This window comes from Rhodococcus sp. YH3-3 (genome assembly GCF_001653035.1).
Lineage (GTDB): Bacteria > Actinomycetota > Actinomycetes > Mycobacteriales > Mycobacteriaceae > Rhodococcus_F > Rhodococcus_F qingshengii.
Window position 1 is genome coordinate 251746 of record NZ_BCWH01000003.1, and the last position, 57671, is coordinate 309416.

Annotated in this window: 50 protein-coding genes and 2 tRNA genes (1 of these 52 running past the window's edge); 35 read left to right on the forward strand and 17 right to left on the reverse strand. The window is 63.6% G+C overall.

The window, feature by feature from the left end; translation table 11 throughout:
* From YH3_RS26310 to YH3_RS26335, 6 genes are all read left to right on the forward strand, one after another.
* A partial coding sequence (locus tag YH3_RS26310) for a 1-acyl-sn-glycerol-3-phosphate acyltransferase (RefSeq protein ID WP_064444385.1) occupies window positions 1-607 on the forward strand: 607 nt, incomplete at its 5' end.
* Window positions 608-659: 52 nt separating this feature from the next.
* Entirely contained in the window at window positions 660-1889 is a 1230-nt protein-coding gene (locus YH3_RS26315) for a cysteine desulfurase family protein (RefSeq protein WP_064444386.1), read from the forward strand.
* Window positions 1889-3001 (forward strand): tRNA 2-thiouridine(34) synthase MnmA, encoded by a 1113-nt coding sequence (mnmA, locus tag YH3_RS26320; RefSeq protein ID WP_042447455.1) that lies wholly within the window; start codon window positions 1889-1891, stop codon window positions 2999-3001. Before YH3_RS26315 ends, mnmA begins: the two co-directional genes overlap by 1 nt.
* Window positions 2998-4020 (forward strand): methionine synthase, encoded by a 1023-nt coding sequence (locus YH3_RS26325; RefSeq protein WP_047271261.1) that lies wholly within the window; start codon window positions 2998-3000, stop codon window positions 4018-4020. The genes mnmA and YH3_RS26325 overlap by 4 nt, the downstream gene beginning before the upstream one ends.
* A gap of 81 nt (window positions 4021-4101) precedes the next feature.
* Window positions 4102-6183, forward strand: coding sequence for an NAD-dependent DNA ligase LigA (ligA, locus tag YH3_RS26330; protein ID WP_371595642.1), 2082 nt, complete (start codon window positions 4102-4104; stop codon window positions 6181-6183).
* Between the two features lie 47 nt (window positions 6184-6230).
* A complete protein-coding gene (locus YH3_RS26335) occupies window positions 6231-6719 on the forward strand; it encodes a GNAT family N-acetyltransferase (RefSeq protein WP_003944764.1) in 489 nt (162 codons plus the stop codon).
* A gap of 13 nt (window positions 6720-6732) precedes the next feature.
* On the opposite strand, the gene YH3_RS26340 is transcribed toward YH3_RS26335, so the two are convergent.
* On the reverse strand, window positions 6733-7383 hold the full coding sequence (locus tag YH3_RS26340; RefSeq protein WP_003944719.1) for an amino acid-binding protein: 651 nt from the start codon (window positions 7381-7383) through the stop codon (window positions 6733-6735).
* A 280-nt stretch (window positions 7384-7663) separates the two neighbouring features.
* On the opposite strand from YH3_RS26340, the gene gatC reads away from it, so the two are divergent.
* Both gatC and YH3_RS26350 read left to right on the forward strand, forming a co-directional pair.
* Window positions 7664-7963, forward strand: a complete 300-nt coding sequence (gene gatC, locus YH3_RS26345) for an Asp-tRNA(Asn)/Glu-tRNA(Gln) amidotransferase subunit GatC (RefSeq protein ID WP_003944747.1) — start codon at window positions 7664-7666, stop codon at window positions 7961-7963.
* The gene (locus YH3_RS26350) at window positions 7960-9360 is read left to right on the forward strand and encodes an Asp-tRNA(Asn)/Glu-tRNA(Gln) amidotransferase GatCAB subunit A (protein WP_064444388.1); all 1401 of its coding nucleotides are present in this window, start codon (window positions 7960-7962) and stop codon (window positions 9358-9360) included. Before gatC ends, YH3_RS26350 begins: the two co-directional genes overlap by 4 nt.
* 57 nt (window positions 9361-9417) lie before the next feature.
* On the opposite strand, the gene YH3_RS26355 is transcribed toward YH3_RS26350, so the two are convergent.
* On the reverse strand, window positions 9418-10806 hold the full coding sequence (locus YH3_RS26355) for an alpha/beta-hydrolase family protein (protein WP_047271263.1): 1389 nt from the start codon (window positions 10804-10806) through the stop codon (window positions 9418-9420).
* A complete protein-coding gene (locus YH3_RS26360; RefSeq protein WP_030535405.1) occupies window positions 10803-11477 on the reverse strand; it encodes a hypothetical protein in 675 nt (224 codons plus the stop codon). The genes YH3_RS26355 and YH3_RS26360 overlap by 4 nt, the downstream gene beginning before the upstream one ends.
* Window positions 11478-11641: 164 nt before the next feature.
* Between YH3_RS26360 and YH3_RS26365 the strand changes: the two genes are divergently transcribed.
* The 4 genes from YH3_RS26365 to gatB all read left to right on the forward strand — a co-directional run bounded on the left by YH3_RS26365 (window position 11642) and on the right by gatB (window position 16272).
* Window positions 11642-12916, forward strand: a complete 1275-nt coding sequence (locus tag YH3_RS26365) for a sensor histidine kinase (protein WP_030535406.1) — start codon at window positions 11642-11644, stop codon at window positions 12914-12916.
* 9 nt (window positions 12917-12925) lie between these two features.
* Window positions 12926-13588 (forward strand): response regulator transcription factor, encoded by a 663-nt coding sequence (locus tag YH3_RS26370; RefSeq protein ID WP_007729374.1) that lies wholly within the window; start codon window positions 12926-12928, stop codon window positions 13586-13588.
* Between the two features lie 115 nt (window positions 13589-13703).
* Window positions 13704-14735 carry an ATP-dependent 6-phosphofructokinase gene (locus tag YH3_RS26375; RefSeq protein ID WP_047271265.1) on the forward strand — a complete coding sequence of 344 codons (1032 nt, stop codon included), beginning with the start codon at window positions 13704-13706 and terminating at the stop codon, window positions 14733-14735.
* 25 nt (window positions 14736-14760) lie between these two features.
* The gene (gene gatB, locus YH3_RS26380) at window positions 14761-16272 is read left to right on the forward strand and encodes an Asp-tRNA(Asn)/Glu-tRNA(Gln) amidotransferase subunit GatB (protein WP_007729370.1); all 1512 of its coding nucleotides are present in this window, start codon (window positions 14761-14763) and stop codon (window positions 16270-16272) included.
* A gap of 88 nt (window positions 16273-16360) precedes the next feature.
* Here the strand turns inward: gatB and YH3_RS26385 are convergent, their stop codons facing one another.
* Both YH3_RS26385 and YH3_RS26390 read right to left on the reverse strand, forming a co-directional pair.
* The gene (locus tag YH3_RS26385) at window positions 16361-17407 is read right to left on the reverse strand and encodes an NAD(P)-dependent alcohol dehydrogenase (RefSeq protein WP_042447438.1); all 1047 of its coding nucleotides are present in this window, start codon (window positions 17405-17407) and stop codon (window positions 16361-16363) included.
* Window positions 17408-17534: 127 nt separating this feature from the next.
* On the reverse strand, window positions 17535-18665 hold the full coding sequence (locus YH3_RS26390) for a sorbosone dehydrogenase family protein (protein ID WP_003944688.1): 1131 nt from the start codon (window positions 18663-18665) through the stop codon (window positions 17535-17537).
* A 90-nt stretch (window positions 18666-18755) separates the two neighbouring features.
* Here YH3_RS26390 and YH3_RS26395 point away from each other — a divergent pair, with 90 nt between their 5' ends.
* Window positions 18756-19583 (forward strand): DoxX family protein, encoded by an 828-nt coding sequence (locus tag YH3_RS26395; protein ID WP_003944742.1) that lies wholly within the window; start codon window positions 18756-18758, stop codon window positions 19581-19583.
* A 69-nt stretch (window positions 19584-19652) separates the two neighbouring features.
* Here YH3_RS26395 and YH3_RS26400 read toward each other — a convergent pair whose 3' ends face one another.
* The 3 genes from YH3_RS26400 to YH3_RS26410 form a co-directional block, all read right to left on the reverse strand.
* Window positions 19653-21188 carry an amino acid permease gene (locus YH3_RS26400; protein WP_003944693.1) on the reverse strand — a complete coding sequence of 512 codons (1536 nt, stop codon included), beginning with the start codon at window positions 21186-21188 and terminating at the stop codon, window positions 19653-19655.
* 768 nt (window positions 21189-21956) lie between these two features.
* Entirely contained in the window at window positions 21957-23798 is a 1842-nt protein-coding gene (gene ilvD / locus YH3_RS26405) for a dihydroxy-acid dehydratase (RefSeq protein ID WP_007729361.1), read from the reverse strand.
* 72 nt (window positions 23799-23870) lie between these two features.
* Window positions 23871-24392, reverse strand: a complete 522-nt coding sequence (locus YH3_RS26410; protein ID WP_039973093.1) for a PH domain-containing protein — start codon at window positions 24390-24392, stop codon at window positions 23871-23873.
* A gap of 266 nt (window positions 24393-24658) precedes the next feature.
* Here YH3_RS26410 and YH3_RS26415 point away from each other — a divergent pair, with 266 nt between their 5' ends.
* The 10 genes from YH3_RS26415 (at window position 24659) to YH3_RS26460 (ending at window position 35441) form a co-directional block, all read left to right on the forward strand.
* Window positions 24659-26599 carry an acetolactate synthase large subunit gene (locus YH3_RS26415; RefSeq protein ID WP_064444389.1) on the forward strand — a complete coding sequence of 647 codons (1941 nt, stop codon included), beginning with the start codon at window positions 24659-24661 and terminating at the stop codon, window positions 26597-26599.
* Window positions 26596-27099 (forward strand): acetolactate synthase small subunit, encoded by a 504-nt coding sequence (gene ilvN, locus YH3_RS26420; protein ID WP_003944718.1) that lies wholly within the window; start codon window positions 26596-26598, stop codon window positions 27097-27099. Before YH3_RS26415 ends, ilvN begins: the two co-directional genes overlap by 4 nt.
* A gap of 53 nt (window positions 27100-27152) precedes the next feature.
* Window positions 27153-28154, forward strand: coding sequence for a ketol-acid reductoisomerase (gene ilvC / locus YH3_RS26425; RefSeq protein ID WP_030535412.1), 1002 nt, complete (start codon window positions 27153-27155; stop codon window positions 28152-28154).
* A gap of 250 nt (window positions 28155-28404) precedes the next feature.
* Window positions 28405-29997: a phosphoglycerate dehydrogenase gene (gene serA, locus YH3_RS26430; RefSeq protein WP_003944758.1), complete on the forward strand. Its 1593-nt coding sequence runs from the start codon at window positions 28405-28407 to the stop codon at window positions 29995-29997.
* A gap of 74 nt (window positions 29998-30071) precedes the next feature.
* Entirely contained in the window at window positions 30072-31085 is a 1014-nt protein-coding gene (locus YH3_RS26435; RefSeq protein WP_003944691.1) for a 3-isopropylmalate dehydrogenase, read from the forward strand.
* A gap of 84 nt (window positions 31086-31169) precedes the next feature.
* Window positions 31170-31943 carry a fumarylacetoacetate hydrolase family protein gene (locus YH3_RS26440; protein WP_003944722.1) on the forward strand — a complete coding sequence of 258 codons (774 nt, stop codon included), beginning with the start codon at window positions 31170-31172 and terminating at the stop codon, window positions 31941-31943.
* A gap of 391 nt (window positions 31944-32334) precedes the next feature.
* Entirely contained in the window at window positions 32335-33495 is a 1161-nt protein-coding gene (locus tag YH3_RS26445) for an alkane 1-monooxygenase (protein WP_007729349.1), read from the forward strand.
* 73 nt (window positions 33496-33568) lie between these two features.
* Complete coding sequence (gltX, locus tag YH3_RS26450) at window positions 33569-35044, forward strand: glutamate--tRNA ligase (protein ID WP_003944712.1); 1476 nt, start codon at window positions 33569-33571, stop codon at window positions 35042-35044.
* 156 nt (window positions 35045-35200) lie between these two features.
* Window positions 35201-35272: transfer RNA gene (locus YH3_RS26455), tRNA-Gln, on the forward strand.
* 96 nt (window positions 35273-35368) lie between these two features.
* Window positions 35369-35441 (forward strand) — tRNA-Glu (locus YH3_RS26460).
* A gap of 139 nt (window positions 35442-35580) precedes the next feature.
* Here the strand turns inward: YH3_RS26460 and YH3_RS26465 are convergent.
* The 3 genes from YH3_RS26465 to YH3_RS26475 all read right to left on the reverse strand — a co-directional run bounded on the left by YH3_RS26465 (window position 35581) and on the right by YH3_RS26475 (window position 37122).
* Window positions 35581-35778, reverse strand: coding sequence for a DUF5302 domain-containing protein (locus YH3_RS26465; protein ID WP_007729345.1), 198 nt, complete (start codon window positions 35776-35778; stop codon window positions 35581-35583).
* Window positions 35779-35861: 83 nt separating this feature from the next.
* Window positions 35862-36365, reverse strand: coding sequence for a pyridoxamine 5'-phosphate oxidase family protein (locus tag YH3_RS26470; RefSeq protein ID WP_064444390.1), 504 nt, complete (start codon window positions 36363-36365; stop codon window positions 35862-35864).
* A 55-nt stretch (window positions 36366-36420) separates the two neighbouring features.
* Window positions 36421-37122, reverse strand: a complete 702-nt coding sequence (locus tag YH3_RS26475) for an IclR family transcriptional regulator (RefSeq protein WP_007729342.1) — start codon at window positions 37120-37122, stop codon at window positions 36421-36423.
* Window positions 37123-37280: 158 nt separating this feature from the next.
* On the opposite strand from YH3_RS26475, the gene leuC reads away from it, so the two are divergent.
* From leuC to YH3_RS26490, 3 genes are all read left to right on the forward strand, one after another.
* Entirely contained in the window at window positions 37281-38702 is a 1422-nt protein-coding gene (leuC, locus tag YH3_RS26480) for a 3-isopropylmalate dehydratase large subunit (RefSeq protein WP_003944727.1), read from the forward strand.
* A 28-nt stretch (window positions 38703-38730) separates the two neighbouring features.
* Complete coding sequence (gene leuD, locus YH3_RS26485; RefSeq protein ID WP_003944724.1) at window positions 38731-39339, forward strand: 3-isopropylmalate dehydratase small subunit; 609 nt, start codon at window positions 38731-38733, stop codon at window positions 39337-39339.
* 157 nt (window positions 39340-39496) lie between these two features.
* Window positions 39497-40126 carry an HU family DNA-binding protein gene (locus YH3_RS26490; RefSeq protein WP_007729339.1) on the forward strand — a complete coding sequence of 210 codons (630 nt, stop codon included), beginning with the start codon at window positions 39497-39499 and terminating at the stop codon, window positions 40124-40126.
* Between the two features lie 167 nt (window positions 40127-40293).
* Here the strand turns inward: YH3_RS26490 and YH3_RS26495 are convergent, their stop codons facing one another.
* The 3 genes from YH3_RS26495 to cofC are packed head-to-tail and all read right to left on the reverse strand — an operon-like array spanning window position 40294 to window position 44281.
* Window positions 40294-41220: a bifunctional NUDIX hydrolase/histidine phosphatase family protein gene (locus YH3_RS26495; protein ID WP_007729338.1), complete on the reverse strand. Its 927-nt coding sequence runs from the start codon at window positions 41218-41220 to the stop codon at window positions 40294-40296.
* Between the two features lie 17 nt (window positions 41221-41237).
* Entirely contained in the window at window positions 41238-43481 is a 2244-nt protein-coding gene (locus YH3_RS26500) for an RNA degradosome polyphosphate kinase (RefSeq protein WP_003942685.1), read from the reverse strand.
* 50 nt (window positions 43482-43531) lie between these two features.
* On the reverse strand, window positions 43532-44281 hold the full coding sequence (cofC, locus tag YH3_RS26505) for a 2-phospho-L-lactate guanylyltransferase (protein WP_007729336.1): 750 nt from the start codon (window positions 44279-44281) through the stop codon (window positions 43532-43534).
* Between the two features lie 126 nt (window positions 44282-44407).
* Between cofC and YH3_RS26510 the strand changes: the two genes are divergently transcribed.
* From YH3_RS26510 to YH3_RS26520, 3 genes are all read left to right on the forward strand, one after another.
* A complete protein-coding gene (locus YH3_RS26510) occupies window positions 44408-45406 on the forward strand; it encodes an NAD(P)H-dependent glycerol-3-phosphate dehydrogenase (protein WP_003942670.1) in 999 nt (332 codons plus the stop codon).
* Window positions 45403-46554 (forward strand): cystathionine gamma-lyase, encoded by a 1152-nt coding sequence (locus YH3_RS26515; protein ID WP_064444391.1) that lies wholly within the window; start codon window positions 45403-45405, stop codon window positions 46552-46554. Before YH3_RS26510 ends, YH3_RS26515 begins: the two co-directional genes overlap by 4 nt.
* Before the next feature lie 71 nt (window positions 46555-46625).
* Entirely contained in the window at window positions 46626-47732 is a 1107-nt protein-coding gene (locus YH3_RS26520) for a D-alanine--D-alanine ligase family protein (protein WP_039973089.1), read from the forward strand.
* Here the strand turns inward: YH3_RS26520 and YH3_RS26525 are convergent, their stop codons facing one another.
* On the reverse strand, window positions 47733-48425 hold the full coding sequence (locus YH3_RS26525) for a DUF3515 domain-containing protein (protein WP_003942765.1): 693 nt from the start codon (window positions 48423-48425) through the stop codon (window positions 47733-47735).
* 77 nt (window positions 48426-48502) lie between these two features.
* Here YH3_RS26525 and YH3_RS26530 point away from each other — a divergent pair, with 77 nt between their 5' ends.
* Genes YH3_RS26530 through YH3_RS26540 form a run of 3 tightly spaced genes read left to right on the forward strand, consistent with a single transcriptional unit; the run spans window position 48503 to window position 50736 of the window.
* Window positions 48503-49534, forward strand: a complete 1032-nt coding sequence (locus tag YH3_RS26530; RefSeq protein ID WP_082920675.1) for a thiamine-phosphate kinase — start codon at window positions 48503-48505, stop codon at window positions 49532-49534.
* A gap of 9 nt (window positions 49535-49543) precedes the next feature.
* Window positions 49544-50065 carry a gamma carbonic anhydrase family protein gene (locus tag YH3_RS26535; RefSeq protein WP_007729328.1) on the forward strand — a complete coding sequence of 174 codons (522 nt, stop codon included), beginning with the start codon at window positions 49544-49546 and terminating at the stop codon, window positions 50063-50065.
* On the forward strand, window positions 50065-50736 hold the full coding sequence (locus tag YH3_RS26540; protein ID WP_064444392.1) for a uracil-DNA glycosylase: 672 nt from the start codon (window positions 50065-50067) through the stop codon (window positions 50734-50736). The genes YH3_RS26535 and YH3_RS26540 overlap by 1 nt, the downstream gene beginning before the upstream one ends.
* 66 nt (window positions 50737-50802) lie before the next feature.
* Here the strand turns inward: YH3_RS26540 and YH3_RS26545 are convergent, their stop codons facing one another.
* Both YH3_RS26545 and rpmB read right to left on the reverse strand, forming a co-directional pair.
* Window positions 50803-51597, reverse strand: coding sequence for an enoyl-CoA hydratase-related protein (locus tag YH3_RS26545; protein ID WP_003942812.1), 795 nt, complete (start codon window positions 51595-51597; stop codon window positions 50803-50805).
* 131 nt (window positions 51598-51728) lie between these two features.
* The gene (gene rpmB / locus YH3_RS35135; protein WP_003942669.1) at window positions 51729-51920 is read right to left on the reverse strand and encodes a 50S ribosomal protein L28; all 192 of its coding nucleotides are present in this window, start codon (window positions 51918-51920) and stop codon (window positions 51729-51731) included.
* Between the two features lie 333 nt (window positions 51921-52253).
* On the opposite strand from rpmB, the gene YH3_RS26550 reads away from it, so the two are divergent.
* The 3 genes from YH3_RS26550 to YH3_RS26560 form a co-directional block, all read left to right on the forward strand.
* On the forward strand, window positions 52254-53963 hold the full coding sequence (locus tag YH3_RS26550) for a DAK2 domain-containing protein (RefSeq protein ID WP_064444393.1): 1710 nt from the start codon (window positions 52254-52256) through the stop codon (window positions 53961-53963).
* A 73-nt stretch (window positions 53964-54036) separates the two neighbouring features.
* Window positions 54037-56298 (forward strand): ATP-dependent DNA helicase RecG, encoded by a 2262-nt coding sequence (recG, locus tag YH3_RS26555; protein WP_003942757.1) that lies wholly within the window; start codon window positions 54037-54039, stop codon window positions 56296-56298.
* Between the two features lie 120 nt (window positions 56299-56418).
* Window positions 56419-57671: the beginning of a pyruvate carboxylase gene (locus YH3_RS26560; protein WP_003942675.1), read on the forward strand. It continues 2152 nt past the right edge of the window; the window shows 1253 of its 3405 coding nt (coding positions 1-1253); it begins with the start codon at window positions 56419-56421; its stop codon lies beyond the right edge, outside the window.

Sequence of the window (57671 nt, forward strand, 5' to 3'; positions counted from 1 at the left end):
TCACGTGTCCTGGACCGACGTCCTCGTCGCGAGCGCCGTTGCTCCGGCCAACTTCGTCGCCCGCGCCGACCTGCTCGACTGGGCAGTGCTCGGCGGTCTCGCGCGCCGGATGCGCGTCGTCCCCATCGACCGCGCTCGCCTGCGTGAACTCCCCGGAACCGTCGACGTCGTTCGCGAACGCCTGCAGCGAGGTGTCCGGGTGATGGTGTTCCCCGAGGGAACGACCTGGTGCGGGCGGGCGTACGGCGGTTTTCGTCCGGCGATGTTCCAAGCAGCCGTCGACGCCGAATGCCCGGTTCAGCCGATGGCGATCCGCTACGAGAACGCCGACGGTTCCCTGTGCACCGGACCCTGCTTTGTCGGCACCGAAACGATCGGTCAGTCCATCCGTCGGATCCTGCGTCAGAAGAACGTCGAGGTGAAGGTCAGGCTGGCTCCGCTCGAGGAGGCAGGGGAGTGTCGATTCGATCTCGCGCAGCGATGCGAGAGAGCCGTACGCGGCGTCGACATCATCGATCTGGCAGCTCACGACATCTTCGACCCCGCACCGGAACTCGTGACACAAGCAGTGGGACAAATCGATCCTTCCCCGGCGATGAGCGCTTAGCCTGCTGAGCGAGGCTGGTCGAACTCTCGTGCTGGGCTATCCTTGTCAAGCCATGACTCTGCCTGCACACAGTGCCCACGCCGGATTTCCGGTGTACCTCGATCATGCCGCCACGACTCCGATGTCGGCAGCCGCTATCGAGGCGATGACCGATACCTTCAAAACCGTGGGCAACGCGTCCTCGCTGCACGGCTCCGGCCGTGCGGCCCGGCGCCGCGTCGAGGAATCGCGCGAATCGATCGCCGCCAGCCTGGGTGCGCGGCCGTCGGAGGTCATCTTCACCTCCGGAGGCACCGAGAGCGACAATCTCGCGGTCAAGGGCATCTACTGGGCTCGCCGTGACGCAGACCCGCGACGCACTCGCATCCTGGCCAGCTCCGTCGAGCATCATGCTGTGCTCGACGCCGTCGAGTGGCTCCAGCAGCACGAGGGCGCGCGCGTGACGTGGTTGCCGGTCGACGAGAACGGTGTCGTCGATCCGCAGACCTTGCGTGACGAGCTTTCCGTCCACGCCGACGAGGTAGCACTCGTGACGGTGATGTGGGCCAACAACGAGGTCGGCTCGATCATGCCGATCGTGGAGTTGGCGGAGATTTCGGCTGAGTTCGAGATTCCGATGCACAGCGACGCGGTTCAGGCAGTTGCACAATTGCCGGTCGATTTCGCGGCGAGCAAATTGTCCGCGCTGAGCATCGCGGCGCACAAGTTCGGTGGTCCGCACGGCGTCGGCGCACTGCTGCTCGGACGCCAGGTTCCGTGTGTGCCGCTCCTTCACGGCGGCGGACACGAACGTGATCTGCGTTCGGGCACTCCGGATACTGCGGGCGTTGTCGGGATGGCTGCGGCGCTGCGCGCAAACGTCGAGAACTTCGATTCCAGCACAAGGGAATTGGCGCAGTTGCGTGACCGTTTGATCGACGGAGTCCTGGAGATTCTTCCCGAGTCGGTGCTCAACGGCCCGACCGGTTCCGATCGGCTTCCCGGTAACGCGCACTTCACCTTCCCCGGCTGCGAGGGCGATTCGTTGCTGATGCTGCTCGACGCCGCCGGTATCGAATGTTCCACCGGTTCGGCCTGCACCGCCGGTGTGGCCAGAGCCAGCCATGTCTTGATCGCGATGGGCGTCGAATCGCCCGTCGCGCGTGGCTCACTGAGATTTTCGCTCGGACATACGTCGAGTGTCACCGATGTGGACGCGCTCATCGCTGCGCTTCCACAAGTAGTAGAGCGCGCTCGGGCCGCCGGTCTTGCCGGTGCCGGTTCGCGTGGAGGGGATCGCTGATGCGAGTACTCGCAGCCATGAGCGGAGGTGTCGACTCCGCTGTCGCCGCCGCCCGCGCTGTCGCCGCCGGACACGACGTCGTCGGCGTTCATCTTGCTTTGTCCACGGCGCCGGGCGCATTGCGGACGGGTTCGCGTGGATGCTGCTCGAAGGAAGATGCCGGCGACGCCAGGCGCGCCGCCGACGTTCTCGGAATACCCTTCTACGTCTGGGATTTCGCCGATCGCTTCAAGGAAGACGTGATCGACGACTTCGTGGCGTCGTACGCAGCGGGTGAGACCCCCAATCCGTGCCTGCGCTGCAACGAGAAGATCAAGTTCACCGCACTCGCCGACCGTGCAGTCGCTCTCGGCTTCGACGCCGTGGCGACCGGTCACTACGCGCGCCTCGAAGACGGCGTCCTGCGCCGGGCAGTCGACGCGGACAAGGACCAGTCGTATGTCCTCGGTGTGCTGACGGCTGAGCAGCTTTCGCGAGCGATGTTCCCGATCGGTGACACACCGAAAGAACAGATCCGCGAGGAAGCCGCCGAGCGCGGTCTGGCTGTGGCGAACAAGCCTGACAGTCACGACATCTGCTTCATCCCGACCGGCGACACACGAGCATTCCTGGGTGCGCGCATCGGCGTTCGTCCGGGAAGCGTCGTCGACGCCGATTCGGGTGAAGTCCTCGCTGCACACGACGGCGTACACGGCTTCACGATCGGACAGCGCAAGGGTCTCGGCGTCGAAGGTCCGGCGGGTGACGGCCGTCCGCGGTACGTGACCGCGATCGAGCCCGAAACCGGAACGGTCCGAGTGGGTTCGGCCAAGAATCTCGACGTCTGGGCCATCTCGGCGCAGCGTGCGATCTGGACCTCGGGCCAGGCGCCGGAGGGCCCCGTCGAATGCATGGTGCAGGTTCGTGCGCACGGTGGACTGGCGCAGGCCGTTGCGGAGGCCGTCGACGACGGTACTTCAAGCGGCGGTATCTCGATCTCGTTGCGCGAACCACTGACCGGCGTCGCAAAGGGACAGGCCGTGGTGTTGTATCGCCCCGACCGCGAACTGGGTGACCAGGTCCTCGGCAGTGGCACCATCTCGGGTACCGAATCCGAGCCGAACACACTGTGACGCAGCAGGTTTCCATCGGTGGTCTCGTCACCGGAATCGGATCCTGGCCGGGCACGGATGCCCGCGAAAGTGCCGCAACCATCCTCGGCGAGCTGGGTGGTTTCCCGCATCTGGTGGAGTTGCCGAGCCGCGGACTCGGCGCTGACATGGTCGGCCGGGCGGGGGCAATTCTGGTCGATATCAACCTCGACGCCTCGACCCGTGCCTATCGAGTCGTGCCTCGGAGGGGCAATGTCGCGAAGCGAGCCGAGGACTTTCTGAATCAGGATCTCGACGCGCTCGAGGAAGCCTGGGAGTCAGCGCGCTTGGTCGGCGAAGACCACGTCGTCAAGCTCCAAGTCGCCGGCCCGCTGACACTCGGCGCCGAGATCGAAGTCGCAAACGGTTCGCGAGTTCTCGTCGACCGCGGTGCGCTCCGCGACGTCGCAGAATCACTCGGTGAGGGTCTCGCGCGTCATGCGGCCGAGGTCACTCGCCGCACCGGCGCCGCAGTGGTGATCCAGTTGGACGAGCCGCAGATCGCGGCAGTTCTGGCCGGTTCGCTGCCTGGGCGCACCAAGATGGAGAGCGTTCCGGCACTGCCGGAACCCGAGGCACTCGCCGTACTCGACTCGACGATCAGCGGTTGCGGACAGCCCACAATCGTCCACAGCTGCGGCACAGACATGCCGTGGGATCTACTGAGGCGAAGCCAGGCGTTCGGCGTGAGCTTCGACATGTCGCTCATCGGCTCACGCGATCTCGACGGTATCGGCCAGTTGTTCGACGCCGGCAAGGAATTGGCGCTCGGTCTGGTTCCGTCCGTGGAGCCGGAAAAGCCGGTGACGTGGAAAGAGTGTGCGATGCCCGCCGTCACCCTGGTAGATCGTCTCGGCTTCTCGCGTGAACTCCTGCAGACCCAGGTCGCGGTCACTCCGCGTTGCGGTCTTGCGGGTGCGAACCTCGACTGGGCTCGTGCCGCCCTTCGGCTGTGTACAGACGTCGGCAAGGCATTGGTGGACGATCCGTCGGCGTTCTAGTGTGTGCGTTCCGATGTGGAGTCGTGTGGTGTGTCGGTGTGAACCGATAATCTTCTAGCTGTGACTGAAACCGCGGATGCAATGCAGCCAGCGCCCAACGAGGCGCGCGAGCAGTGGACGGAGCTGGCCGAAGAGGTACGCCAGCATCAGTTCCGCTACTACGTTCGTGATGCGCCCGTCATTTCGGACGGTGCATTCGACACATTGCTCGGGCAGCTCAATGCTCTCGAAGAGCAGTACCCGGATCTGCGAACTCCCGACTCTCCGACGCAACTCGTCGGTGGCGGATTCGCGACTGACTTCACGTCCGTCGACCACCTCGAGCGGATGCTCAGCCTCGACAACGTCTTCGACGAGTCGGAGCTCCGAGCATGGATCGCCAAGGTAGAGCAGGAAACCGGGCCGGAACTGCACTATCTCTGTGAAGTGAAAATCGATGGTGTCGCCCTCAATCTCGTCTACGAGAACGGCAAACTCGTTCGTGCCGCAACCCGCGGTGACGGTCGTACGGGCGAGCTGGTCACGCTCAACGCTCTGACGATCAACGACATCCCGGAGCGCCTTACCGCCACGGACGAGTACCCGATTCCGAGCCTGCTCGAGGTGCGTGGCGAGGTGTTCTTCCGCCTCGAGGACTTCGCAGCACTCAATGCCTCCCTGGTGGAGGAGGGGAAGGCGCCGTTCGCCAATCCGCGCAACTCCGCGGCGGGCTCCCTGCGTCAGAAGAATCCTGCCGTCACCGCGCGTCGCCGCCTCGGAATGATCTGCCACGGGTTCGGGCGCATGGAAGGTTTCGAGCCGGCCTCGCAGTACGACGCCTACGTGGCCCTCGCCGCCTGGGGTCTGCCGGTGTCCACGCACACCTCACGGGTGGTCGGCGCCGACGCCGTGGTCGAGAAGATGAAGTACTGGGGAGAACACCGCCACGACGTCGAGCACGAGATCGACGGGTTGGTGGTCAAGGTCGACGAGATGTCGTTACATCGACGTCTGGGCACCACGTCGCGCGCACCACGGTGGGCGATCGCGTACAAGTACCCGCCGGAAGAGGTCACGACCAAGCTCCTCGACATCCGGGTCAGTGTCGGACGTACGGGTCGTGTGACGCCGTTCGCGTACATGGAACCCGTCACGGTGGCGGGTTCCACTGTGTCCTTGGCCACGCTGCACAACGGCTCGGAGGTCAAGCGCAAGGGTGTGCTGATCGGCGACACCGTGGTGTTGCGCAAGGCCGGAGACGTCATCCCCGAGGTTCTCGGTCCCGTGGCAGACGTTCGTGACGGTACCGAGCGCGAGTTCGTCATGCCGACACATTGTCCCGAGTGCGGCACGTTGTTGGCACCCGCGAAAGAGGGCGACGTCGACGTGCGATGCCCCAATCAGCAGTACTGCCCGGCGCAGTTGCGCGAGCGCGTGTTCCACGTCTCGGGGCGCGGTGCATTCGACATCGAGGTGCTCGGTTACGAGGCCGCGACCGGGCTGTTGGAGGCGAAGGTCATCGGCGACGAGGGCGATCTCTTCTCACTCGACGCCGAGAAACTGATCGAAGTTCCGATCTTCCGCACCAATGCGGGATCCCTGTCCGCCAACGGAAAACGCTTGCTGGCCAACCTGGATTCGGCCAAGGACAAGCCGCTGTGGAGAGTGCTTGTGGCACTGTCGATTCGGCACGTCGGCCCCACTGCCGCGAGGGCGTTGGCCGGCGAATTCGGCTCGCTGCAACGCATTCGGGAAGCCTCGGTCGACGAGTTGGCTGCAGTGGACGGCGTCGGATCGACTATCGCCGCCGCCGTCGTGGAGTGGTTCTCCGTCGACTGGCATCAGCAGATCGTCGACAAGTGGGCGTCGGCCGGAGTACGCATGGAGGATGAACGCGACGATTCGATTCTGCGCAATCTCGAGGGCCTCTCGATCGTCGTCACCGGTTCGCTCGAGACCTACTCGCGTGATCAGGCGAAGGAAGCGATTCTGGTGCGCGGCGGTAAGGCGGCAGGGTCGGTCTCGAAGAAGACTGCGTTTGTCGTCGTCGGTGAAGCGCCCGGTTCCAAGCACGACAAGGCGGTCGAATTGGGTGTGCCGGTGCTCGACGAAGACGGCTTCCGGCGGTTGCTCGAAGATGGCCCGGATGCGGTCGCTCCCACCGATTTGGACGAACCAGAGTGACTTTGTCCGATTTCTGAGATTGGTGTGCTGGGTGCGATAGTGACGCCATGATCGAGATTCGTGAAGTTCTACCGGCTGAGTTCGAGACCGTCGGGGAGCTGACAGTGCAGTCGTACGTGGGTGGCGGATTTGTCGCCGGCGGATCGCCGTACGCGGAGCGCCTGCGAGACACCGCAACTCGGGTGGAGCAGGGCCGGGTGCTGGTTGCGGTTCTCGGTGACGAAGTCGTGGGCTCGTTGACGATCGCAGAACCCGGCACGCCCTTCGCGGATGTTGCGCAGAAGGGCGAACTCGAGTTCCGCATGCTCGCAGTCTCGCCGCAAGCTCGGGGATCGGGCGCCGGAACCGCATTGGTTCGCGCAGTGATCGCCGAAGCCTACGACCGCGGCGATCACTCGGTGGTCATCTCGACGCAGCCCGAGATGGTCGATGCCCGTCGTATCTACGACCGCAACGGTTTCGTCCCCGATCCCGAGCGGGCGTGGGAGCCGATTCGCGGTATGGAACTGACCGTCATGGTGCGCGGCCTGGCCTGATCAGCCAGCCTGGTCAACCCAGTACCGTCGCCACGATTCCTGCGAGGTAGCCGAGGCGGGCTATCTCCGAAGGGCGGAATTCGGGCCCACCGGGACGACCGAGCATGAGGACTCGATTGCCGGAGCCGAGAGGTGCGGCAGCGAGGCTGGTGTTCATGTCGCGCCATACGTCCGGAACCCAGTCGGCCTCGCCGTCGAGGGCGGTGGGCTTGTCCAGTGGCATCCACGGAATGTCGGTGGCGTGGGTTTCCGGCGCGCCGGCGCTACCGACGACGCGGTACGCACCGTGCTTGCCGATGTCCGCGACGACGCACCAGCCGACTCGCAGTACACGCGGCGCGCCGTCGACGAGGACCTGTAGTCGATCGTTTCGGGCCGTCGCAACGGAATCTATGAGTTCGAGCTCACGGTGAGTGTCGAGAATCCCGGCGTAGGGGCGGATCGAATCGACCAGCACGTCCGGTAGATGCTCGGCAGCGGTGATCAAGGTGTCGGGCAGCGCGCCCGGTTCGACGTCGACCACGAGGTCGTCGATGGCAAAACCGTCACCTCGTTCCACGACGTCGAGGGAGAGGATGTCTGCGCCCACGGATCCGAGAGCTACGGCGAGCGCGCCGAGGCTGCCTGGTCGATCGGGCAGTTGGACGCGAAGCAGGTACGACACGTGCGTGCCTTTCGCTGATCGGTTCTCGCCCGGATCACGTCGACCCGGGCCTGACTCATCTTTGCACTTGCCCAACCTGCGATGGTGGGCGCCGCCGCGGCGTCACGCCAGATGCACATGCTTGTCACACGAGCGAAACACACTGCGGGCTTTCGGCGTGGCGATCGACACAGTGAGCGTGCTCGTCGTTCGATACAGCGGGCGTGCTTACAGGTCTGTCGCGGCGAGCAACTAGGCTGGACCGGCAATGTTCACGTCCTCTTCCGAAAGGGGCCCCGCGGTGCCTGCCATCTCCCGTGACGAGGTCGCGCACCTCGCGCGGCTGTCCAGACTCGCCCTGTCCGATGCCGAACTCGACGAGTTCGCCGGTCAGTTGGATTCGATTCTCAACCACGTCAAGGTGGTCACCGAGGTTGCGGCCGACGACGTCCCGCCCATGGCGAATCCCAATGCCGTCACCAACGTGACGCGCCCCGACGTGATCGTGCCCGGGTTGACCCCCGAGCAGGCATTGTCCGGAGCACCCGCAGTCGAACAGGATCGCTTTGCGGTTCCGCAGATCCTTGGAGAGGGCGAATGACCGATCTGACCACGCTGGACGCCGCTGAGCTGGCCGGCAAGATCCACTCGCGTGAGGTGTCCTCCGTAGAGGTCACGCAGGCGCATCTCGACCGCATCGCGGCCGTCGACACCGAGTACCACGCCTTCCTGCACGTTGCAGGCGAACAGGCTCTCGAAGCCGCCGCAGCAGTGGACAACTCGCTCGCAGGCGGAAACGAACCTGCTTCGGCACTCGCCGGCGTTCCGATTGCGTTGAAGGACATCTTCACCACGACGGACATGCCGACCACCTGTGCGTCGAAGATTCTCGAAGGCTGGGTCGCGCCGTACGACGCGACTCTGACCTCCAAGCTGCGCGCTGCCGGCATCCCGATCCTCGGCAAGACGAACCTCGACGAGTTCGCGATGGGCTCTTCGACCGAGAACTCGGCCTTCGGCCCGACGCGTAACCCGTGGGACGTCACCCGCATCCCCGGTGGTTCGGGCGGCGGCAGTGCGGCTGCGCTCGCGTCCCGTCAGGCCCCGCTGGCCATCGGCACTGACACCGGCGGTTCGATCCGTCAGCCCGCTGCGGTTCAGGGCGGCCCCTGTGGTCGCACCGTGCTCGACACCGCTCTGCTGCACGAGGTCATCGCCGGACACGATCCGCGTGACTCCACGTCCATCGACGCCCCCGTGCGTCCGGTGGTCGCTGCGGCACGTGAAGGTGCAGCCGGCGACCTGCGCGGCGTCAAAGTCGGTGTGGTCAAGGAACTTCACTCCGACAGCTACCAGCCCGGCGTCATCGCTTCCTTCGACGCTGCTGTCGAGCAACTCAAGGCTTTGGGCGCCGAAGTTGTCGAGGTTTCGTGCCCGAGCTTCGAGCATGCGCTCGCGTCGTACTACCTGGTGCTGCCCAGTGAGGTCTCGTCCAACCTGGCTCGCTTCGACGCCATGCGCTACGGACTGCGTGTCGACGACGGCAACATGAGTGCCGACCAGGTCATGGCGGCAACCCGCGCCGCCGGTTTCGGTCCGGAGGTCAAGCGCCGCATCATGATCGGTACCTACGCACTGTCCTCGGGATACTACGACGCCTACTACGGTTCGGCGCTCAAGGTTCGTACGCTCATCGCGCGCGATTTCGACAGGGCCTACGAGAAGGTGGACGTACTGGTCTCGCCGACCAGTCCGTTCACGCCGTGGAAGTTGGGGGAGAAGGTCGGCGATCCGTTGGCCATGTACCTCTCCGACCTGTGCACGCTGCCGACCAACCTGGCCGGACACTGCGCGATGTCGGTGCCCTCGGGCCTGTCCGCGGACGACAACCTGCCGGTGGGCTTGCAGATCATGGCGCCCGCCATGGCTGACGAGCGCCTCTACCGTGTCGGTGCGGGCTACGAAGCTGCACGCGGCCCGATAGCGACTGCAGTCTGACCTGTTTGCTGTGCGCCTTTATCAACCCCCCGCGGTTAATAAAGGCGCACAGCAGTTTCAGGAGCAAGTTCTCAGGGCCGTCCCCTGATCGGTTCCGTAGCGATGGCCGTGACCGGCGGGGACACCGAGCGAACCGAGCATGTCGACGGTGGTCTGCAAGAACGTGACACCCGGGATCCACTGCGGGATCGGTGCATCTTGCACGGCACGGCTCAGATCCGGCTTCTGCGTCGCGAGGGCGGGGGACCACCACACCACCGGGTCAGACGTGTTCGCTAGGACGGTTGCGCCGTCCGTCCGTGTCGCGCCGGCCGGGGGACCTGCCCACAACACGTCGCACGGGACGATGGGACTGCCCTCGGACAGTGCGGCGCTGCCGCCGACGGCGCCGAGGCTCTGTCCGTAGAGGAACAGGTCCGGTCGATCCTCGGCGGGCATAGCGGCAATGTGGCTGCCGACGGCGGTGAACAGAGCGGTTGCCGATTCTTCGGCGTCGTCGCGGCTGAACAGGAATGTCGCCCAACTGGGTGCGTCGGAGTATTGCTGCCCGACTATTGCGACGTCGCCGCCGAACCGTTGCTCGATACCGTCGACTGCATGCGTGTCGATCCACCCCGATCCGGTCGGAACGGCCACTACGACGCTGTTGCGGGTAAAGCCGCCGACGCGATCGAGTTCGCTCACCGCGAGCGCGGCACGTGATGCAGTGTCGGGTGCCGAATCCAAACCGGCGTAGACGCGCACCGAGTCTTCGCCTGCTGCGACGAACTTGCGTCCCTCGGCACCCATCGAGGTCCACGAGATGAGCGATTCGGAGCTGCCTGTCGCGGAGGCCGAAAGTGGCTGTGTCAGAGCGGTGTCGATGTACGCGTTGGACTTGTCGAACGAATCGGAAAGACCGTTCCACACGGCGGGACCGACTACCAACTGCACTCCGAGAACACCCATGACCAGTGCGCCAACACTCCGCGCGAAACCCATCCACCGCAGCGCCTTCGAAAGTCCGACCCCGAGGCCCCAGAGTGAAAGGGCGGTCAGTGCTGCAATGCAACCCGCCTCCGCCCAGTGGAGAAGTCCGGCAGACGGTGCGCCCATCGCCGCTCGCAACGAGTTCTGCCAACCGGCGGCGGCGAACATCGCAACTGCGGTGCCGGCAGTCGACAACCCGAACGCGGTGATGCGCCAATGACGTTCGTCGAATCGGGCCTTGACCCGGTCGGGGACGAGCCGACGGGCTACCGCGGAGAACGCCCACATCGCCAGTAGTCCGGCCGCGACGAGCAGACCGCTGAACACCCCTTGTAGTACGGCTGATCGCGGCAGGAGTCCGGGAGCCAGCGAGATGGCGGACATCGCTGCCACGGCGACGCTCGTGGACACGCGGGGGAGTGCGAGCGCCCCGACTCGGGCGAGGACGGGGGTCCGTGACGCATTCAGAACGCTCATGCTGCAATCGCTTTCGGGGAGTAGGAGAACTCGTTCGACGGGTCGAGGCGCCGCGATCGCATCAGGGTGAAGCCGAAGGCGGAGACTGCCAGAACACCGGCCGTGCCGTAACCGAATCCCGATTCCGCGACCGGCGTCAGATAGCTTTGGCGCCAGGAGTTTCCGTTCACAGCCGTGACGGCTACATCGGCCATCGCGAAGCAATACCCTCGTGAGAGAAAGGACGTGCGGTCTTCACACGCGGCATGCATTCGCTGGTCGAGCTGACCGTCGAGGACCTGACGTGCCCACGGCCCCAGTTCCGTTCCGTGCGAATGCGCGTAGCGGAGTAGGTCGTAGCCGAGATCGTGCGCTTTGCAGGCCGAGTCGAATTCGTCGGGAAGTGGGACCGGCGACGAGCAGTCGCCGTGGGGATTGGCGAGGTATCCGTCGACGACGGCGGGGGTGTAACCGGCGAATGCCGCAAAGTCCGCCGGGATGGTGGTCGCAGCGTCAGCGGCATCCGCAGTAGTCACGGTGGCGATCGCCCTGGATGCGTTCGAATTCTCGGTGCGGGGCGACTGGGCTCCGCTCGCTCCGGCAGTGACAGTGATCGCTGCCGTTGCAGCCAGCGCCAGGGCAGCCCAGGTGCCGGCGCTTCGAGAGAGGTCTTTCACCCGTGTGATCCGCATGCCGTTCACGCTATGAACGGACAATCCTGACGGTCATCGCTCTGTGGAGGGGTTCTCCGACGCGCATTCGGGTGAGAATTCCCTCCCCTGTGATACCTCGGAGGTAGGGGGATCTCACTCTGCAGTATGAGGACTTTCGGGGTTCGCCTTCATAGGCTTGACGAGTGATCAAGGTCCGTAGGAAGAACAAGGGTGCACCGGATGTGCCCGCGCCGACATACGCCACCGCCGGGTCGATGCTGTCCGGCCTCGACGGGGCGGTCGTTCATTCGGAGAAAGTGCGTCGGGCAACCAGTTTCGTGGCCCGCGGTCAGTTCTGGAACATCGTCATCGTAGCGATCACTCTGATCCTCTATTCGATTGCCTGGCCGACACTGCAACTGACGCATCATGTTTCGCCGCCGATCATGCCCTTCGTCGCCGCGTTGGCTGCATTTCCGTTCGTCCTGATCCGGATCAACGCTCCGTTGGGGTGGGCGGTGTCGGCGGTCTCGGCGTTGATCATCCCGTTGGTGTTCGACAACACTCCCGGTTACGACTACCCGTGGCAGGTCGTCCACATCATCGTGCTGATGTCGTTGCTGGCCGCAGTGAGTCTGCGGGCGCCCATTCAGGTTGTCGGTGTCGCCTGGATCGCCACAGTGCTGCTCTTTCTCGGCAACGCCCCGGGAAGCGACGGCGCCGGTTGGGCTGTCGGGCTGAGTGCCCTGGTCGTCTTCTGCCTGTTGATCCGCTGGTTGGTTCTCTCGCGCCGCCAGTTGGCCAAGCAGGAGGAAGTCAGTGAACTCGAACGCACTCGACGCACGATCCTCGAGGAGAAGGCGCGGATCGCCCGCGACTTGCACGACATCGTGGCCCACCACATGTCGATGGTGGTCGTGCAAGCTCAGAGTGCGCCGTACAGACTCGATGCAGTCACTCCGGAGATCCGAACCGAATTCGAATCGATAAGTGAGACAGGGCGAGCAGCGCTCAACGAGATCCGTGGCCTCCTCGGAGTCCTGCGCAGCGACGGGGACACCGTGGTGACGGCTCCACAACCGGGCGTCGACCAGTTGGACGACCTGTTGCTCGGCAGTACCCGTGCCGGTTTGCCGGTATCGTGGCGAGTCGACGGCGATCGAGCGTCGGTCTCGGAATCCACGGGCCTTGCGCTCTACCGGATCATTCAGGAGTCGATCACCAACGCGGCCAGGCATTCGCCAGGCGGACCCATCGAGGTCGCCGTGGCCTTCGGTCCGCAATCGGTGAGCGCGCTCGTGAACAACGGACCTTCGCCATTGGGTGGCAATCAGCACTCGGCGTCGGAAACCACTGGTGGCAACGGAATCCGCGGAATGCGAGAGCGGGCTTCGGCGGTGGGCGGCATGCTGCTGGCAAACCGGCGACAGGACGGAGGGTTCGAGGTCCGGGCCGAGTTGCCGTCGATGCCCGCCTAGGCTGTCCGAGTGCCCATCACAGTATTCATCGCAGACGACCAGGCGATGGTTCGACAAGGGTTCGGAGCCCTACTCTCCGCCCAGCCCGACATCAGCGTGATCGGCGATGCGCCGGACGGCAAGATCGCCGTCGCCGAGGTCGCGCGATTGCGTCCGGATGTGGTCTTGATGGATGTTCGCATGCCCGAGATGAACGGACTCGACGCTGCCCGCCAGATTCTGTCCGCCGGATGGGAACCGCCGGTGCGAGTCCTCATGCTCACCACTTTCGACATCGACGACTACGTCTACGAGGCCCTGAGCGTCGGAGCGAGCGGGTTCATGCTCAAGGACGCACCGGCTGAGGAACTGATTCGGGCGGTACGCGTCGTTGCCGAAGGGCAGGCCTTGCTGGCGCCGACGGTGACTCGGCGTCTGATTGCCGATGTGACCAGCCGGCGGGCGGCCCCGCGCGCACGGCCCGCAGCGCTGGACGCCCTGACCCCGCGTGAGCGCGAGGTCCTCGAACTGATCGCCCGCGGATTGTCCAACGTCGAGATCGCCGAGCGGCTGTTCGTCGCCGAGCAGACCGTCAAGACCCATGTCGGGAAGGTGCTGTCGAAGCTCGATCTGCGCGATCGCGCCCAGGCAGTCGTGTTGGCGTACGAAAGCGGGCTCGTCACGCCAGGTTAGTGATCCCGTACGGCGCGGCGTTGCGGCTCGGCAACGCCGCTATCCTGCGGCAATACGGTGACTGGGGGAAGATGGACACCAAGATCCACAATCCGGTCACGAGAGGTGCTGCACTATGCGAATCGGAATCCTCACGGGCGGCGGCGACTGCCCGGGCTTGAACGCGGTCATCCGCGCCGTCGTACGTACGTCGGCCGGTCGTTACAGCAGTACCGTGGTCGGATTCCGGGACGGCTGGCGAGGATTGCTCGAGGACCGCAAGGTCCCGCTCGACTCCGATGACCGCATCAACCGCATCCTCACCCGCGGTGGCACGATCCTCGGCACCGCTCGCGTGAACCCCGACAAACTCCGTGCGGGCCTCGATCAGATCAAGCAGACTCTCGACGACAACGGGATCGACGTCCTGATCCCGATCGGCGGCGAAGGCACTCTCACCGCGGCCAGTTGGCTTTCCGAGAGCGGCGTACCCGTGATCGGTGTGCCCAAGACGATCGACAACGACATCGACTGCACTGACGTGACTTTCGGTTTCGACACCGCCTTGGCTGTCGCCACCGACGCCATCGACAGGCTCCACACCACGGCCGAATCGCACCAGCGCGTCATGCTCGTCGAGGTCATGGGCCGGCATGCGGGCTGGATCGCGCTGCAGGCCGGACTGGCGTCGGGGGCACACCTGACTCTGGTTCCGGAACAGCCGTTCGACGTCGACGAGGTGTGCGCGATGGTCAAGAAGCGCTTCCAGCGTGGCGACTCCCACTTCATCTGCGTCGTGGCTGAAGGTGCGATGCCCGATCCCGCGTCGATGACCCTGCGCGAAGGTGGCATAGACGAGTTCGGCCACAAGATCTTCACCGGTGTCGCGCAGCAGCTCGGAAACGAGATCGAGCGCCGGATCGGCAAGGAAGTTCGCACCACCGTCCTCGGGCACATTCAGCGCGGTGGCACCCCGACGCCGCACGACCGCATCCTCGCCACTCGCTTCGGCGTTCATGCCACCGACGCAGCTCACCGCGGAGATTTCGGTCAGATGGTCGCGTTGCACGGAACGTCCATCGACCTCGTTCCGCTCGCCGAGGCGACCCGCAAACTCAAGACGGTGCCCAAGGAGCGCTACGAGGAGGCAGCCGCATTCTTCGGCTGAGCCGCAGACGCATAAACTGATCACCATGACTGCTGTCGATGCGCCCGACATCCTCGATTACGACGAAGTACTGACCAAGTACGAGCCTGTGATGGGTATGGAGGTGCACGTAGAACTCGGCACCGCGACCAAGATGTTCTGCCCGTGCCCCACCGAGTTCGGTGCCGAACCCAATACCCAGGTGTGCCCGGTCTGTCTGGGCATGCCCGGTTCGTTGCCGGTGGTGAACGCAGCCGCTGTCGAGTCCGCGATCCGGATCGGCCTTGCGCTCAACTGCTCCATCACGCCGTGGGGCCGATTCGCACGCAAGAACTACTTCTACCCGGATCAGCCGAAGAACTACCAGATCTCCCAGTACGACGAGCCGATCGCAACCGAGGGTTACCTCGACGTGATCCTCGACGACGGCACGACGTGGCGCGTCGAGATCGAGCGCGCCCACATGGAGGAGGACACCGGTAAGTCCCTCCACGTGGGTGGCGCTACCGGTCGTATCCACGGTGCCAGCCATTCGCTGCTCGACTACAACCGTGCGGGCGTTCCCTTGGTGGAGATCGTCACCAAGACCATCCACGGTGCCGGTGAGCGCGCCCCCGAGGTTGCTCGCGCGTACGTCACGGCGCTTCGTGATCTGCTGAAGTCCCTCGACGTCTCCGACGTCCGCATGGATCAGGGATCGATGCGCTGCGACGCCAACATCTCCCTCATGCCGATCGGTTCCACCGAACTGGGGACCCGCACCGAGACCAAGAACGTCAACTCCCTCAAGAGCGTCGAGGTCGCAGTTCGCTACGAAATGCGCCGTCAGGCAGCAGTTCTCGACGCCGGCGGTGAGGTCATCCAGGAGACCCGCCATTTCCAGGAAGGCGACGGCACCACCGCAGCGGGACGCCGGAAGGAAACGGCCGAGGACTACCGCTACTTCCCGGAACCGGATCTCGAGCCCGTCGCTCCGAGCGCCGAGTGGGTCGAAGAACTGCGCGGTACCTTGCCGGAGCTTCCCTGGATTCGCCGTGCGCGGATCCAGAAGGACTGGGGAATTTCCGACGAGGTCATGCGCGACCTCGTCAACGCCGGTGCCATCGATCTGGTGATCGCGACCACCGAGGCCGGTGCTTCGCCCGAGGCAGCGCGCTCCTGGTGGCTGTCCTACCTGTCACAGCAGGCGAACACCCGTGGCGTCGAACTCGGCGCTCTGCCGATCACCCCGGCGCAGGTTGCCCAGGTCGTAGCTCTCATCGACAGCGGCAAGCTCAACAACAAAGTGGCTCGCCAGGTCGTCGATCACGTCCTCGACGGCGAGGGTGACCCGGAGCAGGTTGTCGCGGCCCACCCGGAGTTGGTCGTCGAACGTGACGAAACCAAGCTCAAGGCAGCCGTCGACGAAGCGCTCGCAGCGAACCCCGACATCGCGGACAAGATTCGCAGTGGCAAGGTGCAGGCCGCCGGAAAGATCGTCGGCGACGTCATGAAGGCCACTCGTGGACAGGCAGACGCGGCTCGTGTGAAGGAACTTGTCATCGAGGCGTGCAGCTAGCGCACACTGAATTTCTGACACTGATGCCCGGCCGAATCGAATTCGGCCGGGCATCAGTGTTTTTCGCTGTCGTTTTGCCGCTGTCGGTCTACAGACCAGGGACCACAACCGCGCGGCCGCTGAGCGTTCCGGCGGCCAGTCGTCGATACGCTTCGGCGCCGTTGTCGAGACTGAAGGTCTCCACCGCGATGTCGAAGATGCCGGCGTGCGCCAGGTCGATCAATTCGATCAGCTCGTTGCGGGCACCCCAGTACGGAACTGTCACAGAAGCCTCGTAAGGACTTTGGAAGAACCCGACTTTGGCATGGGCCTGCCCGTCGCCGATCCCGACGATCGTGACGTCCGATCCGACGCCGGCGACAGCCATCGCGGTGTCGATGGTGGGCTGATAGCCGACGAAGTCGAGAACCAGTGCGGCGCCCTGACTTCCGGTGATCCTGCGGACGTTCTCGGCCGCGTCCTTGTCGGACAGAACCACTTCGTGAGCGCCTACCTTGGTTGCCAGTTCGAGCTTGTCCGCGCTCACGTCGAGTGCGATGACGGTTGCTGCCGAGAGGTGGCGGAGGAGTTGGATGGCGACATGGCCGAGACCGCCGGTACCGATGACGACGGCGTACGAGCCACCGCGAAGTTTCGGCAGTGAACGCTTGATCGCGTGATACGGAGTCAGACCGGCGTCGGTCAGCGGCACCGTCTTGACCGGATCGAGGTCGCCGATCGGGACGAGGTGGCGAGGTGAATCGACGATCATGAATTCGGCCAACGCGCCGGGTGCACCGAGACCAGGAGGATTGATGCCGAGTTCTTTTGCTCGAGAACAGTAGTTTTCGAGTCCTTGCGAGCAGTGCCAACAGCTGCCACAGCCCCAGGGTCCGTAGACGACGACATTGGTTCCGATGTCGAGCCCTTCGACGCCCTCGCCGACGGCGGCGACCCGGCCGGCGCCCTCGTGGCCGAGCGTGAGAGGAAGGCCGTAGGTGTACTGCTCCTCGGGCAGGCTCATGATGAAGTCGTCCGAGTGGCAGACGCCGGCAGCGGTGACTTCCAGGAGCACTTCACCTGGACCGGGCTCGGGTTTGGGAATCTCCGTGAGTTCGGGTTCTGCGCCGATTCTCGTGTACTGGATTGCCTTCATACCGACTCCTTTGTCGTGGTTGGGCCAACCGGTCCTGGCAAATGCGTGGTGTTTAGCCCCGCTAACAAAAGAGTACGCATCTGTGCATGTTCGGTCACGGGATCCGTGACCGAACAGACATGGCGGCTCAGTCGATCCCGCCGCTGCCACTCGGCATCGGGATCTTGACCACCTTGTCGTCGTTCGGACCCGGCTCGCCCGCGGTTTTGTTTATCGTGCTCGCCCACATCAAACCGTCGGATCCGAGTGCCAAACCGCCCAGCTGGCCGTACGTGTCTTTCGCCACTGCCGACGGCGCGGTCGTGACGGCACCTGTTCCTGGATCTGCGGCCAGCGCCGAGATCGCTTTGCCGGCCCCCAGCGCGACAGCTACCACTCCCTGCGCCGCGATGCACCCGCCGACTCCGGGTCGGTCGGGCCACGTCCACGCGGGGGATGTCACCGTGCCGTCGGCGCCGACGCGTTGGAGGCGATCCTCGAGAGTGGTTCGGTCCGTGACCCACGTCGCGATTCCCGGATCGACGCACACGCCGCCGCCGTTTCCGATTCCGGACAGAACAACTTCCGGGCGAGGCGGCGCAGCGTTGGGTGTCAGCGATCGGACCCGCAAGAGTTTCCCCGCCAACGAGGCGGGATCCTGAGCAACCGCGGGGTTTCCGGTATCGCCTGTCAGAACCATGAGCTGGTCCGGGGCCGCGAACTCCAGTGACCCGCCGTTGCCGCTCGCGCCGCGCGGGATTCCACCGAGTACTTCCTTGGCGGTGTCACCCGGAGCGATGCGGACCACCCGGTTGTCCGTTCCGGTGGTGACGTAGGCATAGATCAGGTTGTCTTCGACAAACGTGGGGGAGAGTGCGATGTCGAGCAGGCCGCCGTCACCGCTGCCGTCGACGTCGATCTTGGCTACCTCGACCGGTGTCGTGTTGGGAGCTACCTGCATGATCCGGCCGGTCCGCCGTTCGGCAACCAGTCCGGAGTTCCCGTCCGGGAGTGTGACGAGCCCACCCGTGGTGTCGAGACAGGTTGCGATCACGGCGGTGTCGGCATCCTGACACGGTCCGAGGGGGCCGGTCCGCGGCGCCGGCGGCGTGGTCGACGGCGGCGGGTTCTCCGGCTGCACTTCCGCGCTGGCCTGGTTGGTCGGTTCGGGTGTGAACGGCGAGGCAGTCGATTCGTCGAAGTCGGCGCAACCTGCGAGCAACGATGTCCCGAGCACCAGCGCCAGTGCGCCCAGCGCTGCATGCCTACCCGTAGTCATGCCCAAGACGTTACGTAATGCACGGCAGATGCCGCCACGCCGGACCAAGGTTCCCCGTCGAGTTCGTGAATCGGTCATAGGCTCACCTACGTGACTGACGAGCGAAAAGATCCCAGCGAGTTGTCGGATGCGGACAAGCCGACGGGCAATGTGTCCAGTCCGTATGATTCGCCCACCGAACAATTTCCGACGGTGAGCGCCAAGAATCCGTTGCCGCGGACCGACGACGATCTCGATTTCGGTTCCACGAACGCCAACTCCCTGACCGAACAGATACCGACATACCGAGCACCTGGCGCGGATCAGCCGACCGTGGCTCTCGAGCGTGAGACGGCGTACGACGCTCCGATCGCCGCCGTCCCCACCGCCGAAGCCGTGGCAGGTACAACTGAGTCTCCGCGGGGCCGAGGCACTCTCGACCTCGGGTTGCTTGCACTGCGATTGGCCGTCGGTGGAACTGCGTTGGTGCACGGTCTGCAGAAGTTGACCGGTATCTGGAACGGGCCGGGGCTGAACGGGTTCGAGTCGATGCTGGCGGACGCCGGGTTCCAGCAGGCGAAGTGGATGGCGATACTCGGCGCCGTCGGTGAAGTCGCAGGTGGCGCACTCCTGATCCTCGGGTTGCTGACTCCCGTTGCGGCAGCGTCGGTTCTGGCGGTGATGATCAATGCGTGGGCGCTGCGTCAGGCGAGCGCACCCGGCCTGGAGTACTTCGCCCCGGCCGGGACCGAGTACGAGATGCTGCTCGGAATCTGTGCGGGCGTCATCATTTTGACGGGACCAGGTCGTATTGCGCTCGACGGTCGTCGTGGCTGGGCAACTCGTCCGTTTATCGGATCGCTCGTGGTTTTGATCCTCGGTATCGCTGCCGGCGTCTGCACCTGGATCTTCCTGAACGGTGCCAATCCGCTCATCTGATACTCGCGCCGTCGAACAAAACGAACCGCCGCTCTCCGAATCGGAGAGCGGCGGTTTGTTTATGAAGGATCAGTCCTTGACGAGTACCGGGTCGGCGTTCGCGGACGGGATGGCGGTTCCGTCCTTGAGTTTGCGACCGAGGACCGACTTGCGGTGACCGTAGGCGAAGTACACGAGCACACCGATGGCCATCCAGACGAGGAACCGGATCCAGGTCTCGACCGAGAGGTTGAGCATCAGCCAACCGCAGGCGAGCACGGCGACGATCGGAACGAACGGCACCAGCGGGACGCGGAATCCGCGCGGCAGGTCGGGGCGGGTGCGGCGAAGGACGATGACACCGACACAAACCAGGACGAAGGCGAACAGCGTTCCGATGTTGACCATCTCTTCGAGCGTGCCCATCGGGAAGAAGGCTGCCAGGACGGCGACGATGCCACCGACGATCAACGTGATGCGCATCGGGATGCCCTTGGCGTTGGTCTTGGCCAGGCTGCGCGGCATGAGTCCGTCACGGGACATGGCGAAGAGGACGCGGGTCTGGCCGAGCATCATGACCATGACAACTGTCGTGAGGCCGGCCAGGCCACCGAAGTTGATGGCGGTTTGTGCCCAACCGATTCCGTTGGCCTCGAATGCGGTTGCGAGGGTGGCGCTGGAATCGCCGACCAGCGGACTGCCGTCCTTGAGTTCGGTGTACTTGACCATGCCGGTCAGTACGAGCGTGACGGCAACGTAGAGAACCGTGACGATGGCGAGCGAGCCGAAGATTCCTCGCGGCAACGACTTCTGCGGGTTCTTGGTTTCCTCGGCGGTGGTGGCGACGACGTCGAAACCGATGAAGGCAAAGAACACGAGGCTGGCGGCTGCGAGCAATCCGTAAGCGCCGTAGCTGCTTCCGCCTGCGCCGGTCAGCCAGGAGAACAAGGTCTGATGGATTCCGCTTGCAGAACTCTCGGTTCCTTCGGACGGCGGGATGAAGGGGGAGTAGTTCTCCTTCTTGATGTAGAACGCGCCCACGACGATGACGAGCAGGACTACTGCGATCTTGATCGCGGTGATGATTGCGGAGACTCGCGAGGAAACCTTGGTGCCGATCGCGAGGATCAGCGTGATCGCGCCGATGATAAGCAGAGCGCCCCAGTCGAAGCTGATCGAACCGATGTGGGCGGTGGTGCTTCCGCTGGCCCCGATGACGTTGCCGAGGTACAGCGACCAGCCCTTGCCGACGACGGCGGACGCGAGAGCGAACTCGAGAATGAGGTCCCAGCCGATGATCCAGGCGGCGAACTCCCCGAACGTGGCGTAGGAGAACGTGTATGCGCTGCCTGCGACGGGGACGGTGGAGGCGAACTCCGCGTAACACAGCGCGGCGAGGCCACAGGCGATGGCAGCGAGAACGAATGCCAGTGAAATGGAGGGTCCTGCGACATTGCCTGCGGTTCGAGCAGTCAGCGTGAAGATGCCTGCGCCGATGACGACGGCGACTCCGAATACCGTGAGGTCCTTCGCGGTCAGTTCCTTCTTGAGCTTTGTCTCAGGCTCGTCGGTGTCCGCGATCGATTGCTCGACGGATTTGGTGCGCCATATGCCGACTCCGGGCATGTATTGCTCCTTGGTTGTTTCCCGTCGACCTTGTGGGTGACGGGCGGTGGCTGACTGTCGTCGTTGTGATGTGCGTCTCAGCGACCTGATGAGGGAACCACTGGTGAGCGCCGTGTGCAAGTCGGCTCGCTCGAACTGACCGAAATGATCACCTGACTGAAAGTCATCCCCCCTCATGTATCTGAATTGATCAGCTGGTGTCTGAAACCCTACGTCCAAGTGAATTCGCTCACGAGCCGGACGCGCGATTCGGTCTGAAATGTCTGATAGCTCATATCGTTCCGTTGGTGCTCCGCGTGTCGCCCGACTATTCGGTACCTGTCGGTCGGTCTTGCTGTCGATGAGTTGCACTGTCGCTGTACCAGCACGTCCCATTTCACCCGTATCGGGGCGACAGGCGAGAGGACCACCGCGTACCTGGATCCGGTCGAGCGTCCATCACGCGTCGTGGCAGAGTGTGTCGGCGACGGGATGATCGGATTGGGTTGTGGTTCAAGCTCATACAACACCGGAGGAAGTACGGCGTGTTCGGACGCAGTCGGTCCCGCGTTCTTCTCCGAAGTGACATGAACCCGACTCTGTCGACCCTCTGCCGTGGCCCGTTGGCGAGCATTCTCGTGGAGCTGAGTTGGTTGCCGCACGTCCGACTGCCCGAAAACCTTGTGTGACTGTCACATCGGCTACGCGCGTCTCGAGCCGCACGCACGCTTACAGAAAAGATCCCCGGCCGAAAGGCGGCCGGGGATCTTTTTCGATTCGTGGCAGAACTTACGGAACGTAGCGAACCGCGCCCTTGTCGGCGGACGTTGCCAGAGCGGCGTAGGCGCGCAGTGCTGTCGTCACGGTGCGCTGACGATCGACCGGCTGCCACGGGCGCTCCGAGGCCTCCATCTTCGCGCGTCGCTCGGCGAGGACGTCGTCATCGACCAGGATCTCGAGCGTGCGCGAGGCGACGTCGATGCGAACCTGATCGCCGTTCTGGACGAGACCGATGATTCCGCCTGCGGCAGCCTCGGGGGAGATGTGACCGATGGACAGCCCGGAGGTTCCGCCCGAGAAACGACCGTCGGTGATCAGCGCGCATTCCTTACCGAGGCCTGCGCCCTTGAGGAAGGCAGTGGGGTGCAGCATTTCCTGCATGCCGGGGCCACCCTTGGGGCCTTCGTAGCGCACGACGAGAACGTCGCCGGCCTTGATCTTCTTCTGCAAGATGACCGAGACGGCTTCTTCTTGAGATTCGACGACGAGCGCCGGGCCCTGGAAGGAGAACAGTTCCTCGTCGATGCCGGCCGTTTTGAGTATTGCGCCGTCGAGTGCGATGTTGCCACGCAGGACAACCAAGCCGCCTTCGACGGTGTAGGCGTTCTCGACGTCGCGGATACAGCCGCCGGCCGCATCGGTGTCGAGGGCAGACCAACGGTTGTCCGTGGAGAACGGTTCGATGGTGCGCACGCCGCCGGGAGCCGCGTGGAAGAGTTCGATTGCCTCGTCGGTTGCCTTGCCGGAGCGGATGTCCCAGTCGTCGAGCCACTGGTCGAAGCTCTTGGTGTGCACGGTGGACACGTCGGTTTCGAGGAGTCCGCCGCGGCGAAGCTCACCGAGCAGGGCGGGGATTCCGCCGGCGCGGTGGACGTCTTCCATGTGGTAGTCCGAGTTGGGAGAGACCTTGGACAGGCACGGAACCTTTCGGCTGATCGCGTCGATGGTGTCGAGGTCGAAGTCGACCTCGCCTTCCTGCGCCGCAGCCAGCGTGTGCAGGACGGTGTTGGTGGAACCGCCCATGGCGACATCGAGAGCCATCGCGTTGCGGAACGCTGCCGGGGTCGCGATGTTGCGCGGCAGCACCGACTCGTCGCCGTCGCGGTAGTACTTGAGGGCCGCCTCGACCACGGTGGTGCCCGCACGAGAGAAGAGTGCGTGACGAGCCTTGTGAGTTGCCAGCGTGGAGCCGTTGCCCGGCAATGCGAGGCCGAGGGCCTCCGTCAGGCAGTTCATGGAATTGGCGGTGAACATTCCGGAGCAGGACCCGCATGTCGGGCACGCGCTGCGCTCGACCTCGTCGAGGCCCTCGTCGGACACGGCATCGTTGGCAGAGGCGGAGATCGCGGTGATGAGATCGGTGGGGGCTTGGGCCACGCCGCCGACGACCACTGCCTTACCGGCCTCCATCGGACCACCGGAGACGAAGACGGTCGGGATGTTCAGGCGCATCGCAGCGTTGAGCATGCCGGGAGTGATCTTGTCGCAGTTGGAGATACACACCAGTGCGTCGGCTGTGTGGGCGTTTGCCATGTACTCGACCGAGTCGGCGATGATCTCGCGGCTCGGGAGCGAGTAGAGCATTCCGCCGTGGCCCATTGCGATGCCGTCGTCGACTGCGATGGTGTGGAACTCACGAGCGACGCCGCCGGCCGCACTGATGGCCTCGGCAACGATCTCGCCCACGTTCTTGAGATGCACGTGGCCGGGTACGAACTGGGTGTACGAGTTCGCTACGGCGACGATCGGCTTTCCGAAGTCGGAATCCGTCATTCCTGTGGCGCGCCACAGGGATCGGGCTCCGGCAGCATTACGTCCGATGGTGGTGGTGCGTGACCTCAACGGGGGCATGGGCGTGTTCCTTATGTGATCGTTGCTGGTCCACTCAAATAGAAGCGAGGGCCTTTCAACGCTACTCGCGTGCTACGGGCGCTTCTCTTCGGGCTGGTCCTGTGTGTTCTCGACGAGCTCGGATTCTGCTTCTGCTTCTGCAGCTGCTTCTTCCTCTTCGGCTTCCTTGGCGGCGAAGGCTTCTGCGGCGGATGCGTAGGGATCGGTGATGCGGCCGCCGCTGGCGATCGCGATCTCGGGAAGCCTGACGAAGCTGACCGCAGGCAGGGTCACCTCGGTTCCGTCGGTGAGTTCCGCGCGCGCCCAACTCCGCTTCGGGAAGCGGAAACCCTTGACGTCGTCCCAAGCGAGGGTGCGCTTGGAGAACGTCGAGCGGACCTCGAGGCCGTCAGGGCTGACGGTGGTGCGCAGTCGCGCGACGAGATAGACGGCGATGATCGGAAGGATCAGCAACCAGCTGAAGGCGACGGGCCACCCGAAGATCGGGAAGCTGACCGCGAACAGAAGGAACGCGCACGCCATGTAAGCGAGCTGCGAAATGCGGATGACGTGCCGAAGTGGTTTCGGCGTGTGGGATGATTGAGCCGGTGGCACGGGCTGCTGCGAAGTTGACACCTCTACATCTTCGCATTGCAGCCGATGTATCTCAGATTCTGGGACGGTCGACTCACCAAGTTTGCCGTTCGCGACTAGCGCCTCTACTGTCGAGTGCGTGAAACAGAATGAGTTGCTCGTAATCGGCCGGCGCGTCGTCGCCTGAGTCGATTTTTCAACTCACCAGATAACGACGCGCCACCCTCGCTCAGCAGATGCTGACGGGGGTTTTTTGTTGCCCGGAGCCAGAATCAGAGGATTTCCCAGTGAGCGCACCAACAGCACGGCCTCAACCCACGCCGCGCAAGTCAGGGACACCGAGCCCGACAACCGCGGCTGCCGCAACCCAGACGGCCAACCGTCGCCAGCTCCCGCCTGAGCGGGTAACCGGCGCGCAGTCTGTGGTTCGAGCCCTCGAAGAGCTCGAGGTCGACACGGTATTCGGCATTCCCGGCGGTGCCGTGCTCCCGGTTTACGACCCACTCTTCGATTCGGTCAAGGTCCGCCACGTGCTCGTGCGCCACGAGCAGGGTGCAGGCCACGCTGCCACCGGTTACGCCCAGGCGACCGGCAAGGTCGGCGTCTGCATGGCCACCTCGGGTCCCGGTGCGACCAACCTGGTCACGCCGCTGGCCGACGCGCAGATGGACTCCGTTCCGATCGTCGCGATCACCGGGCAGGTGGCGCGCTCGCTGATCGGTACCGACGGCTTCCAGGAAGCCGACATCTCAGGCATCACGATGCCGGTCACCAAGCACAACTTCCTGATCACCGACGTGATCGACATCCCGCGCATCATGGCCGAGGCCTTCTACCTCGCGGCCAGCGGTCGCCCCGGCGCCGTCCTGGTCGATATCCCCAAGGACATCCTGCAGTCGCAGACCACGTTCTCGTGGCCGCCGGAGATGCGTCTGCCGGGCTACCGCCCGGTCACCAAGCCGCACGGCAAGCAGGTTCGTGAAGCTGCACGTCTGATCGCCGACGCCAAGTCGCCGGTTCTGTACGTCGGTGGCGGCGTCATCAAGTCCGACTCCTCGCCGGAGTTGCTCGAATTGGCCGAGCTGACCGGTATCCCCGTCGTCACCACGCTGATGGCCCGCGGCGCGTTCCCGGACAGCCACGACCTCAACTGCGGTATGCCGGGAATGCACGGCACCGTTGCCGCAGTCGCCGCTCTGCAGCGTAGCGATCTACTGATCACCCTCGGTGCGCGTTTCGACGACCGCGTCACCGGTCAGTTGAATTCCTTCGCGCCCGACGCCAAGGTCATCCATGCCGACATCGACCCGGCCGAGATCGGCAAGAACCGCTACGCGGACGTCCCGATCGTGGGCGACTGCAAAGAGGTCATCACCGAACTCATCGAGGCGATCCGTGCCGACATGGCCACGGGCACCACGTTCGACCTCACCGAGTGGTGGGCGTACCTGAACGACATCCGTCGTACGTACCCGCTGAGCTACGACCGTCCCACCGACGGTCAGCTGAGCCCGGAGTACGTGATCCAGACCGTCGGCAAGCTCGCCGGACCGGATGCCATCTACTGCGCCGGCGTCGGTCAGCACCAGATGTGGGCCGCGCAGTTCGTCGGCTACGAGAAGCCGCGCACGTGGCTCAACTCGGGCGGGCTCGGCACCATGGGGTACGCGGTTCCCGCAGCCATGGGCGCCAAGATGGGTATGCCCGACACCGAGGTGTGGGCGATCGACGGCGACGGCTGCTTCCAGATGACCAATCAGGAACTCGCAACCTGCGCACTCGAAGGTATTCCGATCAAGGTTGCCCTCATCAACAACGGCAACCTCGGCATGGTGCGCCAGTGGCAGACACTCTTCTACGAAGAGCGCTACTCCAACACCAACCTCGGAACGCACGGCGCCATCCGCATCCCGGACTTCGTGAAGCTCGCAGAAGCATTGGGCTGCCACGGAATTCGTGTCGAGCGTGAAGAAGATGTCGAAGCTGCGATCCGTGAGGCGCAGTCCATCAACGACAAGCCTGTCGTGATCGACTTCATCGTCACCGCCGACGCACAGGTGTGGCCGATGGTCGCTGCCGGAACGAGCAACGACGAAATCATGGCGGCCCGGGGCATCCGGCCGCTGTTCGACGACGACGAGGCAGTTGCCGAGCCCGCCGTCATCCACGAAGCCATGTCACGCGAGCAAGCCGGACCCGCCGCGGGCACAGGGGAGGATCAGAAGTGAGCACCAGTCACACCCTCAGTGTTCTCGTCGAGGACAAGCCAGGCGTGCTGGCTCGCGTCTCCGCACTTTTCTCCCGCCGCGGATTCAACATCGAATCCCTTGCGGTGGGCGGAACCGAGATCCCCGAGATCTCACGTATGACCATCGTCGTCACGGTCGACGAGTTCCCTCTCGAGCAGGTGACGAAGCAGCTCAACAAGCTGATCAACGTCATCAAGATCGTCGAGCAGGACGGTGAAGCATCCGTCGCTCGCGAGCTCGTGCTCATCAAGGTGCGCGCTGATGCAAGCGTGCGCACGCAGGTCATCGAAACGGTGAACCTGTTCCGCGCCAAGGTGATCGACGTCTCTCCGGAGTCCGTCACCATCGAGGCGACCGGTACTCGGTCCAAGCTGGATGCACTGCTGCGGATGCTTGATCCGTACGGTATCCGGGAGATCGTTCAGTCCGGGGTCGTGGCAGTCGGTCGAGGGCCGAAGTCGATCACGGCCACCCGCTAGTACTTTTAGACACGTAAAAATCCAAGGAGAGGTTGAGAACTGTGGCAGTCGAGATGTTCTACGACGACGATGCCGATCTGTCGATCATTCAGGGCCGCAAGGTTGCTGTGATCGGCTACGGAAGCCAGGGCCACGCCCATTCGCTGAGCCTGCGTGACTCGGGCGTCGATGTGCGCATCGGCCTCAAGGAAGGCTCGAAGTCGCGTGAGAAGGCTGAAGAGCAGGGGCTGACGGTCGGTACGCCGGCAGAGGTTTCCGAGTGGGCCGACGTCATCATGGTGCTCGCACCTGACACCGCTCAGGCGAGCATTTTCACCAATGACATCGAGCCGAACCTCAAGGACGGCGACGCGCTGTTCTTCGGTCACGGCCTGAACATTCACTTCGACCTGATCAAGGCTCCGGAGTTCGTCACCGTCGGCATGGTCGCCCCCAAGGGCCCCGGCCACCTGGTGCGTCGTCAGTTCGTCGACGGCAAGGGCGTTCCCGCGCTCATCGCCATCGACCAGGATCCCAAGGGTGAAGGCCAGGCTCTTGCTCTGTCCTACGCCAAGGGCATCGGCGGAACCCGCGCAGGCGTCATCAAGACCACGTTCAAGGAAGAGACCGAGACGGACCTCTTCGGCGAGCAGGCCGTGCTCTGCGGCGGCACCGAGGAACTGGTCAAGACCGGTTTCGAGGTCATGGTCGAGGCCGGCTACGCACCCGAGATGGCGTACTTCGAGGTTCTGCACGAGCTCAAGCTCATCGTCGACCTCATGTACGAGGGTGGCATCGCCCGCATGAACTACTCGGTGTCCGACACCGCTGAGTTCGGTGGATACCTCTCCGGCCCGCGCGTCATCGACGCCGACACCAAGGAGCGCATGAAGGCGATCCTGGCCGACATCCAGTCCGGCGAGTTCACCCGTCGTCTGGTTGCCAACGTCGAGAACGGCAACACCGAGCTCGAGGGCCTGCGCAAGGCCAACGCCGAGCACCCCATCGAGGTCACCGGCAAGAAGCTGCGCGACCTGATGAGCTGGGTCGATCGTCCGATCACCGAAACCGCGTAGTTCGCAGTTTCACGCTCCACGTCTCCACTGGCCTGATGCCGCGCCGGTTCAATTACGTTGAACCAGCGCGGCATTGGGCCGGAGTCGTTTTCCGGGTCGTCTGAGTCCGGATTCATATTCCATCGAGAATTTGCCCGCGAATGTGTCCACTATGTGGTATTGCCTACCGCGTTGTGGATTCCAAGTGAGCGCGCACTAAACTATCGGTGGTTAAACCACCTTCACACCCACCTAATCAGGGAGTTTGCACGTGAGCCAGCCTGGCCGTCCCGTTGTTCTGATCGCCGACAAGCTCGCGCCGTCCACAGTCGAGGCGCTCGGTGACGGTGTGGAGGTGCGTTGGGTCGACGGACCCGACCGCCCGGCGCTGCTCGCCGCGGTACCCGAGGCCGACGCGATTCTCGTCCGTTCCGCCACTACCGTCGACGCCGAGGTTCTGGCTGCCGGCACCAAGCTGAAGATCATCGGCCGCGCCGGTGTCGGCCTGGACAACGTCGAGATCCCCGCAGCCACCGAGCGCGGCGTGATGGTCGTCAACGCACCGACCTCCAACATTCACTCCGCTGCCGAGCACGCTGTCGCGCTCCTCATGTCGACCGCTCGCCAGATTCCCGCAGCAGACAAGACTCTGCGTGAGAACACCTGGAAGCGAAGCAAGTTCAACGGTGTCGAGATCCTCGGCAAGACCGTCGGTGTCGTCGGACTCGGCCGCATCGGCCAGCTCTTCGCGCAGCGTCTCGCTGCGTTCGAGACCACGATCATCGCGTACGACCCCTACCTGCCCGCAGCGCGCGCAGCGCAGCTCGGCATCGAACTGGTCACCATCGACGAGCTCGTCGAGCGCGCCGACTTCATCTCCGTGCACCTGCCCAAGACCAAGGAAACGGCCGGCCTGATCAACGCCGAGCGCCTCGCCAAGGCCAAGGACGGCGTCATCATCGTCAACGCCGCTCGCGGTGGTCTGATCGACGAAGATGCGCTCTACGACGCACTCGTCTCCGGCAAGGTCCGAGGCGCCGGTCTCGACGTGTTCAGCACCGAGCCGTGCACCGATTCCAAGCTTTTCGAGCTCGACAACGTCGTTGTCACCCCGCACCTCGGAGCATCGACGTCCGAGGCTCAGGACCGCGCAGGCATCGACGTGGCCAAGAGTGTTCTCCTCGCTCTGGCAGGCGAATTCGTTCCCGAGGCTGTCAACGTCTCCGGCGGCCCCGTGGGCGAAGAAGTTGCTCCGTGGCTCGAGCTCGTCCGCAAGCTCGGTCTCCTCGCTGCGACGTTGTCGCCCGAAGCTGTGCAGACCGTGCAGGTTGTCGCCACCGGCGAGCTGTCTGCCGAAACCGTCGACATCCTCGGCCTGGCTGCACTGCGCGGCGTGTTCTCCGCCAGCAGCGATGAGGCCGTCACGTTCGTCAACGCTCCGGCACTGGCCGAGCAGCGCGGCGTGACCGTGTCGGTCGAGAAGCACTCGGAGGCTCTTGCTCACCGCAGCGCGGTCGAGGTGCGTGCAGTTGCCGCGGACGGCACGGTCACGTCGGTCACGGGCGCACTCACCGGTCTGCAGCAGGTCGAGAAGATCGTCAACATCAACGGACGCAGCTTCGACCTGCGCGCCGAGGGCCACAACATCGTCGTTCACTACAGCGATCGCCCGGGCGTTCTCGGTGTCCTCGGCACCGTCCTCGGAAACGCGGGCGTCGACATCCTCGCAGCAGCACTGAGCCAGGATGCCGAAGGCGAAGGCGCAACTGTCATCTTGCGCGTCGATCGCGTCGTCGGTGACGCCGAGGTCGAGGCAATCGTCTCGCAGCTCGACGCTCGCGTCGCCCAGGTCGACCTTTCCTGATTGTTTTTGCTGTGCGCCTTTATCAACCGCCCGCGGTTGATAAAGGCGCACAGTTCTACTGAGATGAGGACTCCATGAAGCTTGCGGTCATTCCGGGTGACGGAATCGGCGTCGAGGTCACTGCCGAGGCGCTCAAGGTGCTCGGCAAGTTGGTTCCGGATCTGGAAACCACCGAATACGATCTCGGTGCCCGTCGCTACAACGCCACCGGCGAGTTGCTCCCGGCGGACGAGCTGGACCAGATTCGTCAGCACGACGCAATCCTGTTGGGCGCCATCGGTGATCCGCGGATCGTCGCACCCGGCATCCTCGAGCGTGGTCTGCTGCTGAACATGCGCTTCCAGCTCGATCATCACGTGAATCTTCGCCCCGCACAGCTGTATCCGGGTGCGCTGTCGCCGTTGGCGGCCCAGCCGGAGATCGACTTCGTCGTGGTTCGTGAAGGCACCGAGGGTCCGTACACCGGAAACGGTGGAGCGATCCGCGTCGGCACCGATCACGAGATCGCAACCGAGGTGTCGATCAACACCTGGTTCGGGGCCGAGCGCGTGGTGCGTTACGCATTTGCCTTGGCGCAGACCCGGTCCAAGCACCTCACCTTGATTCACAAGACCAACGTGCTCTCCAACGCGGGCGCAATCTGGACGCGTGCAATCGAGACCGTCGGTGCCGAGTTCCCGGACGTCGAAACCGCGTACTGCCACATCGATGCGGCCACGATCTACATGGTCACCGACCCGTCGCGCTTCGACGTGATCGTCACGGACAACCTCTTCGGTGACATCATCACCGACCTCGCCGGCGCCGTAACCGGTGGCATCGGTTTGGCCGCAAGCGGAAACATCGATGCCTCGGGTACCAACCCGTCGATGTTCGAGCCCGTTCACGGCAGTGCTCCGGACATCGCCGGCAAGGGAATCGCTGATCCCACCGCCGCGATCCTCTCGGCCGCACTGCTTCTTCGCCATCTCGGACGCGAGGACGACGCCGCTCGGGTCGAGGCTGTGGTCGCTGCCGACCTGGCTACCCGCGGCGAAGGTCCCATCTCCACAACGGAGATCGGCGACCGGATCACTGCAGCGCTGTAAGGAATTCTTTCACGAGACTGACGCGCGTGAGCCTTTCGGCTTGCGCGCGTCAGTCGTTTCCGGCACCCCGATAGACTGGCCGGCATGCGTCTTGGTCGAATTGCCAGTCCCGATGGTGTTGCGTTCGTCAGTATCGAAGGTGAAGAGGATGCCCTCGTCGCCAAGGAAATTGCGGAGCACCCGTTCGGGAACCCCACATTTACCGGCCGAAGTTGGCCGCTCGCCGATGTCCGTCTGCTGGCTCCGATTCTCGCCAGCAAGGTGATCTGCATCGGGAAGAATTATGCAGATCACATCGCGGAGATGGGCGGAGAGGCTCCCGCGGACCCCGTGATCTTCCTCAAGCCCAACACGTCCATAGTTGGCCCGGGTGCCCCGATCGTCTTGCCTCCCACCTCGAACGAGGTGCACTTCGAGGGTGAACTCGCGGTCGTCATCGGTCAACCGTGCAAGGACGTTCCGGCGGCGAAGGCGTTGAGCGTGGTCCTCGGTTACACGATCGCCAACGACGTGTCGGCGCGAGATCATCAGCGTCACGACGGGCAGTGGACGCGCGCGAAGGGCCACGACACTTTCTGCCCACTCGGACCGTGGATCGAAACCAGTCTGGATGCGTCCGACGTCGACATCAAGACCGAGGTGAACGGTCAGGTCAAGCAGGACAGCAGCACGGCTTTTCTCCTCCACGACATTCCGAAGATCATCGAGTGGATCTCGGCGGTGATGACTCTCTTGCCTGGCGACGTCATCCTCACCGGCACCCCCGCCGGAGTAGGCCCGATCGTCGACGGCGATTCCGTGTCGGTCACGGTCTCGGGGATCGGCACGCTCACGAACCCGGTGACCGCCAAGAGCTGATCCTGACCCGGTTCGTTCAGTCACGCGACTACGGAGGCCCCATCCAACCGGATGGGGCCTCCGTCGTGGTGTGAGGTCGAGAGGTGTCTGTCGCAGAAAAGTTGCAAGATGGTAACTATCGCCAGCGGGGTGATCGGGATTGCCTACCGACTCGAAGAAATCAGGCTCCGGGACTGACCTGCGGGTTTCATGACCCAGGCGAAGCTTCGCTTCTGATCCTCCTGGCGTTATGTCGGATTTGGCCAGGTTGGGAGAGTTCGCCCCACGGTTTGCTGTCGCGGCCCGTAACAGACCAAATTCCCTGAAATGTAACGCTGAGCAGTAGGGTGACCGATAACTGGATAGAAGCCGATGGGGCAATCGAGTGGATTGCGCAGAAACGTGGTGATACATGACGACCTTCGCGGAAGCCTCCCGGACAGCGGCAGGGCAAGCGCGGAACGGGCAGCGGCCGGTGTGGCGAGACAAGAAGCGCTACCTGTGGCCACTGGGTTTGCTGGTTCCTCTCAGCCCGTTCGCTGCGTGGTACCTGGTCGACAAATTCAGTCTCGGGCTCTTCTGGGCCATCGGGGCGTGGCTGATCGTCATCGTCATTCCCCTGATCGATCTCCTGGCGGGCGAGGACGGTAACAGCCCACCGGACGAAGCGATCCCTGAATTGCAAGAGGATCGTTTCTACCGCTGGTGCACGTACTTGTTCCTGCCCCTCCAATACGTCGGGCTGGTGTTCGTCGCGTGGTGCTGGGTGAACGCGCCGATGGCGGCGGGGGAGAAGTTCGCGCTCGCGATGACTGCCGGCGTGGTTGCCGGTGTGGGGATCAACGCGGCGCATGAATTGGGGCACAAGAGTGAGAAGCTCGAGAAGTGGCTCGCGAAAGTAGCGCTCGCGCAGTCCTTCTACGGCCATTTCTACGTCGAACACAACCATGGTCACCACGTCCGCGTCGCGACGCCGGAGGATCCGGCCAGCTCGCGGTACAAGGAAAACTTCTGGTTCTTCTTGCCTCGCAGCGTCATCGGCGGCCTGCGCTCGGGATGGCGGATCGAAAGCGCTCGTCTGAGGCGTCAGGGGAGACGGACGTGGAGTTACCGCAACAACATCCTGAACGCGTGGGCGATGAGTGTGGTTCTGTTCGGCAGTCTGATCGCCGCGTTCGGCTGGGAAATTGCGCCGTGGCTCGCCGTTCAGGCAATTGCAGGCTTCACGTTCCTCGAGACCGCCAACTATCTCGAGCACTACGGCCTGCTACGTGCGAAGCGGCCTGACGGCTCGTACGTCCGGTGCTCGCCCGAGGACAGCTGGAACAGCGACCACGTCGTCAGCAATCTGTTCCTCTATCAACTTCAGCGTCACAGCGACCATCACGCGAATCCGCGTCTGCGGTACCAGAGCCTGCGAAGTGCGGCCGAAGCGCCGCAACTTCCAGCGGGTTACGCAGTCATGATCGTCTGCGCGTGGGTGCCGCCGCTGTGGCGAAAGGTCATGGACAAGCGACTGCTGGCCTACTACGACGGCGACATGACACGCATCAACGTCCTGCCGGGTAAGTGATCGGCCGGATGGAGGAAGGGCTGCCGGACTAACCTGTAGTACGACCATCCATCATCGCCGAGCCAAGTGAGCCATGACCAACAGCGAAGTACGCGTCCGTTTCTGTCCGTCACCCACCGGAACCCCGCACGTGGGTTTGGTGCGCACCGCCTTGTTCAACTGGGCATTCGCACGACACCACGGCGGCACATTCGTGTTCCGCATCGAAGACACCGATGCGCAGCGCGACAGTGAAGAGTCCTACCAGGCCATCCTCGACGCCCTCCGCTGGTTGGGGCTCAATTGGGACGAAGGCCCGGAGGTCGGTGGGCCGCACGCACCGTATCGCCAGTCCGAGCGTCGCGACCTGCATCTCGACGTTGTTGCCAAGTTGCTGGCCGCGGGCGAGGCCTACGAGTCCTACTCGACCAACGAGGAGGTCGAAGCGCGACACAAGGCGGCCGGACGCGATCCGAAGCTCGGATACGACAACTTCGATCGCGAGCTCAGCGACGAGCAGCGCGCTGCCTACATCGCCGAGGGGCGCAAGCCCGTCGTCCGCCTCCGGATGCCCGATCACGATCTGACCTGGAACGACCTGGTGCGGGGCGAGACCACGTTCAAGGCAGGCACCGTTCCGGACTTCGCGCTGACTCGCGGCAACGGCATTCCGCTGTACACCTTGGTCAACCCGGTCGACGACGCGTTGATGAAGATCACCCATGTACTGCGCGGCGAAGATCTGCTGTCCTCGACTCCGCGTCAGCTCGCGTTGTACGAGGCATTGATTCGTATCGGTGTCGCCGATTTCACACCGTCGTTCGGGCACTTGCCTTTCGTGATGGGTCAGGGCAACAAGAAGCTTTCCAAGCGCGATCCCGAGTCCAACCTCTTCATCCACCGCGATCGGGGCTTCATTCCCGAGGGATTGCTGAACTACCTGGCTCTGCTCGGGTGGAGCATCGCCGACGATCACGATGTCTTCTCGCTCGACGAGATGGTTGCGGCCTTCGACGTCTCCAAGGTCAACTCCAATCCTGCCCGCTTCGACCAGAAGAAGGCCGACGCGATCAATGCCGAGCACATTCGTCTGCTCGAGCCGGCCGACTTCGCCGGTCGTCTGAAGTCGTTCCTGGTGGAGCACGGACACATCGGCGCCGACGTCGACGAAGCGACGTTCACTGTTGCGGCGGACCTCGTGCAGACGCGCATCGTCGTCCTGTCCGACGCGTGGGATCTGCTGAAATTCCTGTTCGTCGACGAGGCGTCGTTTGCTCTCGATCCGGCCGCGGCGGCAAAGAACTTGAAGGAAGATGCCGGTCCGGTTCTGGACGCGTCTCTTGCGGCGCTCGATGCCATCTCAGAGTGGTCGGCGGCCAGTATCGAGGAAGCACTCAAGAAGGCCCTCATCGAGGATCTGGAGCTCAAACCGCGTAAGGCCTTCGCTCCGGTTCGGGTCGCGATCACGGGCTCTCACATCAGCCCTCCGCTGTACGAGTCGATGGAATTGCTCGGTCGTGAGGTCTCGCTCGCTCGGTTGCGCGCCGGTAGGGCAGCGGTAACCGCCTAGATCGGACGGTCTTCCGGCCGAAAATGAAGCAAAAACCTCCTGTGACCATACGATTTGGTATTTGGGGCAGGGGTACTGGTAATCTTCTTTTCGGCCGGAGACGAGCCGCCGAGCACAACAGCGAAGCGGATCGGGCAAGGCTGGTGAGCAAGACCTTGGGGTATGGTGTAATTGGCAACACAGCGGTTTCTGGTACCGCCATTCTAGGTTCGAGTCCTGGTACCCCAGCGGAAATCCGGTCGATTTTGTGGCCGGACTCAGACAAGCTAAGCTTGCTGAGCATCCAAGAGCAAGACTGAAATACCACGTTTAAAAGCGTGTTCTGGCCCCGTCGTCTAGCGGCCTAGGACGCCGCCCTCTCAAGGCGGTAGCGCGGGTTCGAATCCCGTCGGGGCTACAAAGGAAAGACCCTCCGATCATTGATCGGGGGGTCTTTTCGTATGTGCGGGAAATGTTTCCGGCGATGCGAAAAACGATCACCCCCAGTCGAATTCGACTGGGGGTGATCGTCATCTCACTCTGTTGTCCGCGATCGGTTATCCGCTCTTACGGCGGAACTCTCGCTTGTGATCGGCCGGGCCATGCGTGTTGTGGACCTTGGACTGTCCGTCGCGATGGTCGGTCGATTTGGCGTTCTGATGATTCTTCCGTTCGAGGGCCTCACGGAACTTTCGTTTGGTTTCCTCCGATTGGGATTCGGGTTCGGACGGGGTGTTGCTGTCGAGATCGCTCATATGCTCACTCCTTGTTGTTGGGCCTGTTGGTGAAACTACGCCGGCCCGAATTCGATTGCTCGTGATTTTTCCGCTCACGAATCTCAGGGCTGCGGCGGCGGTGCGGTCGAGCCGGAAAGAGGCATCGCAGGCATCCCGAGCTTGCGGTGATCCCAGGAACGAGTTCGATCGGGAACGAACCGTACCGCGACGCGCTTGTGGAGCATCGCGTCGACGGCCGGGCGGAGATCGTCGGTGTACGGGCCCGTGCACCGCTCCCAGACGCTGATTCCCACAGCGAAGAGGGCTTCCGGATCTTCGACGATGACCCCGGTACCCTCCATCGAGACTCCTCGGAGCGTGTCGTACGTCTGACCGTCTTCGATCAGGACGGACATTCGGGCGTCCCGGCGAAGATTGACGGCCTTCTGCGACTTGGTTTTGGTCTCGAACCAGATTTCGCCGTCGACTATCGCGAACCACATCGCGATCAGGTGGGGCATTCCGTCGGCGCTCAACGTCGCCATCGTTGCCGTACGGCTCTTTTCGACGAAGCTCGAGATTTCGGCCTCGGTCATCGTGATCTGACTACGCTGCTTTCCTGCCATGGTCGCGTCGTACTCCTACGTGCTCGAGGATCTGAAGGCCTTACTGTGTCACGAATTACAGACGCTTGTGGAGCGCTTCGGCAGCTGCGAGAAGGTCCGCCGCCCAGCGGGCTCCCGGTCGTCTACCCATCCGATCGATGGGGCCGGAGACCGAAATCGCGGCAATGACAGCGCCTGCCGAGTCTCGGACGGGAGCCGCGACGCTGGCGACACCGGGCTCACGTTCGGCCGCGCTCTGTGCCCAGCCGCGCCGGCGAACCTCGAGGAGCACTCGTTCGCCGAACGACGCATCGGCGAGGACGGTCCGTTGGGTTTGTGGATCTGCCCATGCGAGAAGGACCTTGGCGCCGGATCCGGCGTTCATCGGCAGTCGGGCTCCGACGAGCACCGTGTCACGCAGGCCGGTCGGTGGTTCCATCGACGCGACGCAGATGCGTTGTGTGCCTTCGCGACGGTACAGCTGGACGCTTTCGCCGGTGATTTCGCGAAGGCGGGGGAGGATGAGTCCGGCCGCAGCAATGAGTGGATCATTAGCGGTGGCAGCGAGTTCGGCGAGTCCGGGCCCTGGGCACCACTGACCGTCCGAGTCGCGAGTGAGGAGTCGATGGACTTCGAGACCGACGGCGAGTCTATGGGCGGTCGCGCGCGGCAAACCGGTTCGTGCACAGAGTTCGGTGAGGCTGCACGGTTCCTCAGCTACTGCATGAAGCACGCCCATTGCTTTGTCCAGGACGCCGATGCCGCTATGCTGTCTCATAGGTCGATACCAGTTTCTCGCATAGTGGGATGCTACCGCATTTCCTGGAGGGATAGCGCATTTCCTCGGGACAGTCTGCATCTGCTGTGAAGGCTGGGGACCTACTTCACGCGCGGCGGGCCAGCCCGTAGTCCGCCGACGCGAGGCTACGTACAGAGGTGGAAGACATGGCACAGAAAGCACGCACTCTCGCCGAGAAGGTGTGGGACGACCACGTTGTCGTGAAAGGGGAGGGGCAGGATCCCGACCTCATCTACATCGATCTCCACCTCGTTCACGAAGTGACGAGCCCCCAGGCATTCGACGGACTTCGCCTGGCGGGACGCCAGTTGCGCCGTCCCGACCTGACGATTGCCACCGAGGACCACAACGTTCCGACGATCGACATCGACAAGCCGATCGCAGATCCTGTGTCCAAGACTCAGGTCGACACCTTGCGCCGAAATTGCGAGGAGTTCGGAGTTCGCTTGCACCGCATGGGCGATCTCGACCAAGGCATCGTGCATGTGGTCGGACCGCAGCTCGGCCTGACGCAGCCCGGAACCACCGTGGTGTGCGGCGACAGTCATACGTCGACGCACGGCGCATTCGGTGCGCTCGCAATGGGAATCGGCACCAGCGAGGTCGAGCATGTGATGGCAACGCAGACATTGTCGTTGCGCCCCTTCAAGACCATGGCGATCACGGTCGACGGCGAGCTGCCTCCCGGCGTCACGAGCAAGGACTTGATCCTCGCAGTCATCGCCAAGATCGGCACCGGCGGCGGCCAGGGCTACGTACTGGAGTACCGCGGCGAGGCCATTCGCAAACTGTCGATGGAAGCTCGTATGACCATCTGCAACATGTCGATCGAGGCCGGAGCCCGCGCGGGCATGATCGCACCGGACGAGACCACTTACGAGTTCATCAAGGGCCGTCCGCATGCACCGTCCGGCGCAGAGTGGGACGAAGCCGTCGCCGCGTGGGAGTTGCTCAAGACCGACGAGGGCGCGGAATTCGACAACGAGGTTCACATCGACGCAAGCGCATTGACGCCTTTCGTCACGTGGGGAACCAATCCGGGACAGGGTGCGCCGCTCGGCGACCGTGTGCCTGATCCCGAACTGATCGTCGACGAGAGCGAGCGTCAGGCAGCCGAGAAGGCGCTCACCTACATGGGTCTCGACGCCGGTATGCCGCTTCGGGATGTTTCTGTCGACACCGTGTTCGTCGGTTCGTGCACCAACGGACGCATCGAAGACCTGCGCGCAGTGGCGGAGGTGCTCGAGGGTCGCCATGTGGCAGAGGGCGTTCGGATGCTCATCGTTCCCGGCTCGATGCGGGTGCGGGCTCAAGCCGAAAGCGAAGGTCTCGGTGAAATCTTCACAGCGGCAGGGGCTGAATGGCGCCAGGCCGGTTGCTCGATGTGCTTGGGAATGAACCCTGACCAGCTTGCTCCCGGCGAGCGTTCGGCATCGACGTCCAACCGGAATTTCGAAGGCCGACAGGGTAAAGGCGGCCGGACTCATCTGGTTTCCCCGCTCGTCGCGGCTGCCACGGCGGTCCGCGGAACGCTCTCGGCACCGGCCGATCTGGTCTGACCCACTTACCATCTCGAGGAGAATTTCGATGGAATCCTTTACCACGCACAAGGGTATCGGCGTCCCGCTGCGACGCTCGAATGTCGATACCGACCAGATCATCCCTGCCGTGTACCTGAAACGGGTGACGCGCACCGGATTCGAGGACGGGCTGTTTGCAGGCTGGCGTACCGACCCCAACTTCATTCTGAATCTGGCTCCGTACGACAAGGGAAGCGTCCTCGTGGCCGGTCCCGATTTCGGCACGGGCTCTTCGCGTGAGCATGCCGTGTGGGCTCTCTCCGACTTCGGATTTCGGGTCGTCATTGCTTCCCGGTTCGCCGACATCTTCCGCGGAAACGCCGGAAAAGCCGGTCTCGTAGCGGCACAGGTCGAGCAGAGCGACGTCGAATTGCTCTGGAAGTTGCTCGAAGAGCAGCCCGGACTGGAATTGACAGTAGATCTCGAGAATCGGACCGTCAGCGCCGGAACTACGGTGGTGCCGTTCAATATTGACGACTACACACGGTGGCGTCTGCTGGAGGGTCTCGACGACATCGGACTGACATTGCGGCAGGTAGACGCGATTTCCGAGTTCGAAAAGTCAAGGCCTTCATGGAAACCGACTACCCTTCCAGCCCGAATTTCGCAGGGCTGAACCGAAATCCGCAACTCCGCGCGGGAAGAGAAATAGGTCACCATTTCGCAGTCACGTTGAATGAGAATTGGCGTGGCACATAGACTCTTGCCGTTATCAGGTTTACCGTGGTTCTCAGTCGGTCCGACGGTGGACCACAATTAGCGGAGGAATTTCAATGAACAAGGCAGAGCTCATCGATGTTCTGACTGAAAAGCTGGGTTCGGACAGGCGCACAGCGACCGACGCAGTGGAGCACGTCGTGGACACCATCGTCCGCGCCGTCCACCGTGGCGAGAGCGTGACCATCACCGGCTTCGGAGTCTTCGAGCAGCGTCGTCGTGCAGCACGTGTTGCACGCAACCCGCGTACGGGCGAGACCGTCAAGGTCAAGCCGACGTCGGTTCCGGCTTTCCGTCCGGGTGCGCAGTTCAAGGCTGTTATCGCTGGTGGACAGAAGCTTCCGGCCACCGGCCCGGCAGTCAAGCGTGGCGTAGCAGCACCGGCCACCAAGGCTGCAGCCAAGAAGGCTGCTGCCAAGAAGACCGCAGCCAAGAAGGCTCCGGCCAAGAAGGCTCCGGCCAAGACCGCAGCCAAGAAGACGGTTGCCGCGAAGGCTCCCGCCAAGAAGGCTCCGGCCAAGACCGCAGCCAAGAAGACGGTTGCCACCAAGGCTCCCGCCAAGAAGGCTCCGGCCAAGACCGCAGCCAAGGCTCCGGCCAAGAAGGCTCCGGCCAAGAAGGCTCCCGCCAAGACCGCAGCCAAGAAGGCTCCGGCCAAGAAGGCTCCGGCCAAGCGCGCAAAGTAGTCGCGTTCGGGTGAAAAACCCGATGCCGTAAGACAAAGAGGTGCAGCCGCGGATCAGATCCGCGGCTGCACCTCTTTTTTGCTGTCTGGGAGAAGTGTGAATTCTCCTGTGTTTCAGTGCTTTGCAAAACTACCGAATCGAGCTGAGTGTCGGTTGGTCCAAATCCCTCAGGAGTTGGCGACTTTGGGGAGCGGGCTGTCGAGGTGATCCGCGGCTACCAGACGGCCGTCGAGGAACGAGAGCACCCAAGTGCTCGCCTTACGGTTGCGCGCCGAGGGCAGTGTTACACCGGCCGTATCAGCCCACCAGCGCATCAAATCGGGGATGACGCCTCCTTGGCTGCAGATTACGGGAGTGCCCTCCAGTGCGGCGATCTGCAGCGCACGCGCCCTGGCGGCGTCGGGATCGGCCTCGTAACCTTCTTCGGTCAGAAGAGGTTCCGTCGAAATCTCTACACCCAATGCCTCCGCCAATGGCATCACAGTGTCGATGCAGCGCGTACGGTCAGCCGCGAAAACCGAATCGGCTCCGAAGATTTTCAGCTGTTCGACCAAGGCGGCGGATTGCTCTTTGCCCTTGGCGTCGAGTGGACGCACATTGTCGTCGCCCTTGTATCGCTTACGGCTTCCAGCTTTTGCGTGGCGGACGAGTAATACCGTTTTCGTGTCAGGCCGAAGGGAAACGAAGCGGCGAAGAATCATTCGATCCATCGGGTAGGAAAGATGATCGGCGACCTCGGTGACCGGAAGCCAATAGAGAACATCCACTTCGCTATTCGGCCCGAAATCTCCGTCCACTGCTTCGGCCGACCAGTATTCGACCCGTTTGAGTTTGCGATGTCCCGGGATCGGGTACGTCACGCCACCGAGGTGCCTTCCGAAACGTCCGGTGATCGAGGTCTCTTCGCGGACCTCGCGAACTGCTGCGGTCAAGAAGGTCTCGCCGGGATCGAGCTTTCCTTTGGGGAATGACCAGTCGTCGTACTTCGGTCGATGTACGACGGCGATCTCGATGGCGGAAGGATCCTGAGGAGCCTTCCGCCACAGAACCGCGCCTGCGGCAAAGATGTTGGCTTTGACCGGCTTGTCGCTCATTGTGTGATCCGAGCCCGTCAAGACCCGCTGGCGGTGCGGCTGCGCATCAACGACTGTTGATGCTCACGTACGTCCTCACCGCGTTCGGGGGCAGCGACCCAACTCCCGTCCGGATGCAGTACCCAGCAGCGAGTTCGGGGATCGAGCGCGGAGTCGAAGATGTCACCGAGTTGCTTCGACAGTTTCGGGTCCTTGACCTGCACCATGACCTCGACGCGGCGATCGAGGTTGCGGTGCATCATGTCTGCGCTGCCGATCCAGAATTCGTCGGCCGAGCGGAAATGGAACATTCGCGAGTGTTCGAGGAAGCGTCCGAGAATGGAACGTACTTCGATGTTTTCGCTGAGGCCGGGAACGCCCGGCTTGAGCGCGCAGATTCCGCGAACCACGATCTCGACGGGGATACCGGCCTTGGACGCGCGGTACAACGCGTCGATGACCTGCTCGTCGACCAATGCGTTGGCCTTCAAGCGGATACCGGCATCGCGGCCTGCGAGCTTGTGCGCGATCTCGTTGTCGATCCGCTCGATGATCCCGCGGCGAACCCCGTACGGCGCTACGAGAAGGTTGCGGTAGCTCGTCTTTCGGGAGTATCCGGTCAGCGAGTTGAAGAGGTCGGTGAGGTCTGCACCGATCTCCGGTGCTGCGGTGAGCAATCCGACGTCCTCGTACATGCGCGCGGTCTTCGGATTGTAGTTGCCCGTGCCGATGTGGCAGTAACGACGAATGGTCGAGCCCTCTCGCCTGACGACGAGGCACGTCTTGCAGTGAGTCTTGAGACCGACGAGACCGTAGACGACGTGAACGCCGGCCTGCTCGAGTTTGCGAGCCCACTTGATGTTGGCCTGCTCGTCGAAGCGGGCCTTGATCTCCACCAGCGCGACAACCTGCTTGCCCGCTTCGGCGGCGTCGATCAGTGCGTTGACGATGGGGGAGTCGCCGGAAGTGCGGTACAGGGTCTGCTTGATCGCGAGCACCTGCGGGTCGGCGGCGGCCTGTTCGATGAAGCGTTGAACGCTTGTGGAAAACGAGTCGTATGGGTGGTGGACGAGCACGTCGCCTTCGCGCAGGGTCGAGAACACGCTCTTCGGAGTCTCGCGTTCACCGAACGCCGGATGCGTCGCCGGGACGAACGGAGCGTCTTTGAGAGCGGGGCGGTCGACGGCGTAAACCTGCCAGAGGCAGGACAAGTCGAGGAGACCGGAAACCTCGATCACGTCGGCCGGATCGACGTCGAGTTCACGCAGAAGCAGTTCGAGCATGTGCTCGGTCATGTCGTCGGCAACTTCGAGGCGAACGGGTGAACCGAAACGACGACGCGCCAATTCACGTTCGAGTGCCTGCAGCAGATCCTCGTCCCGATCTTCTTCGACCTCGAAATCGGCGTTGCGTGTGATTCGGAAAGCGTGATGTTCGACGATTTCCATTCCAGGGAACAGCACGTCCAGATGAGCCGAAATCAGTTCTTCCATCGGGAGGAAAGAATCGATGGTGGACGAAGATGTCGTGCTCTTGACTCGCACGAACCGGCCGACGTTGTCGGGAACCTTGACGCGAGCGAAGTGTTCGCCGCGGGTGACGGAGTCCTTCACCGTCACGGCGAGGTTGAGGCTCAGTCCGCTGATGTAGGGGAACGGGTGAGCGTGATCGACTGCCAACGGCGTCAGTACCGGGAAGACCTGCTCGTGGAAATGCGCCGAGAGTCGGCCGTGATCGTCGGCGCTGAGGTCGGCCCATCGAACGATTGAAATGCCTTCTGCCGCCAGGGCAGGGCGGACCGAGTCGAGAAATACGTGCGCGTGCTTGTCGGCGAGTTCCTGGGTGCGACGCGCGATGAGCGCCAATTGTTCGCGTGGGGAGAGGCCGTCGGCGGACCTGACCGACAGTCCCGTCTCGTCGCGGCGCTTGAGTCCGGCGACCCGGACCATGAAAAATTCGTCGAGATTGGAAGCGAAGATGGCGAGGAACTTTGCGCGTTCGAGCAACGGCAGTGACTCGTCGGCGGCCAATGCGAGAACACGGGCATTGAAATCGAGCCAGCTGAGTTCGCGGTTGAGGTAACGATCCTCGGGAAGTCCGACGAGCAATTCGGGTAGCTCTGCCTTGGTAGCTGCAGGGGGAGCGCCCGGGATGTTGGTGGCGACCGCGACGGCCTGAGATCGCGGCGAGGTGGCCGCGCCGTTCTCGTGCCGGCCGGAGCTGTGGTCTCCGTCCGACTGGTCTTCGGAAATACGGTTTTCGAGTGCTTCGCCATTGCTCACTCGTCGATCATCCCCCACAATCGCGCGGTCCGACAATCGATGAAGAAAATTCATCGACTGTTCGACGGCGTGGCCTTGAGTCTGGTCAACGAAGCCGATGTCGCGGGGCCTACTCCCAGTGCTCGCACAGTGCCGAGATCGGCATGGGTGTCGACGTCGGTGCGCAGTCCCGGCCATTGGCCGTTGAGTGGACGAGCACCTGAATTGGCATGTCCAAGTGCGGATTCCGGCCCGAACCGAGGGTCGAGCGCGCTTTCGCCGCACGCAAACAATGCGGAAGTGCCGGTGCCGTGGTGATCGACGACGACTGAACGTCCGCCGCTTCGGGCCGCGGCCACGGCCTCCGTCAGTTCGCTCGGTTGCATGGCGGGCAAGTCGGCTTGCAGCACAACGAGGTCGACCACTCCGCGCTTGGCTCGGATATCGGCGGCCGCTGCACTCAACGCCGCGTTGAGGGTTTCCTCCGTGCGCGGTGTTGCGCCGTTGGTTCGGGCGGCGTCGGGAGCTGGATCGGCGTAGACCGTCACGCCTACGGAATATGCAAGGGCGGCAACGGTGGGGTCTGGGGTGACCACTGTGACGCTGTCGATGGCCGAGACGGCTGCAACTGTGGCGAGGGTGTCGTGAAGCATGGCCAACACGAGGTCTGCACGCGCGTCCGAGTCGAGTTCGCCCGCGAGGCGGGACTTGGCCGATCTCAAGGACTTGACGGCCACTATCGCATGCATGGGGCGTTCGATCTCCGTGCGCGCATGCGGTGTCTCCACGGCGTGTGGGTACGGGGGTTCCGCGCTGTCCATCCCTCGATCTTGCCAGTCATCACGCTCGGTGTCCGCGGCTGCCCACCGCAGTGCACCACAGGCGATACTCTGTGCAGACGATTTTTCTGGCGGCGACCCGCTTCGCCGGGTAGACGGGGTGAGCGTGTGAGTAAGGCAGCTGTATTGGGCGCAGGTTCGTGGGGAACGGCGTTGGCGAAGGTGATGGCCGAGGCCGGAACCGACGTGACGATGTGGGCCAGGCGTGAAGAGGTCGCGAAGCGCATCGACACCACGCACGAGAACAGCGACTATCTGCCAGGCATTGCTTTGCCTTCGTCGATTCGCGCGACCCACCACCACGAGGAGGCGATGGCAGGTGCTGACTTCATCGTGCTGGCGGTTCCCTCGCAGTCGCTACGGGGAAACCTGGAGCAGTGGAAAGGCTCGATCGGGCCCGATGCGACTCTGCTGAGTCTGGCCAAGGGTATCGAGACCGGGACGCTCATGCGCATGAGCCAGGTCATCGTGTCGGTGACCGGCGTGGAACCGGGGCGCGTCGCGGTGCTCTCGGGCCCGAATCTTGCACACGAGATCGCCGGCGGGCAACCCGCGGCGACGGTGATCGCCTGTTCGGATTCCTCGCGTGCCCTCGCTCTCCAGGATGCTTGTGCTACCGGCTATTTCAGGCCGTACACCAACTCCGACGTCATCGGATGCGAGATCGGTGGTGCGTGTAAGAACGTGATCGCGCTGGCCTGCGGCATGGCCGCCGGCAGTGGATTCGGCGACAACACGGTCGCCAGCATCATCACCCGTGGGCTCGCCGAGACGATTCGTCTCGGCGTTGCGCTCGGCGCCAAGGCGTCGACTCTTGCAGGCTTGGCGGGTGTCGGTGACCTGGTAGCGACATGCACGTCCGAGTTGTCGCGAAACCGGACGTTCGGAGAGCGGCTCGGACGAGGCGGGTCAATGGAGTCGGCACAGAAGGCAACCAACGGTCAGGTCGCCGAGGGCGTGAAGTCGTGCACGTCGGTACGCGCACTCGCTGCCGGATACGACGTGGAGATGCCGTTGACCGACGCGGTCCACCGGGTGTGCCACGAAGGCATGGCCGTCAGCGATGCGATCGGTCAGTTGCTCGGACGCCGGACGAAGCCGGAATGAGTGAAATCGGTGTGGGTCGCTTCGAGGATTACGGGGATTCGACGCGCAGCGTGAGCGCCGTCGCGCGCGAACACGCCGCGGGTCAGCCCATGCAACTGGGCCCGATATTCGCTGCGCCGTACCAACTTTCGGCGGACGAAGGTTCCGAGTCCGATACCTATGCACGTGCATCGAACCCGGGTTGGCGCGGACTCGAATCCGCGCTCGCGGCGCTCGAGAGAGCGGACCACGCCCTCGTCATGGGATCGGGGATGTCCGCGATCACCGCTACCTTGCGCAGCGTCCTCGTCGCGGGGGATACCGTCGTCGTGCCCTCGGACGGGTATTACCAAGTGCGGTTGTACGCGAACGAGCGCCTCGCGCCGTTGGGAATCACCGTTCGCGAGGTTTCGACTCTGCAGATGGGCGACGCGAGCTTCGTAGATCTGCTCGACGCGTCACCGGGCCGCGTGGTCGTCGTCGCCGAGACGCCGTCCAACCCGGTGCTGGACGTGGTCGACCTTCGCGTGCTCGCCGACGTGTGCCACCGTTCGGGTGCGCTGCTGATCGTCGACAACACGACCGTGACACCGCTGGGTCAGCGCCCGCTCGAATTGGGTGCCGACGTCGTGGTGGCCAGCGGTACCAAGGCTCTCAGCGGGCACAGTGACCTCCTGATGGGTTACGTCGCCACCTCCGATGCGGCAGTGAGTCGGCGAATCGAGCGTGAGCGACTTCTCTCGGGAACGGTGCTCGGCCCCTTCGAGACGTGGCTTGCGCACCGGAGCCTCGGCACGGCAGGCCTGCGATTCGGGCGTCAGTGCGACAACGCGCTGGCGCTTGCCGAGATGTTGGTAAATCACAAAGCAGTCCGGTCCGTTCGTTACCCCGGCCTTCGCGGTGACCCGTCCTATGCAACGGCATCCGGTCAGATGAATCGATTCGGCGGATTGGTGAGCGTCGAGTTGGATTCGGCTCAGGCATTCCACTCGTTCGTCGAAGCGAGCGCTCTCGTCACGGCTGCTACCAGCTTCGGCGGGATCCACACGACGGCGGATCGCCGTGCGCGCTGGGGCGATCCGGTCAGTGCGGGGTTTGTCCGAATCGCTTGTGGCATCGAGGACACCGCCGATCTCCTGGCCGACATCGAGCGCGCACTCGACGCGTAAACGGGCCGGGTCGACGAAATCGGTCCGGCCCGATCGCGTGCCGCAGTCGATTCGGCGGTACGGTTTGACGCGTGAACAGCAGTCGTACCCGCGTGGCCGTGATCTTCGGTGGCCGGAGCAATGAGCATTCAGTGTCCTGTGTTTCCGCCGGAAGCGTCCTGAGCAACCTCGACCCCGATCGGTACGACGTCGTACCGATTGGCATCACCGTCGACGGTTCCTGGGTGCTCGGTTCGAGCGACCCCAGTTCCCTCGCGATCAGCGGGCGCGCGCTGCCGTCGGTCGACAAAGACGGAACGTCGGTGGTCCTCAGCGCGGACCCCACCCGCGAGGGCGAGGTAATCTCCTTCGACGGCTCCGACGCCGGTGCTGTGCTCGCGTCGGTCGACGTCGTGTTCCCCGTTCTTCATGGGGCTTACGGCGAAGACGGCACGATTCAGGGTCTGCTCGAACTTGCCGGGGTTCCGTACGTCGGACCCGGAGTTCTGGCCAGCGCCGCCGGCATGGACAAAGAGTTCACGAAGAAGCTTCTTGCTGCTGAAGGACTTCCCGTCGGAGTGCAGGTCGTGCTTCGACCGGGAACCGCAACGCTGACCGAAGAGCAGAAGGCGGAATTGGGCCTTCCGGTTTTCGTCAAGCCCGCTCGTGGAGGCTCGTCCATCGGCATCACTCGGGTGAGCAATTGGGACGGTCTGGACGGGGCGATCGCTCATGCACGCCTGCATGATCCCAAGGTGATCGTCGAAGGCGCGATCATCGGCCGCGAGGTGGAATGCGGCGTCCTCGAATTCCCGAACGGCGACGTCAAGGCGAGTGTGGTCGCAGAGATCCGGATGCCGGATTCCGACGCCGATTCGGACGCATTCTACGACTTCGACACCAAGTACCTCGACGACGTCTGTGAATTCGACATCCCCGCGAAACTCGACGAGTCGGTGAGCGACCAGATCAGGGAGCTTGCTGTCCGCGCGTTCAAGGCACTCGATTGCCAGGGACTCTCGCGGGTCGATTTCTTCGTCACGGCTGACGGCCCGGTGATCAACGAGATCAACACGATGCCCGGGTTCACTTCCATCTCGATGTACCCGAAGATGTGGAACGCCACCGGAATCGATTACCGCACTTTGATTTCGACTCTGGTCGACACCGCCATCGCTCGCGGCACCGGCCTTCGCTGATCAGGGAACCGCGACCGGCGCCGGGTCGAGAGGCTTCTGTTCGAGGGTCGCCGTGATGGTGTCGGAGATTTCCTGAATCGGCGTCGGACCGGTCCCGTCGGGGATCGTGATACCGATGTATTCACCGCGGTCTACGGCAAACCAAGTGCTCGCCGCCAAACCGATGTCGGTTCCCGAGACCTGGAACCACTGGACACCGTTCACGACCTGTAGTGCTGCAGCCTGGTCGAACTCGGACGGACGGTCGAGTCCGCAGCGCAAGACGATCGGCTCTCCTTCGCTGCGCTGCCACGCTGCCGCACCGGCCGGAGCAGGTTCCACCAATTCGGCTTTCGTGAAGTCGTCGATCTTGTCGGGGAGCGCGCCGAGAAGGGAAACGCAGGCCGGCGACTCCGCTGCCGGTGCCGGTACGGGTCCCAATGCAACCGGCGAGAGTTCAGGGTTGTTTCCCGCGACGACGGCCGCGATCACTACTCCGACGATCAGGGCTACCGGGAGTGCGATGGCGGTGGCGATCAGCGCCGGACTGCGGCGCTCTGACGGATCGTCGTCGCCGTCGGGGTCGATGTCGGCGTTGTCTGCGGTGGAGGTGTTTTCTGCCATGCTCAGTTCTTCGCTCGGGTCCTGGTCCAGTCGATCAGCGGTCTTGTCACTTCTGAGAGCATGTCGGTGAATCGGTAGGATTGCCGACACACGCGTGAGCTTGCAGAAGCATTCACGACCACAGCTAGAAGGTACCGCAGGCCGCTTACGAGCGAATTGCGTCGGCATTGGAGAGACTCATCGCATCATCGGAGTTCACTGCATCATCGGAGTTCGGGTCGGAGCCCACTGTCGAGCAGGTGGGGGAGTTCGACGTGATCGCGCGATCTCTTCTCGGCCGAATCCAACCGGTCACCACTGAATTGGGGCCGGGTGACGATGCCGCCATCGTGACTTCCGGAGACGGCCGTGTGGTTGTCTCGTCCGACATGTTGGTCGAAGGTCGACATTTCCGAATGGATTGGTCTTCACCACGCGACATCGGCCGGAAGGCAGTGGCACAGAACGCTGCTGATGTGGTCTCGATGGGAGCGCGGCCGACGGCCTTCACGGTGTCTCTGGGGTGCCCGCCTTCGACACCCGTCGACGTGGTCGACGCAATCTCCGCGGGAATCTGGGACGCGGCAACCGATCTGGGTGCCGGTGTGGTCGGCGGTGACCTGGTCCAGTCACCGGTGATCGTGGTGTCGGTGACCGTGCTCGGCGATCTCGGTGGCCGTGCGGCAGTTCTGCGTTCGGGAGCAAAGATCGGTGACAAGATCGCGGTCGCCGGGTTGTTCGGTTGCTCGGCAGCAGGGTTGGCACTACTGCTCGACGAAGCCGTACTGCTCGACAAGCCCGCAAACTTTCCAGATTTGCTTGCCTCCCATCGCGTTCCGAATCCGCCGTATCAATCGGCATGGGACGCCGCAGAATCAGCACATTCCATGACGGACGTGTCCGACGGATTGATCGCGGACCTCCGACATCTCGCAGAGGCCTCGCACGTGCGGTTCGACATCTTCTCGGCTGCGGTTCCGACCTCACCGGATGTCGCATCGGCGGCCGAGGCGCTCGACGTCGATCCGCTGGACTGGATCCTCTCCGGTGGTGAAGATCACGGATTCGCAGCAACTTTCGGGCCTGAGGTCGAGATTCCGTCGGGTTGGATCGTGATCGGTGAGGTTGCCGCCGGTTCGGGCGTGAGCGTCGACGGTTCGCTTCGCGAGAGCGACGGGGGCTGGCACAGCTTTTCGACCACCGGTACCACCGCGGTATAGGTTGCTTTCATGGCTGTATACGCACTTGGAGACAGAGTTCCGGACATTCATCCGGACGCATACGTCCACCCGGACGCGGTGGTGATCGGCGCCGTGACTCTCGCAGCGGGTACCTCGATCTGGCCGCAAGCGGTATTGCGTGGTGACTACGGAACCATTTCGGTGGGAATCGGATCGAACATCCAGGACGGAACCGTCATCCATTGCACCGCCATCGATGCGACTGTCATCGGTTCCGGTTGCGTCGTGGGCCACAACGCGCACATCGAGGGATCGACCATCGAGGACCATTGCCTGATCGCGTCGGGGTCAGTTGTTCTCAACGGAACGGTGATCGGGACGGGGTCGATCGTCGCCGCGGGTGCGGTGGTGGCCAACAAGATGCAGGTTCCCCCGCGCAGCATGGCACTCGGTGTGCCCGCCAAGGTCCGTGCGGGATACGAAGTTCCGCTCGGCCACCTCGACGGAAACGTCAAGATGTACGCAGCCAATGCGGCGTACTACCGCGACGCGTTGCGCAGGCTCGACTGATGGCGCCGCTTGCAGAGATCGTCGATCCAGGGTGGGCGCGGGCACTCGAACCGGTTTCGGAGCAGATCTCCGCGATGGGTAAGTTCTTGCGCGAAGAGATCGCTGCGGGACGGGAGTACCTGCCGGCGGGGGAGAACGTCTTGCGTGCGTTCACGAACCCTTTCGAGGACGTTCGAGTGCTCATCGTCGGTCAGGACCCTTATCCGACGCCCGGTCACGCTGTCGGGTTGAGCTTTTCGGTTGCACCGGACGTGCGGCCGGTTCCGCGAAGTCTCGGCAACATCTACAAGGAGTATCACCAGGATCTCGGGTTGCCGATACCGCCGAACGGCGATCTGACACCGTGGTCGAAACAAGGTGTGCTGCTTCTCAATCGCGTTCTCACCGTGCAGCCGGGTCAAGCCGCTTCTCATCGTAAGAAGGGCTGGGAGCCGGTGACCGAGCAGGCTATCCGCGCTCTGGTCGCGCGGTCGTCGCCGATGGTGGCGATCTTGTGGGGTCGTGACGCGGCCACTCTCGCGCCGATGCTCGGCGACACACCGATCATCGAATCCGTGCACCCGTCACCGCTTTCGGCCTCGCGTGGCTTCTTCGGTTCGCGCCCCTTCAGTCGTGCGAACGAACTCTTGACCGGACTCGGAGCCGATCCGGTCGACTGGAATCTGGGCTGATCGAACGGTGTCTGCACGAACCGGCCTGCCGAACGTCGAGTCGCGACGTTCGGCACGGCAGTTCGACTAGGCCTGCTTTGCGGAAGTGAAATCGGGCCGACGCTTGTCGACGAACGCGTCGACGCCCTCGCGTCCGATCGGGCTGTTCGCTGCGATGGCGATGGACGCGGCTTCGGCGTCGAGTTGCTCGGCGAGCGAGTTCGTCCGGGACGAACGCAGCAGTGCTTTGATTCCCGAGTACGACGTACTCGGTCCGTTGGCCAGAGCGCGGGCGAGGCGAGCTGCCTCTTCCTGGACCTCGTCGTCGCCGACGAGTCGGGTGAGGATCCCCAGGCGGACGGCTTCGTCGCCACCGATCACCGAATCGTTGAGAAGAATCTCGCGAGCGCGTGCCACGCCGACGATGCGTGGAAGCGTCCACGACATTCCGCCGTCCGGGGTGAAACCGATGGAGGGGTACGCGGGGCGAAGCTTGGTGCCGGTGCCGCCGATTGCGACGTCGGCGAGGCAGACCAGGCTCATTCCGGCGCCGGCAGCCCATCCGTGGACCCCGGCCACCACTGGAGCGGTCGCAGCGTCGAGCGCGCGAACGAACACGTGGAAGACGCGGGCAACCTCGGCGACGTACTCGCCGCGGTCAGGAGCTGCGGCGAACGCACGGACGTTGCCGCCGGCACAGAAGTTTGCGCCTTCGCCGACCAGAAGGATGCTCCCGATGTCGTTTCCGACTGTCTCGAGCGCCTGCGCGCCCTGAACCAGTCCTTCGTCGTCGAGGGAGGTGCCGTTGGCGGCGGTGGAAATGGTGATGCGGAGTACGCCCTCGTCGAGGGTCACTTTGCTCAGGTCATCGATGGAAGTCACTCAACGCACATTACGGGTGTCCGACAGCCATACGAAACACGGGGACACATAGATACAGCCACATAGATACAGCTCTGCCCCCGTCACCGAAGTGACGGGGGCAGAGCCTGCAATAGTTTGTGCTCGGGCAATCAGCCCCGAGCGACCTTGCCTGCCTTCAGGCAGGAGGTGCACACGTTGACCTTACGGGTGTTACCCGGGGCAACCTCGGTACGAACAGACTGAATGTTCGGGTTCCAGCGACGATTGGTACGCCGGTGCGAGTGCGAGACCGACTTACCGAAGCCGGGCCCCTTGGCGCATACGTCGCAGACGGCAGCCATAGTCGCGAACTCCTTGTTAGAAATGAATATTGAAGTGGTTACCCTACACGGTAGGGCAGCCAGAATTACAATCCGAATATACTCGACTTCGAACCGATCCTTGACCGCTCACTGTGCAGCCGAACGTGAAAACAGTCAATCAGCAACAAACAAAGTGCAGCATTATTTCGTGTAGCCCGTTCGAGGCAACCGTGTAAGAGTAACCGCTTCCGGCCCGAATGGCCAAACCGCCCGGTAATGACGGTTGCGCAGAAGCGTCGGACTACCCTCGACTGCACCGATCACCGATCTCTTTTTCATCGTCAGTCTTTCCATCGTCGAGGGGAACCGTCAGTGGGGGAAGTGCAACGCGTCGCCGAAGAAGCGGAATCCGTCGCGGACGGACGTCTACTGCGGCGCTGGGCCCGCCGGGCGGTCGACAGCCTCCAGAAACGTCGCGGTGAGATCAACAGCCTCAACGTCTTTCCCATCCCTGATTCGGATACCGGCACCAATCTGCTGTTCACGATGCGGGCTGCACTCGATTCCGCCGAGACGATCGAGGACGACGTCCGCAGTGCGGGCCGCGTCGCCAACGCTCTGGCTCGGGGCGCCGTGTCCGGTGCTCGCGGTAATTCCGGAGTGATCCTCTCCCAGGTGATCCGGGGCATCGCCGAGAGCGTTCAAGGTGAGCACATCGACGGCCGAAGCTTCGCGAACTCGCTGACCACGGCGACGACGCTGGCCTCTCGGGCTGTCTCCGATCTGGTGGAAGGCACCATCGTCACGGTATTGCGCGCATCGGGAGAAGCAGCGCAGGAGTGCGTCGACACCAGGACACCGAGCGGCGAGGATCTTGCATCCGTGGTTGCCGCCGCTGCCGACGCCGCTGCGGTCGCACTGAACAAGACGCCGGAGCAACTGGACGTTCTCGCGTCCGCCGGGGTGGTCGATGCCGGGGGATTCGGTCTGGTTCTGATCCTCGACGCCTTTGTCGAGGTGCTGACCGGGAAGCCGCAGGTTCGCGAAGATCTGGGGACGCCGGACCCGAGGTCGAGCGCAGTTGTCGACGTCAGCGCATTCGATCACGATTGGGCTCACAAGAGCCCGATCGAATGTGGTGATCACTCGGAACAGGATTTCGAGGTCATGTACCTCGTCGACGACTCCGACGACGATCGCATGACGGCGCTGCGCACGCGGCTGTCCGTCCTCGGAGATTCGACGGTCATCGTCAGCGACGGTTTCGGCGGCTGGTCGGTGCACGTGCATTGCTGCGATGCCGGTGCAGCCGTGGAAGCCGGCCTCGAGGCCGGGAAGGTGCACGGTATTCGCATCAGCAGTTTTCTCGTCGACGAACGCGACCAATTGGTGGCACGGGCGGAGAGGCGATTCCCCGGGGCCGGCGCGCGCGGCGTACTGGCCGTCGTTGCCGGTGACAGCGCGGCGGCGTTGTTCGAGAGTGAGGGTGCGACGGTTCTTCGGTGCGACGATGCGCCGGTGACACGCGCACAACTGCTCGGCCGCATTCGTCAGATGGAACGCAGCGAGGTTCTGGTGCTGCCGAACGGCGCCTTGACGGCTCAGGAACTCGTCGCAGTCAGTGCCGCTGCACGCGATCCGCTTCACCAGGTTCTGCTGCTGTCGACATCGTCGATGGTCCAGGGCTTGGCAGCACTTGCCGTTCACGACCCTCAGCGCAACGTCGCCGACGACGGCTTCACGATGTCCGAGGCGGCGGCCGCCACGCGCTGGGGATCGTTGCGGATCGCGGTCGAGCGTTCGCTGACCTACGTCGGGACATGTGATCCGGGTGACGCGATCGGTCTGATGGGGCACGAGGTGGTGCTCATCGGTCCCGACGTCGCGGAGTCGAGTGCGCGACTGGTCGACCTCGCGCTCGGATCCGGCGGCGAACTCGTGACCCTACTCATGGGCGCCGACGCGCCGGACGACCTGGCCGGGCAGCTCGAGGCGCACGTCGTCGCGCACCACCCGGGCGTCGACGTGCTCGTCTATCAGGGTGATCAGCCGGGTGACCTGTTCCAGTTGGGCGTGGAGTGATCGAACCTGGTCTGTCGGTGACTGCTGATATACGAACACATGTGCTTACCGCGACACTGTGCTGGAGGAACTGATGGCGACGCTCGCCGACCCACTCGATCGGCTGCTGGGAAAGAAGACCGCGGACGCGCTCGACGAGGCATTCGAGATCCGCACCGTCGAGGACCTGCTGCGTCACTACCCACACCGGTACGCGTCGGCAGGCAAGGAACTCGCCGAGAAGGAGCCGCCCGAGGGTGAGCACATCACCATCATCGCGCGGGTGGCGTCGGCCGCCGTCGTGAAGATGAAGAACCGTCCGGGGCAGATGTTGCGAGTATCGCTGGCGACTGATTCGCAGACCGTCGACGTCACGTTCTTCAACCCGCAGAAGGTGCGGCACGTCATCAAGCCCGGCGTTCGGGCGATGTTCTCCGGGACGGTGAAGTACTTCCGCGGCAAGTGGTCTCTCACTCATCCGAGCTACCTGATTCTCCCGGAACCTCGTGTCGGCGAAGAGGATTCGGTAGTTCCGCTTGCATCCATCAAGGGAGCCGGTGACCTTGCGGGCCTGGCTCGCGCAAATCAGGATCCCGGCGCCGAACTCGATCTGTCCGTCTTCGACCGCGCATTGATCCCGCTGTACCCGGCGACCCGCGAGGTCGAGAGCTGGACCATCATGCGGTGCGTGCGGCAAGTGCTCGACCAACTCGATCCGATCGAGGAGCCGTTGCCCGCCGAGACTCGGGCCGAGCACGGATTCATCGGTTTGGACGAGGCGCTGCGCACCGTTCACCTGCCAGATACCAAGGAAGACATCGAACGAGCACAGGATCGTCTGCGTTTCGACGAGGCGCTGTCTCTGCAGTTGGTCCTCGCGATGCGTCGTCACGACAATTCCGAGCGTGTGGCTCCGGCCTGCGCTCCGGTCGCCGGCGGGATCGCGGACCAGTTCGAGGAGATGCTCCCGTTCACTCTGACGGAGGGACAGCAAGCAGTCGCGGAGGAGATCTCCACCGACCTTGCCCGCCCACACCCGATGAGCCGCCTTCTTCAGGGCGAGGTCGGGTCAGGCAAGACGATCGTGGCTCTGCGCGCGATGCTGCAGGTCGTCGATGCGGGTTATCAGTGCGCATTGCTCGCACCCACCGAGGTCCTGGCAAATCAGCACGCGCGATCACTGCGCAAGATGATGGGCTCGCTGGCTGCAGGTGGTGAACTCGGTTCTGCCGAACATTCCACCCGTATCGCCCTTCTTACCGGCTCGCTGCCAGTCGCTGCGAAGCGCGCAGCGCTGCTCGAAGCCGTGACCGGCGACGCCGGGATCGTCATCGGTACCCATGCGCTCATTCAGGACAACGTCGAGTTCTTCAACCTCGGCATGGTTGTCGTCGACGAGCAACACCGCTTCGGCGTCGAGCAACGTGATCAGTTGCGATCACGTGCCCGTGAAGGACTGAGTCCGCATCTGCTGGTGATGACGGCAACGCCGATTCCGCGAACCATCGCCATGACCGTGCTCGGCGACCTCGAGGTCTCGACCCTGCGAGAGCTTCCACGTGGGCGAACCCCGATCAAGAGCAGTGTCGTGCCCGCGAAGCAGAAGCCGCAGTGGGTCGATCGCGCATGGGAACGAATCCGTGAGGACGTCGCCGACGGCCGTCAGGCGTATGTCGTGTGCTCGCGGATCGGTGACGGCGAGCAGGGTGCAGGCGAAGATCAGTTCACCGAGGAGAAGCAGCCCGAGACCAAGTCGGCGGTCGACGTCTTCGAAGAGCTGTCGAGTGGTCCGCTGGCCGATCTGCGAGTCGGGTTGCTGCACGGTCGACTGCCTTCCGACGAAAAGGACGTGGTGATGAGCGCGTTCAACGTCGGTGACATCGACGTCCTCGTCTGTACGACCGTTGTCGAAGTCGGTGTCGACGTTCCGAACGCGACGGTGATGGTGATCGTCGACGCCGAGCGGTTCGGCGTCAGTCAGCTCCATCAGTTGCGTGGCCGCGTCGGTCGAGGGAAACACCAGGGCCTGTGCATCCTCGTCACCGGAAGCAATCCCGGGGGGCCGGCGTACGAGCGGCTCTCGGCGGTGGCAGCGACCAACGACGGGTTCGAACTGGCTCAACTCGACCTCGCGACCAGACGTGAAGGAGACATCCTCGGTGCGGCGCAGTCGGGCACAACCTCGAATCTGCGGCTGCTTTCCCTCATGGCCCATGGAGACATCCTCGAGTCCGCCAGGGAGTTCGCTCAGGGAATCGTCGACTCCGATCCGTCGCTCGACGGTCATCCCGCCCTCGCTTCCATGGTGACCGCTGCCCTGGACTCCGACCGGATCGAGTACCTCGAGAAGTCGTGAAGGGTATGACGACAAGCTGAAATCGAATAGCACGAGGACCGCCGGGTTGGTTTCTCGATTCAGTCCGAAATATGAGACTCCGCATGTAGACGCAAGATGAAATCGGGGTAGTTTTCTCGAATGTTCTCCAAAGTGCTCGTCGCGAACCGCGGCGAAATTGCGATCCGCGCCTTCCGCGCCGCCTACGAACTAGGTGCCGGAACCGTCGCGGTGTTCCCGTACGAGGATCGGAATTCGATCCACCGTCTCAAGGCAGACGAGAGCTACCAGATCGGGGAGAAGGGTCACCCCGTTCGCGCGTATCTCTCGGTCGAGGAAATCGTCGCCGCCGCCAAGAGCGCCGGAGCCGACGCCATCTACCCCGGTTACGGCTTCCTCTCCGAGAACCCGGACTTGTCGGCGGCGTGTGCCGAGGCAGGCATCAAGTTCGTCGGCCCGTCCGCCGAGATCCTCGAGTTGACCGGAAACAAGGCTCGGGCCATCGCAGCGGCAAAGGCCGCCGGTCTCCCGGTGCTCGCGTCTTCGGAGCCGTCAGCGGACATCGACGAGTTGCTCGCAGCCGCCGAGGACATGACCTTCCCGCTCTTCGTCAAGGCTGTCGCAGGCGGCGGTGGGCGCGGAATGCGCCGTGTTGCGGAGCGCTCACAGCTCAAGGAATCGATCGAAGCCGCAGCGCGCGAAGCGGAATCGGCCTTCGGCGATTCGACGGTCTTCCTCGAGCAGGCCGTCATCGACCCCCGGCACATCGAAGTGCAGATCCTCGCCGACGAGCAGGGCAACGTCATCCACCTCTTCGAGCGTGACTGCTCGCTGCAACGTCGCCACCAGAAGGTGATCGAGCTCGCTCCGGCGCCCAATCTCTCGGAAGAGTTGCGTGCCAAGATCTGTGCCGACGCCGTCGCCTTCGCGAAGGAGATCGGATACACGTGCGCGGGCACCGTCGAGTTCCTTCTCGACAAGCGCGGCAACCACGTCTTCATCGAGATGAACCCGCGAATTCAGGTCGAGCACACCGTCACCGAAGAAGTGACGGACGTGGACCTGGTCCAGTCGCAGCTCAAGATCGCGTCCGGTTCGACGCTTGCAGAACTTGGTCTGTCACAGGAGACGATCAAGCTTCGCGGCGCGGCGCTGCAGTGCCGCATCACGACCGAGGATCCGGCAAACGGATTCCGCCCGGACACCGGCCGTATCACCGCGTACCGCACCCCGGGCGGAGCCGGTATCCGCTTGGACGGTGGCGCCACACTCGGCGCCGAGGTCGGAGCGTACTTCGATTCCATGCTGGTCAAACTCACTTGTCGCGGTCGCGACCTCGAAGCCGCTGTGGCGAGAGCTCGCCGCGCGGTCACCGAGTTCCGCATTCGTGGTGT

What these genes read in the sequence shown, in the direction of transcription:
- YH3_RS26315 (WP_064444386.1), top strand. Translation starts at nt 660, where the DNA reads ATGACTCTGCCTGCACACAGTGCCCACGCCGGATTTCCGGTGTACCTC.
- mnmA (WP_042447455.1), top strand. Translation starts at nt 1,889, where the DNA reads ATGCGAGTACTCGCAGCCATGAGCGGAGGTGTCGACTCCGCTGTCGCC.
- ligA (WP_371595642.1), top strand. Translation starts at nt 4,102, where the DNA reads ATGCAGCCAGCGCCCAACGAGGCGCGCGAGCAGTGGACGGAGCTGGCC.
- YH3_RS26335 (WP_003944764.1), top strand. Translation starts at nt 6,231, where the DNA reads ATGATCGAGATTCGTGAAGTTCTACCGGCTGAGTTCGAGACCGTCGGG.
- YH3_RS26350 (WP_064444388.1), top strand. Translation starts at nt 7,960, where the DNA reads ATGACCGATCTGACCACGCTGGACGCCGCTGAGCTGGCCGGCAAGATC.
- YH3_RS26355 (WP_047271263.1), bottom strand. Translation starts at nt 10,806, where the DNA reads ATGAGCGTTCTGAATGCGTCACGGACCCCCGTCCTCGCCCGAGTCGGG.
- YH3_RS26360 (WP_030535405.1), bottom strand. Translation starts at nt 11,477, where the DNA reads ATGCGGATCACACGGGTGAAAGACCTCTCTCGAAGCGCCGGCACCTGG.
- YH3_RS26375 (WP_047271265.1), top strand. Translation starts at nt 13,704, where the DNA reads ATGCGAATCGGAATCCTCACGGGCGGCGGCGACTGCCCGGGCTTGAAC.
- gatB (WP_007729370.1), top strand. Translation starts at nt 14,761, where the DNA reads ATGACTGCTGTCGATGCGCCCGACATCCTCGATTACGACGAAGTACTG.
- YH3_RS26385 (WP_042447438.1), bottom strand. Translation starts at nt 17,407, where the DNA reads ATGAAGGCAATCCAGTACACGAGAATCGGCGCAGAACCCGAACTCACG.
- YH3_RS26390 (WP_003944688.1), bottom strand. Translation starts at nt 18,665, where the DNA reads ATGACTACGGGTAGGCATGCAGCGCTGGGCGCACTGGCGCTGGTGCTC.
- YH3_RS26400 (WP_003944693.1), bottom strand. Translation starts at nt 21,188, where the DNA reads ATGCCCGGAGTCGGCATATGGCGCACCAAATCCGTCGAGCAATCGATC.
- ilvD (WP_007729361.1), bottom strand. Translation starts at nt 23,798, where the DNA reads ATGCCCCCGTTGAGGTCACGCACCACCACCATCGGACGTAATGCTGCC.
- ilvC (WP_030535412.1), top strand. Translation starts at nt 27,153, where the DNA reads ATGTTCTACGACGACGATGCCGATCTGTCGATCATTCAGGGCCGCAAG.
- YH3_RS26435 (WP_003944691.1), top strand. Translation starts at nt 30,072, where the DNA reads ATGAAGCTTGCGGTCATTCCGGGTGACGGAATCGGCGTCGAGGTCACT.
- YH3_RS26440 (WP_003944722.1), top strand. Translation starts at nt 31,170, where the DNA reads ATGCGTCTTGGTCGAATTGCCAGTCCCGATGGTGTTGCGTTCGTCAGT.
- YH3_RS26445 (WP_007729349.1), top strand. Translation starts at nt 32,335, where the DNA reads ATGACGACCTTCGCGGAAGCCTCCCGGACAGCGGCAGGGCAAGCGCGG.
- gltX (WP_003944712.1), top strand. Translation starts at nt 33,569, where the DNA reads ATGACCAACAGCGAAGTACGCGTCCGTTTCTGTCCGTCACCCACCGGA.
- YH3_RS26465 (WP_007729345.1), bottom strand. Translation starts at nt 35,778, where the DNA reads ATGAGCGATCTCGACAGCAACACCCCGTCCGAACCCGAATCCCAATCG.
- YH3_RS26470 (WP_064444390.1), bottom strand. Translation starts at nt 36,365, where the DNA reads ATGGCAGGAAAGCAGCGTAGTCAGATCACGATGACCGAGGCCGAAATC.
- YH3_RS26475 (WP_007729342.1), bottom strand. Translation starts at nt 37,122, where the DNA reads ATGAGACAGCATAGCGGCATCGGCGTCCTGGACAAAGCAATGGGCGTG.
- leuD (WP_003944724.1), top strand. Translation starts at nt 38,731, where the DNA reads ATGGAATCCTTTACCACGCACAAGGGTATCGGCGTCCCGCTGCGACGC.
- YH3_RS26490 (WP_007729339.1), top strand. Translation starts at nt 39,497, where the DNA reads ATGAACAAGGCAGAGCTCATCGATGTTCTGACTGAAAAGCTGGGTTCG.
- YH3_RS26495 (WP_007729338.1), bottom strand. Translation starts at nt 41,220, where the DNA reads ATGAGCGACAAGCCGGTCAAAGCCAACATCTTTGCCGCAGGCGCGGTT.
- cofC (WP_007729336.1), bottom strand. Translation starts at nt 44,281, where the DNA reads ATGGACAGCGCGGAACCCCCGTACCCACACGCCGTGGAGACACCGCAT.
- YH3_RS26515 (WP_064444391.1), top strand. Translation starts at nt 45,403, where the DNA reads ATGAGTGAAATCGGTGTGGGTCGCTTCGAGGATTACGGGGATTCGACG.
- YH3_RS26535 (WP_007729328.1), top strand. Translation starts at nt 49,544, where the DNA reads ATGGCTGTATACGCACTTGGAGACAGAGTTCCGGACATTCATCCGGAC.
- YH3_RS26540 (WP_064444392.1), top strand. Translation starts at nt 50,065, where the DNA reads ATGGCGCCGCTTGCAGAGATCGTCGATCCAGGGTGGGCGCGGGCACTC.
- rpmB (WP_003942669.1), bottom strand. Translation starts at nt 51,920, where the DNA reads ATGGCTGCCGTCTGCGACGTATGCGCCAAGGGGCCCGGCTTCGGTAAG.
- recG (WP_003942757.1), top strand. Translation starts at nt 54,037, where the DNA reads ATGGCGACGCTCGCCGACCCACTCGATCGGCTGCTGGGAAAGAAGACC.